The sequence below is a fragment of the Loigolactobacillus coryniformis subsp. coryniformis KCTC 3167 = DSM 20001 genome, from assembly GCF_002706425.1.
Lineage (GTDB): Bacteria > Bacillota > Bacilli > Lactobacillales > Lactobacillaceae > Loigolactobacillus > Loigolactobacillus coryniformis.
Window position 1 is genome coordinate 1,384,115 of sequence record NZ_CP017713.1, and the last position, 56,616, is coordinate 1,440,730.

Below are 56,616 nucleotides of genomic sequence, written 5' to 3' on the forward strand. Positions count from 1 at the left end.
AACTCTGGTGTGCTGCTATATAATTTGCCAGCAGTCCGGGCACAAGTCAAAGTTGCGGCGATCGCAGATTACATTCAAACTAAAAAAATGGCGCTATTTTTGCCAGATCAAGATATTTTGAACGGTTTGTACGGACACCAGATCCAAAAAATTCCCGATGAGTTATATAATTTTGATGCGCGGCGTAGTCGCTTTTATTACGCCTTGAGTAGCGGTCAGTGGAATCTAGATTGGGTGATCACAAATACGGTGATCTTGCATTTCTGTGGGCGCGATAAGCCGTGGAAAAAAGATTACCACAATCGTTATGCTGGCTTGTATAAGCATTATGCGCTGCGAGCCCAGCGCGTGCTAAAAAGGAGTGATCATGATGATCAAAGTAGCCCAATTAAATGATTTACCGGCGCTAATGACGTTTTATAACGATTTGATCGTGGCGATGGCGCAGACCGCCTTTCCGTCCGGCTGGCAAAAAGGGGTCTATCCCGATGAAAATTATGTACGTACGGCAATTGTGCATGGCGAGTTATTTGTCAATTGGCAGGACGACAAAATCGTTAGTGCGATGGTGTTGAACAGCGTGGCAAATGATGGTTACGCGCAAGCAGCGTGGGCGGTGGCGGATACTGGTGACAATATTTTGCTGATCCACACCCTGGGCGTCAGTCCAGCGCTGCAAGGCCGCGGAATTGCCCAACAAATGGTTAATTTTGCGATTGCTTATGGGCGGAAAATGCACAAACGAGCAATTCATTTGGATGCGTTAGCGACTAATTTGCCGCCACAAAAGCTTTATTTGAAATGTGGCTTTAATTATATTGCGACATTGTCGCTATTTTACGCCGATACTGGTTGGACTGATTTCTTACTATATGAGTTGGTGCTGGGATGAAACGGTTAAAAATTTATTTTGCGGCCGCGATTCGCGGTGGTCGCACCGATGCAGCCCGGTATCAGCAGTTGATCGCTTTTTTGCAGACGACACATCAAGTGCTAACTGAGCATATTGGCGCGACAGACTTGACGGCGACAGGTGAGACGGCCTTGACTGATGCGGAAATCTATCAGCGCGATCTTCACTGGCTAACCACCTGCGATGTGGTGGTGGCGGAAACGACCCAACCTAGTTTAGGCGTGGGTTATGAATTGGCTTATGCTGAAAAAATCGGCAAGCCGGTACTTATTTTGCAGCAACAAGGGCCACAAAAACTTTCGGCGATGATCAGCGGCGCTCCGTATTTTCAGCGGGTGTTTACTTATCGTACCGTGGCTCAGGCGCAGACGATCCTTCAGCGCGAACTTGGCTTCATTAGCGGCACTAAACCGCCGAAAATGATAGAATAACAGTAATGCTATTGAAATGAGGGATGAACTTGAAGCGAATTGCAGTTTATTGCGGCGCCGCAGCGGGTAATGACCCCGCGTACCAGCAGGCCACGCTCCAGCTGGCGGACTGGTTAGTGGCTAATCAATTGGAGCTGGTCTACGGCGGCGGTGGCGTCGGGTTGATGGGGCTCTTGGCCAATGAGGTACTGACCGCTGGTGGCAAAGTCCATGGCGTGATGCCTAAGGAACTGGCTGACCGTGGTACGGCGTTGACCAAACTGACTGATTTACAGATTGTCGCCAACATGTCGGTACGCAAACAAACGATGTTGACGCTGGCCGATGGCTGCATTGCGCTCCCTGGCGGCCCGGGCACGTTAGAAGAGATCATCGAGGCCTTTTCCTGGGCGCGGATCGGCGACAACGATAATCCTTGTGTGTTCTATAATGTGGCCGGCTACTACGATCCGCTGCGGCAAATGTTTGACGACATGACGGCGAAGGGCTTTTTAACCCCAGCCGACCGGCAGAAATTGCTTTTCAGCGATTCGTTGGCGGAAATTTTGCCGTTCATGAACAGCTACGTGCCGCCAAAAGTACGGACCTATCCGCAAGCTAGTGGCTTGTAAAAGCGCTTGGCCCTAAAATTTAGTACTGCTGACTATGTGGTCGACAGTACTTTTTTATGGCAAATTTACAGGTCTGGGGCCATTTGTTAGCCGTTTTCAATAAAATACGTTAAGCTAGTTCTTGTGTTTATAATCGAAAGTAAAGAATGGGAATGAAAACGATGAATCTATTTTTAATGTTACTACCAGCAATTGCGTGGGGGATCTTACCGTTAGCGGTGGCCAAGGTCAAAGGGCAGCCGATCAATCAAATCTTCGGGACCGCCGTCGGGACTTTGTTGGCTAGCGTGGTGGTTTTTCTAGTCATGCGGCCGTCGATCTCAACGCTTAATTTTATTTTAGCGATGGTGACCGGGGCGTTTTGGGTCATGGGTCAGTTAGGTCAATACACTGGCTTCCGTGAGCTGGGCGTTTCGCAGACGATGCCGATTTCCACTGGTTTGCAGTTAGTGGGGACATCGCTGATCGGTGTTTTGATTTTTGGCGAATGGGCCAGCACCAGCGCTAAATTATTTGGTGCGCTGGGTATCGTGCTTTTGATCGTCGGCAGTATTTTTACCGCGGTGCATGATAGTGGAATCCAGCAGGAACCGAATCCGCGGCGCAAGAGCACTTTAGTCATGCTGGTATTGACGACGATTGGGTTTCTCGTTTTTAACACGATCCCCAAAGCAATGAGTTCGTCTGGCTTGGCGATCTTTCTGCCGGAATCGATCGGCATGGTGCTGGCGGTGTTAGCTTACGTGGCGGTCACGCGGCAACCGCAAGTGCTACGGGCTAAAGCCAGCTGGCAAAGTGTATTGGCGGGGTTGATTTTTTCCGTGGCGTCAGTCAGTTACATTTTGTCGGTGCGGGCCAACGGGGTCAACTCGGCGTTTGTCGTCTCACAGCTGTCGGTGGTACTATCCACGTTAGGCGGGATGCTGTTTCTGCACGAACATAAAAGTCGCCGTGAGTTGATCTTTACCTTGCTGGGACTGGTTTTGATCGTCGCCGGCGCAATCACGACCACCATGTTTTAGCGGTGGGTCAATAATGGGAGGCAAGCATGGAAATTCGACTGTTAAAATATTTTGTGACTATCGCTGAGGAAGGGACGGTTTCGCGGGCGGCGCAAGTGCTGCACATCACGCAACCAACCTTGAGTCGCCAGTTGAAGGAACTGGAAGCCGACCTGGATACCGAACTGTTCACCCGCCAGAAAAATCGCCTGCAACTGACCGAAGCGGGGTTATTTTTAAAAAGTCGCGCTGAAGAAATTCTTGAATTAACGGCGCAAACGCAGCAGGAATTTCTCGACCGTAAAAAGCAGTTATTCAGTGGTCACATTAGTATCGGGTGTGTCGAAGCTGACAATTCGGATACGATGTCGCTGATGCTGGAGGAATTTATCGCCGATTATCCGGCGGTGACTTTCAATATTTATACGGAGACCAGTGATGATATCGTTGAACGCTTGGACAAAGGCCTGATCGATCTGGCGATTTTGTTGGAGCCGATCAACACGGAAAAATACCATAAGATCGTGCTGCCACGCACCGAGCGTTGGGGGCTATTGGTGTCCAACGAGTCCTTTTTGGCGGAAAGTGCGGCAATTCAGCCCGTTGATCTGATCGGTACGCCGCTGTTGGTGTCCAACCGCGCCGACGTGCAGCAATTAGTCGCGGATTGGGCGGGCCGCCCGCTAGACGAGCTGAATATTATCGGTAATTTTAATTTAAGTTTCAACATTATTTCGTTAGTTGAACGCCAGATCGGCGCCGCAGTCTGCATCGAAGGGGCGCCTGGCTATGGTAGTGCCACGAAATTTATTCCCTTTGCGCCGACTGTGCAGACCAATTGCGTCTTAGCCTGGCGCCGTGAACGGGAAACGTCGCCGGTGGTGCGCGAATTTATTCGTTATTTCCGGACTGCATTTGTTAAATAAACGGAAAATCGACTGAGGCTGTCTTTACATTTTTAACGGGAATACCTAAAATGAATGCAAGAGTGTGACATAAGGCGCCCAGCTTTTGAGCATTAGCCTAGAGCGGCGAATAATTCACGCAGTGGATTATTTGACGATCGTAGCTAAGCGGAAAAAGTTGCCTTATATCGCACGTTTTGGCTATATTGTTCGGAAGTACAAAGAAGGAGTTGGACGTAAATTACTTATGCCACAACTCCGGTAACGATTTTGAGTTTGACAGAAAGGATCGTGTCAATGACGTCTCTTGTAATGGCGGCAGCTTTAAGTACCAACGCAAAAATTGGGCTCGCGGTCGGCGCCGTCGTTTTTGTCCTTTTGTTCTTTAAGTTGATCGCCGGCTTTATCCGCTTTTGTTTCCGGCATCCGTTTATTTTTATTTTATTGCTACTGTGCGGCGGCTTAGGCTTTATCTTCAATTTTCTGCTGGCCGGCGTGGCCATTCTGGCAGTAGTCGGCGGTGGCTTGGCGTTTTTTGTACTAAATGAATTTAATGGTTGATTTTTGGCTAAACACTTACCAAACAGGGTGCCGACTGTTTGTGTAGGTGTTTTTTAGTTAACAGTCCACTTGTGAAAAAAGCGGTATAGAAAAGGTACAATTAATTCTACCAGAGATATATACAAAGCGTGAATTGGAGGCGCATCTAGATGACTGATAAAGAAGAGGCCGAGCGAATCATGGCTAAATATCACCGCGATTTTGGCACCTTTTCGCAAAATGCGACCCGCAAAGAGTATCGGTTTGTGCTGCGTTATGTTGCTGGGGAAGCCCACCGCAAGCAACGTGAAATTGCTGGTTTGAGTAATGACGTAGATACAAATAAGGACTAGTGATTCGCAATTAAAATAGCCGTCACGCAACTGATTGTTAGTTGGGTAGCGGCTGTTTTTAGTTCAATAACTTTTTATCTGATCAGCACAACTTTGGCAGAATCTTTCAGCGATTGTTCAAACTGATCGATAGCGACTGATAAATCAGTTTGAATTAAATTGTTATTCATAGGCGAACGCTCTAAAAAGGCAATATTATAGGTTGCTGGTGTGGTCGGTTTTGGAATGTAAAATAAATAATAATAATCAGGATCAAGCAATAATAATTCTGGTTTTATGAGCTTATCATTTAATCTGATCTGCGCATTTTGATCAACCAATGCGGTTGCGGTTGTTGGTGTTTTGCAAACTTGATCTAAAAAACGCGTCTCCAATCGCTTAAAATCTTTATTCTTGAAGTGGTGCGTCATTAGCAGAAATACGATTATCAAATAGATATTAAGATACAATCTGAGTGAAGGGGCAATCAAGAAATACTCGATCAGGGCAGTCGGAATCAAAACGATAATTGCATTAGTGATGACACCATATCGCCGTACCGTTTTGAAATGATCAAGCTTATTCTGCTAAAGGTTGAAAGTTAATATTTCCACTTAAGCCCTGATCTGTTAGGACTTTTTTGCTACAAAAATAGACATGAAACCATTCACATCTGTATACTTAAAGCGTCTAAACAAAAACCATACAGAGGAGTTTCATGCCTATGTCTACTATACAATACAATGACACTGATATTCATCATTCTTTTGCTCATTTTTCAAAATTGGTCCATCTCTCCGCTATTTTGCGTCGTGTCAATATCCATAAATCGCGCGGTATTAAAACTGAACGCTTATTTGAATGGTTATTGACCACCATCTTTAATCGCTACTCCATTTTTAGAGCAGAAAAGGCTAACGATTTTTCAAAACGAACTGTTCGCAATTGTCTAAATGATCCACATATTAATTGGCAACGGCTGGTTCAGCTATTAGCGATCCATTTGATCCAATACGTGCAACATTTTACCGATCCAAGACGGCGACAAGCCTTGATCATTGATGATTCATTGTTTAAACGTGAATTTTCACGCAAAACTGAATTATTAGCTCGTGTTTTTGACCACGACAAACAGCAGTATTTTAAAGGCTTTAGGACACTAACTTTAGGCTGGAGTGACGGCAATACTTTTTTACCGCTGAACTTTGCCTTGATGTCATCAAGCCACGCCAAAAATCGGTTTGGGCACCTTAAGTCCAGTGATCAACGATCACTGGCCGCGAAACGACGTACACAGGCAACCCGTAAAATGACCGATGTCGCTTTAGAATTAGTAGATGATGCAATCAAATCCGGCATCAAGGCCAAGTACGTCTTATTCGATAGCTGGTATGCATCACCGCGTATGTTTGCGGCATTGCTAAAACGTCATTGTCATGGGATTGGTATGTTGAAAAAAACTAAAAAAGTCTATTTTCGTTATCGTGGCCGAGAAATGGATATTAAGACTTTATACACTAACTTACGGCGCAGTAAATGGCCAATTAAGGATAGCTATCTATACAGTCCAATCGTCACATTTGAAGTTGATGGCGAAAAAATCCCAATGAAGTTAGTCTTCGTAACCAAACGTGGCCAGGCTGATCAATATCTTGTGTTGGCGACCACAATGACTGACCTAAGACCAGAAGCAATCATTCAGATGTACGGTCGGCGTTGGCAGATCGAATGTTATTTTAAAGTCGCTAAACAATACCTGCAATTTGATCAGACTCAAGTCCAAAGCTATGATGGACTTTGCGGTCACCTAGCAATGGTCATGTTAAGCTATGACGTCCTTGCATTGGCGCAACGTGAAAATACGGACGACAGGACGCTGGGTGACTTATTCTTCGATTATGGACGACCGTTGCCTGATATTAAGTTAGTAAGTGCGTTGAATTGGCTGATACAAACAATTACTGGTCTAGGTGAAAAACTCGACATGGCGGTTGAAACATTAACTATTATTTTTGACGAATTTATAAAAGCATTACCGAATAGCCTGGCCAGGCTACTCGGTAATGCTCAATGAAGTGGAAACTAGTAATATATCGTGCCATAACCGTTTGACATCAATGGTTACGGTCTATTTGATACTTTCAACCTTTAGTAGTGAATAATTATAGTCGCTAATTTTCGGTAACAGCGCTTTACGGCGCTGCTTTTTTATTTGTTAGTTGCTGGATTTAAGTGATTCGCTATTTTGGCAACTGAATGTTTACTAAACCTTTTGCATAAAAAAACACTTTGCAACGTGGCGGTCTTTTGCTATAATATACTTTGTTGTGGAGAGTTGGCAGAGTGGTAATGCAACGGACTCGAAATCCGTCGAACCGGCTTATACCGGCGCGCAGGTTCAAATCCTGTACTCTCCTTAAATAAATTCTATTTTGCGCGAGGTTAGCTAAACTGCTAACGTCGCTTTTTTTATATACAGATCGATAGTGGTGTTTGTACGATCAGAGAAGATCGATGATACACCTATAGTCTGATATGATGCCCTTAACCATTATGGTATAATCGGTCGGACTTCTAATTAACAGTGAGCTAGAGTGGGGCAAAATAATGCGGGATTTGGTAACTGAACGAAAATTCATGAACATGATCGTCTGGGTCGTTTTGTTAGGGATGGCGTTTTTTGGCACGTTGCCGATTTTTATCTTAGTTTACGTCTTTTTGGCGATGTTGATGATCATGCGCACTTGGCTGGGGCGGGCGTTACGCCGGGTGAAGATCACGACTTCGCTAGTGTACTTATTGATCATGGTGCTGCAGATCACCTTTAGCAGTGCGGTGATCTTCCGCCAACATATTTACTTAGGCGCCGGCTTTTTCAGCCGTGTATTCGGCACATTGCTAGTATTAGCGCCATTATTGGCTGAGCGGATGCTGATCATTCGCCAGGATACTGATTTTTATTTACCGTCGATCAAGGAAGCAGCGACGCTGAGTTTTTCTGAGTTCAATGCACAAAAAGACGCCGTTATCCATTCAGTGCAGAGCTTGGGCAAGGTTAAGCAAGCACTGGCGGTGGATAAGTTGATGCCGCTGTTTACCGATTTGAAGCGCCACAGCTCGATGCGCTACATCAATGACGGTTCGCTGACTCAAAGCTATTTTGACTCGGTGGCGGCAACAATGGCCGATCCGTACATTTACATCGTTATCTCTAACACCGGCAGCAATGCCAGTGAATTGATCTCGTTGTTCACCCAAAAACAGTACAATCACGCGTCGCTGAGTTTTGACCGTGACTTGCAGACGATCATTAGTTATAATGGTGGCGAAAATGTGTATCCACCGGGTTTGAACCCAGAAATGGTCGCTGCGTTCCATCAAAAAAGTGACGCCTCGGTGCTAGTTTATCGCTTGGCGACCACGTTGGCGCAAAAGCAACAGATCGCCGCAAAGATCAAGCAGATCAACCAGACCGGTAGCGCCTATAACATTATTGGCTTGGTGGTCAAACGCTCATTGCGGCCCAATATTATGTTCTGTTCACAGTTTGTCTACCAAATGTTACGCCTCAGCGGCTTGGCCTACTTTACCAAAGCCGATGGCAACGTGAAACCAACTGATTTGGTGGAGTTAGATTACTATAAAAAACTTGATTTTTGTTATGAAATTAAATTTAACTAAGGGATGATATTATATGCAAGCAGCATTTATTTTCGATTCACCTATGATCGCTAAGTTGCCCGCCGAGACGGTAGTTTATCTGCCTGGCACCCGTGACCACACGGTACAAGTTGCTGGTCACGAGGTTCATTACATCAAAGTTCCAGGCTACGTTAAATTCGGCGATCACTTGATCAACTTTTTTGTCCGTAAACTCCTTAAGATCACCAATGTGCCCGAATATTTGAATATGTTAAGCTTCGTTTATTTCTCACACATGGCGGCTTTTTACCTGCTGCAAAATGACTACGAGCACTTGCTATTTGCCAGTGACGAGCTTAAGCAAAAAGTCCTGCTACAAACGAAGCAGGCGGCATATACCGCGCGCGCCACGGTGATCGCGTAATACAAAAAATGAGTTGTCCCAGCAAATTGCCGGACAACTCATTTTTTATTTATATTTTTTGGTCAGCTTCATTAGTTTCAATAAATTACCGATCCAAGTGGTTTTAGTATATTCAGTCACATCTTCGGTGACTTCAATACAGCCGACGTACTCGCCAGCAGGGTTATGTAGGGCGTAAAAGGCCATGTGCACTTGTTTGCCGCGAATTGGGACAGTCATCGCAACTTTACCGGTGGCGCCGTCGTGCATTTCCGCCAGCACTTGTTTAACGCGGCCAGCACTATGCGCTGGATGAACGTCTAACACGTGATGATTTAACTTGCTAGGATCGCGTTTAAATAAGCGGTGGCTGTTGTTGGAGTACCAGCGGACGATATCGTTTTCGTCGATAAAATCAAATTCTTGGTCGATCGTGGCAAAAATGGCATTGAGCTGCTCTAAACGCAAACTGCCAGTTGCTAACTCAACGGTTGGTTGTGTCAATTCAGTTTCCTCCTATGTATCACATTAGTTATAGCTTAGCATAGCTTACTAGGTGAACTGAATAAGGGAAATGACTAATCTATTGCGGGACAAAATAGTTGCATTCGCTTACATAAATATTTTACAGTAGTAGCGCAAGGAGGTGTTACAATAAACTTAGAGATTCTAAATGAGGTGAATGCAATTTGACGCTAACAATTAAAAAAGATATTCAATACGCAGCTGGTTTAGCTTTAGACTGGTATCAGCCGCAAGGGCAATCATTGAAAGGATTATTGATTGCCATTCATGGTGGTGGTTGGTTTCAAGGTGATAAGGCTAAAGACGCTGACGTTGCGCAATGGTTAGCTGAACAGGGTTATTTAGTAGTGGTACCAAATTATCGGTTAGCACCGAGCTATAAATTCCCGGCACCACTGTTGGACATGAATCGCTTATTTAACTGGTTGCAACAAAATGCACCCCAAGTACCGCTGGCAGCAATTGGGGCCTCAGCTGGTGGTAATTTAGCTGTGGAGTTGGGTTTGAACTACGGTATTCCGGCGGTCTCATTGTCAGGAATTTTGGACATTGCCCATTGGTTGACAACGCATCCCGCTGTAGTCGCTAAACCGCGGCAAACTGCTGATTTATTGGATAAATTAGACAGTGCGGTCATTAATCAGGCTGGGACCGATGAAAGCTTTTATAAGTGGTTTATCACCAATTATGTCACTGATGAACAGTCACGGGCGGCAACTCCCTACCAGCACGTTAGTTCTGCCAGTGGCCCAATGTTGTTGATCAACTCGCTGGATGAATTTGTGCCGATCACTGGGGTAGTGCGCTTGAGTCAGCGGTTAACCCAGGTCAAAGTGCCAGTAGAAACGATCAGCTTAACCGGTAGTCGCCACGGTAAAGCGTATTTTGATGAAGTGAAAGCAAATATTTTACTGTTCTTACAACGTTATTTAACTAAGGAGTGACGCAATATGACCAGTGAACCACGCCGTGATCCACTTAAGGATGAATTGTTGACCCCAGAAAATTCGGCTTTTTTGTTAATTGATTATCAACCAACGCAGATCAATTCGATCAACTCGATCAACCGTGCGGAGTTGATCCGTAACGCGATCAGTACCGTTAAATTGATCAATACGTTTAAAATTCCGACGGTTTTATCGACCGTCAACGTGGCTACGACCATGAATCAAGAAACGATTCCAGCAATCAAAAAGTTATTGCCTGGTGTACCTAGTTATGATCGCACAACAATCAACGCTTGGGAAGATCAAGAATTTTACGCCGCAGTTAAAAAAACTGGCCGTAAAAATTTGATTATTGCCGCACTTTGGACCGAAGCTTGTTTGACTTTTCCGGCGCTGGATGCACTACGTGAAGGCTATAATGTTTTCCCAGTGGTCGATGCCGTTGGTGGCACTTCAGTAGTCGCACATGAGGCAGCTTTACGGCGGATCGAACGGGCGGGCGCACAGCCGACAAGTATCGCGCAATTAGCTTGTGAGCTACAACGAGATTGGAATCGGCATGACACTTCATCTGAATTTGCCCAAGATCTAGCCGACGCGGGTATTTTTCTCCGTTTAACTAAATAAGATCAAAGAAGAACGCACAATTAAATGTGGCGTTCTTCTTTTTTTAGTCACTGGATTAGCCCGTCAGTCGCCCCTCTGAGCGGAGTGGCTTTAAGAATAGGATTTACTTCTAGCTGATTTATTGATACAATACTTGGCTGGTGATAAATTATAAAACGGAGGTGAGTGGGGTGAATCAATGGATCTATGTGGTCTGTTATCAGAATTCAACGGCAGCGGCGCCGGCCTTTGAAGTATTGCGCGCCTACCGTAGTGAAAAGCGGGCGCAGGAAATCGTGGCGTTGTTGACCGCGACGCCATTTGAGCGCCACTCATTGACAACTGGGCATTACCTGTACCACAAAATTCCGTTAGCTTAATTCAAGGTTAAAAAAAGCCTTGGCACTAAATGCCAAGACTGATTAGGTTACATATGATTACGGTATAAGCCAACCACTTTACCAAGGATCGTGACTTGCTGTAAGATAATGGGCGCAAAAGTATCATTTTCCGGCTGTAAGCGAATATGATCACTTTCGCGGAAGAGCCGCTTGCACGTGGCTTCGTTTTCGGCCGTCATGGCAATGACAATATCGCCGTTGTCGGCGGTAGCTTGTTTGCGCACAATGACTTGATCGCCATCTAAGATGCCAGCGTTGATCATACTTTCACCACGAATGGTCAGCATGAACAGATCTTGTTCGGTATCGTCAAGATCAGGTGGGATCGGGAAAAAGTCAGTGGCTTCTTCAACCGCCAAAATCGGTTCACCGGCCGTGACCGTTCCTAAAACTGGAATACGGGCGGGGGCAATTTTTAAGGCTTTCAAACCAGCGTCAGTCAATTCGATTGCCCGCGGTTTAGTAGGGTCTTTTTGGAGTAAGCCTTTTTTTTCTAAACGAGCTAAATGTCCGTGAACGGTGGATGTTGATGATAGGGAGACCGCGGCGCCAATTTCGCGCACCGTTGGCGGATATCCTTTCTCAGCCACGCATTCATGAATGAAACGTAAGACTTCTATTTGTTTGGGTTCATGCGTTTTGATCATGGTTGACACCTCAGTCATATTTTATTAATTTTAGTGTAGCATACTCATTCACTCATTTCAAACAAATGTTCGGCCTGTGATTGTTGGTTTAATCAGTTTTCACGCCGTATTTGATGTCAAATTGAGCTGATATTGTGAAAGGTGACTTTAATAATGGAAAATAAATATCTCAAACGAATCAACGAATTAGCCCGTAAAGCTAAAGCGGACGGATTAAATGCCGATGAACAGGCAGAGCAAAAGCGTCTGCGCCAGGCCTACGTCAAGGAATTCCGCGAAGGACTGCGCCAACAGATCGAACAAACGCAGATCTTCAACAAAAAAGGCCAAGAAACCACGCCCAAAAAGGTCCAAGAGATTCAACGTAAAAATGGCTGGCGTAAGGACTAAGTCAATTTGCTGTAACCTATTTCTTTTTTCAATGGATCTAGGCGAGACTTGAAAGGTCAAACCACCTTTTAGCCTGCGCTTTAATTTGGTTCAGCACTTTACAGCTTTTCACTGACCCCCGACCAACAAGAAGCCAACCACTGAATCACCACTTTGGCCGGTGTTGTTTTTAACCGCCTTTGCACTTGCCGCGCTAAACTAGCCAAAAACAGCGCCGCTTGAATTTGCCGACTTAACCAGAGTTTGCGTTCACGCAAACTTTTGGTTACCAAAAAAGCTAAACTAGGTTGGGTCAATGGCAATACGATCATCAAGGTATACGCCGTATTCAATAAATGATGATCGGCTTCAATCTTGGCTACTGAACGCACGGCGTAATCACCGAAGTGCCAGAATGTTTTCATTTCATAAAAATAGGTCTCGATCGCCCAACGTTTTTGATAGTAGGCCAACGCTCGTAGCGCTGGCGCAGGGGCGCTGGTCTCCGGCGTCCGATAGGTGAGCTGGGTCGGATCAACGGCTAGGGTTTCGGTTGTGATCGCCGCTAATTCTTCGGGCGCGCTCGTCGCCATGAACAGACGACAAGTCGTCTTGCGTTGTACGCGGATCATGTAAACTGGCTGGGGCATCAAGCGTGTCAGACACCGCACTATACCGATCTGATCTCCGGCCGAACAAAGATTTAATGCAATATTTCCCAAATGGATCTGGTCACCATATTTCCGCGGCCGACCGCGCTTACCGGTGCGTTTGGGTAAGCCAAACATGGCGGTATCTTTACGCACATTGGCGATCATAGCTAGATTAGGTTGCGTCATGACCAGTTGGTTGATCTCAGCTTTGGGATACCAACTGTCACACAGTAGGAACACTTGTTGGTCGCTGGCGATCGATTTCAAAGTCGTCTTGATCATTTGCGCCGCTTGCTGGTATTTGGTCGCCTGTTCCGCCTGATAAAGGTGCGTGGCTAACGGCAAGAACGTATAAACTGGCTGGTCATCTTGGTCCCGCTGTGTTGGGATCATCAGACCTAAAGTAACGAAATCATGGGCATTGACGAGCCGCTTACCCGTATGTGCGGCGTGATCGAATAGATATTTGACGCCGGTAAATTTGTGGCCGAACTTGGGTTGGACCGTGTCATCCAGAACCAATAATAAGGGCAAGTCCTGACAAGTAGTGGGAATCAAGGTCAGTAAATACGTCAAGTTGCGCACTTCTAACTGTGGCAAGTGGTTACCGATCACTGCCAAAGCCCGATAAAACGTGTTCAAAGAATGCTTCGTCACCCGGCCCAGAAATTGTTCAAATAAGTGGCGGATCGAGTGGCGGTCACCGATCACTAACAACGCTAGACACAACCAAAAATAGTTAAGGCCCATTGGCTTAGACAAGCCAGCCGCTTTTAAATCAGAAAAATAGGCGTGGAGGGTGGTTAAAAGTGATGATTTTTGATAAAATGAGTTCAACACGAATCCTTCTTTCTAAATGGTTTTTTGTCGAACTCATTTTAGCAAAGAATAGGCATTCGTGCCTTTTTATATCCAAATTTTTTTAAAAAGCTGTAAAGTGCTGTTTGGTTCCTGCCTTTTAATTTGCCTAATAATTGTGTAAAATAAATAAATGAGATCGTTTTGAAAGGGGAAAACAACGTGGGAATGTACATTCTGATTTTTGTGATCGGTGCTGCACTCGGTGTCATCGGCGGTTTCTTTGGCGCACGGCAGTATATGAAGAAATATTTGCAAGACAATCCGCCAATCTCTGAAGATATGATGCGGACAATGATGATGCAAATGGGCCAAAAACCTTCTGAAAAGAAGTTGAACCAAATGATGGCTTCAATGAAAGCTCAATCGCGTAAAGCAGGTAAATAAAAAAACGATCGCCTAAGTAATTAGGCGGTCGCTTTTTATTTGGGAATGTATTTAAAGTTAGGATCGATCTCCGCATCGAGCTGTTTAAAGGCAGCTTGCATTTGATCATCGATCGCTGCCATGCCGTCTTTATCCATTTTTTGCTTACGGTCAATGTAGATCGGTTCGCCAAAGCGCACCGTGATCCGTTTGCGCGTGAAAAGACGTTTAAAGGTTAGCGGCCCTTGATAAACCGTGGGCACCAGCGGTACGCCACTCATGCGGGCGATCACTAACGCACCACCTTTTAATTCAGCCGAGTGGCGGGTGCCAGAAGGAAACATGATCAGCGATAAGTCACCTTTTTTCAAAATTTTCACCGGTGTCTTGATCGCCGAGGGACCAGGGTGAGCGCGGTTAACTGGAAAAGCGTTGGCGTGCACCAGGATAAAGCGAATGATCGGATTTTTAAATAGTTCTTCCTTGGCCATGAAGGAGAATTTTTTCGGGCTGCCAGCTAGGGCGTAGTAGATCGGATCAAACCAAGTTCGATGCGGACCGACTAGGATATAAGCGCCTTTTGGCAGCACTTCTTTATTTTCATAATGAGCGTTACCGTTGATCAGCCAAACCAGGCCGCGAACAACGGCGCGAATAAAAGTATAAAACATAATTTGGTTCCTTTCCGTGCTTAATTTATTTCATTATACCAAAAAATTGCAAATTGACTTGTTTTTTCATTTGAGTTTCGCTAATCTGGTCAAAGAAAGCGAGGCGTAATCGTGTTAAAAGCCGATGAACGGATCGATCAACTTTACAGTCAAGATATCAAAATCATTCAAAGCCCCAGTGTTTTTTCCTTTTCGCTAGATGCGGTGCTACTGGCGGATTTTGCGGTGGTCAAGCCGCGCAGTCGCAGCGTTGATCTTTGTGCAGGCAATGGCGCAGTCAGCTTATTTCTGAGCCGTAAAACCGCGGGGCCAATCGCGGCAGTGGAATTACAACCACGGCTGGCGGATATGGCCCAGCGCTCGGTGGCGTTGAATCAATTAACTGACCAAATCACGGTCCACCAACTGGATCTTAAGGACACCTTTAGTCAGATCGCCAAGGATAGCGTTGATGTGGTCACGTGTAACCCGCCATACTTCCCACCACTAGCCACGAGCAAGAAAAATCCCAATCCGTATTTGGCAATTGCTCGTCACGAGATCACCACCTCACTGGAAGCAATATTGAAAATAACCAGCGGCTTACTGAAAATGAATGGCAAAGCTTTTTTTGTTTACCGGCCTGATCGCTTTAATGAATTTATCACTAAAGCAGCAGCGTGGCGTTTACAAACTAAACGTGTCCGTTTCATCCATCCCAAAGCCGACCGCGAAGCCAATATGGTGCTGATCGAGCTGATCAAGGATGGTCGCCCCGGTGGCCAGCGCTTTTTACCGCCATTAACGGTTTATGATCAAAATAATCAATACTTACCAGAAGTCAGGCGATTATTATATGGCGACAACTAAAAAATTTTATTTTTACGTTTTACTCTGTGCTGACAACACTTTATATGGTGGATTTACCACTGACGTTACAAAACGGGTTGCCACCCATAACGCTGCTAAAGGTGCCAAGTATACCAAACCAAAAACGCGGCGACCGGTGAAATTGCTTTTTCACGAAGAATTTACCACAAAAACCGCGGCATTACAGGCTGAATGGCACTTTAAACATCAGCCACGGGAAGATAAGCTAGAATTCTTACAAAAGCATGGCGTTCAGGTAAGGTTACGATAAAATTTTCTGAAATCAGTAAATTTAGCTTTACCTATTTTCAGTAAATGCTTATAATGTAAAAGGACTATGAAGGGAGCAATCACATATTATGAAGTTTATTGTTTATGGTGTTCGTAAAGACGAAGAAGGTTATGCACATAACTGGTCAAAGGAAAACAAGATCGACGTTAAGCTTGTTGCTGATTTATTAAATAAAGAAACAGTTAAGTTAGCTAAAGGCTACGACGCAATCATTGCTTATCAACAATTGCCTTATGACAAAGAAATCTTTACTACTATGAAAGAATACGGTATTAAAGATTTATCAATCCGTAACGTCGGTGTTGATAACATTCCTACTGATGCAGCTAAAGCAAACGGGGTTCGCATTACGAACGTACCTAGCTACTCACCAAGTGCCATTGCTGAATTGGCAATCACTGGTTTGATGCAGTTACTTCGTCGGACACCAGAATTCAACGAAAAACTCGCTAAAGGTGACTTCACTTGGGAACCAGATATTGCCCGTGAATTACACACAATGACCGTCGGTGTCGTTGGTACAGGTCGTATTGGCCGTGCCGGCATCAACATCTACAAAGGTTTTGGCGCTAAAGTTATCGGCTACGATGTATTCCGTAACCCAGAACTTGAAGCAGAAGGTATGTACGTTGACACATTGGACGAATTATACGCCCAAGCTGATGTCATCACATTGCACGTACCAGCCGTTAAAGAAAATCATCATATGATCAACAAAGATTCCATTGCTAAGATGAAAGATGGTGTCATCATCATCAACACTGCCCGCGGTGAATTGATCGAATCTAAAGACTTATTAGCTGGCTACAAGTCAGGTAAAATCGGTGGTGCCGTACTTGACGTTTACGAAAACGAAGTTGGTATCTTCAACAGCGACTTTACTGGCAAAAAAGTGCCAGATGCAACTTTAGTTGAATTAATGAAACAACGCGACATCTTGGTTACACCACACGTTGCTTTCTACACGGAAACAGCCGTACGTAACATGGTCGACGTTGCCTTAGATTCTGCTAAGAGCATGATCGAAAAAGGCGAAAGCCGTAACGAAGTTAAATTCTAATTTAACGTTTACTAACAAAAATTCGTTCCCTCGGGAGCGGATTTTTTTGTTTCTAAGCGTCATTTTGGCAAAAACATAAAAAGTAGTTGCGTCACAACTGGTTTTACGGTAAACTATTACTCGGTGCTTTAAGGCATCACAATTCACACCTTGCGCGATAATAAGCGTGGTGCTTGCAGTGCAAGTTCACTTGTTAATTGACCGCAGGGGAGGAAAAAACCTAGGAGGAAACAAATATGTCTGTTATTAGTATGAAACAATTGCTTGAAGCCGGCGTTCATTTCGGTCATCAAACACGTCGTTGGAATCCAAAAATGAAGCCTTACATCTTCACTGAAAGAAACGGTATCTACATCATTGACTTGCAAAAGACTTTGAAATTAGTTGATAACGCTTATGACTTCATGAAGAACACGGCTGCTGATGGCGGTATCGTCCTTTTTGTTGGTACAAAGAAGCAAGCACAAGATTCAATCGCTGAAGAAGCAACTCGTGCTGGCCAATTCTACGTTAACCATCGTTGGTTAGGTGGGACTTTGACTAACTGGCAAACCATCCAAAAACGGATCGCACGCCTAAAGGAAATCAAACAAATGGGCGAAGATGGCACATTTGATAAGTTACCTAAGAAGGAAGTTTCACAGTTGAACAAACAACGTGAAAAACTTGAAAAATTCTTAGGCGGTATCGAAGATATGCCTCGTATCCCAGACGTCTTGTTCATTGTTGACCCTCGCAAAGAAAAGATCGCCGTTCAAGAAGCACAAAAATTGAACATTCCGATCGTTGCTATGGTTGATACTAACAGTGATCCAGATGACATCGATGTTATCATCCCATCAAACGATGATGCTATCCGTGCCGTACGTCTGTTAACTTCTAAGATGGCTGACGCTATCGTTGAAGGCCGTCAAGGTGAAGAAGCAGAAGCCGCTGCACAACAAGCAGCAGCTGCAAGCGAAGCACCAGCAGAATCAGCAGCAGCTGATGATGAAGCACCAAGCAAAGAGAGCTTACAAGATCTACAAAAAGCTGTCGAAGGCAAAAACGCAAACAAATAGCATAAAATCAATTTTAAATTGAGTGATTTAGGGCTGTCTCAAAGGTTAGGCACAATCTGCAAGCCTTATTTACGAGGCGGCCCTTTTTTGTGGAGTGTTTTGGAAAAGCGTTTAGATTATGGAGTGTAGCCTAGTTAGGCAATAAGAGACATGAAATGGCTCGTTTGACTCATGCAATAATCTGCTTTTCCAAACACGTTCGCGCTCACTCAAGCCCCAAAAGCGTTCAAAATAAGCAGTTATTAAATAGGAGGTTGTACACAATGGCAACAAAGATTACAGCGGCACAAGTTAAGGAATTACGTGAAAAATCCGGCGCCGGCATGATGGCAGCTAAGAAAGCCTTAGTTGCTGCTGACGGTGACGTTGAAAAAGCAATGGAAGCTTTACGTGAAAAAGGCGTAGCAACTGCAGCTAAGAAGAGTGGCCGTGTGGCTGCTGAAGGTTTAGCTGATGTTGCCGTTAACGGTGATGTTGCAGCCATCGTTGAAGTCAATGCTGAAACTGACTTCGTTGCCGGCAACAAAGATTTCCAAAGCTTAGTTCAAGCAATCGCTGACACGATCGCTGCTAACCAACCAGCTGACATGGATGCTGCCAATGCAGCTAAAATGGCTGATGGCAAGACCGTTGCTGAAGCAGTCATCAACGCTACTGCTACGATCGGTGAAAAGATCAGCTTCCGTCGTTTTGCTTTATTAACTAAAACAGCTAATGGTCATTTCGGTTCATACCGTCATATGGGTGGTAAGATCGCTGCTTTAACTCTTTTAGAAGGTGCTGATGACGAAGCAGCTAAAGACGTTGCAATGCACGTTGCTGCCATCAACCCACGTTACGTTTCACGCGAAGACGTACCAGCAGACATTATGACTGCTGAAAAAGCAAAATTAAAAGAAGAAGCTTTACAAGAAGGCAAGCCAGAAAAAATCGTTGAAAAGATCGTTGAAGGTCGTTTGAACAAATTCTTGGCTGAAATCAGCTTAGACGATCAAGAATTCGTTAAGGATTCTGATCAAACCGTTGATCAATTCGCTAAATCAAAAGGCGGCAAAGTTGTCAACTTTGTTCGTTATGAAGTCGGCGAAGGCATCGAAAAAGTTGAAAAAGACTTTGCGGCCGAAATTCAAGCTGAATTAAACAAGTAAGCATTCGTAATTTTAGGGAACGCAGACCCCTGCGCTCCCTTTTTTTAAGGTCAAACGGGCTTAGATATGCTAGAATGGAATAGGAAACTCTTACAGTCAGATAAACAATTAATGGTGAAGCAGGAGGAAGCAGTTCATGACGAAAATCAAGTATAAACGGGTGGTCCTTAAAGTCAGTGGTGAAGCACTCGCCGGCGACAAAGGTTTCGGGATCAACCCACCGATCATTAAGGATGTTGCTAAGGAAATCAAGGAAGTTTACGCCCTAGGTGTACAAATCGCGATCGTCGTTGGCGGTGGCAACATTTGGCGTGGACAAACAGGCGCTGAAATGGGCATGGAACGTGCACAAGCTGATTACATGGGGATGCTAGCCACAGTAATGAACGCATTGGCGCTACAGGATAACTTAGAACAACTTGATGTCCCAACACGGGTACAAACTTCAATCGAGATGCGCCAAATCGCTGAACCTTATATTCGGCGGAAGGCGATTCGTCATTTGGAGAAAGACCGGGTCGTTATTTTTGCTGCTGGTACTGGTAACCCTTATTTCTCAACCGATACAACTGCTGCTTTACGTGCTGCTGAAATCGATGCCGATGTTATTTTAATGGCAAAGAACAATGTAGACGGTGTTTACTCAGCTGATCCAAACAAGGATGCGAGTGCAACTAAGTTTGAGCAGTTAACACATTTGGATATTATCGACAAAGGGTTAAACGTCATGGATTCCACGGCAAGCACCTTGTCAATGGACAATGATATTCCGTTGGTCGTCTTTAACTTAAACGAATCGGGCAACATTAAGCGCGTCGTTGAAGGTGAACAGATCGGCACAACAATTAAAGGGGAGAAATAATATGGCTCAAGATCCAGCAATTGCAGAAGCACAACAAAAAATGGTCAAGGCTGAAGAAGCTTTGCAACGTGAATTAGGTCAGATCCGTGCCGGCCGCGCTAACGCCAGCATTTTGAATCGGGTCACCGTTGATTATTATGGTGCACCAACACCAGTTAATCAGTTGGCAACGATCACGATTCCTGAAGCACGGGTTTTGATGATCACACCATACGATAAATCAACTTTGAAAGAGATCGAACGGGCAATTTTGGCTTCTGATCTTGGTTTGTCACCAGCTAATGATGGGACGGTTATTCGTTTAGTGATCCCACAATTAACTCAAGATCGGCGTGAAGAATTAGCTAAAGATGTCAAAAAACAGACGGAAGAAGCTAAAATTGCGATTCGGAATATTCGTCGTGATGCGATTGAAAACATGCGTCGCCGGGAAAAGAATAACGAATTAACCGAAGATGATCTGCACGAATTAGAAGAAGAAACACAAAAGATCACCAATGCAGCAACTAAGAAACTTGATGAAATTGCTGCTACTAAAGAAAAAGAAATTTTGACTGACTAGACACATTGATGGCCGCGGCAAAATGTCGCGGCTTTTTTGTTGGCGTATGACTGATTTAATTGGGAATTAATGGTCAGCCCAGCGCTTTTTTGATACAATTAAGATTAGTTTGAAAATTTAGAAAGCAGGCGCTAATCTTTGTTCTCATTTGGAAAAAAACAGCAAACCACGCCCGTAACGCTAGATCCTAATCGAATTCCCGCGCATATTGCGATCATCATGGATGGTAACGGCCGCTGGGCTCAACAAAAGCACCGGCCCCGCGTCTTTGGTCATCGTGAAGGTATGGAAACCGTTAAGCGGATCACTCGGCATGCTAGCGACTTAGGTGTTAAAGTCCTGACGTTGTACGCTTTCTCAACTGAAAATTGGAAACGACCCGATGACGAAGTGAATTATTTGATGCAGTTACCGGTTGATTTCTTTGATACTTTTGTCCCTGATCTGATCAAACAAAATGTTCGGGTCAACGTGATGGGATACGTGGATCAATTACCGGCGAAAACGCAAAAAGCAGTGCGCGCGGCGATGGTCGACACGGCACAAAATACTGGTATGGTGCTTAATTTTGCTTTAAATTACGGTAGCCGGGCGGAGATCGTCACCGCTGTTCAAAAATTAGCAGCCCAAGCGGCGACTGGTGAGCTTGATCCAGCAACGATCGACGAACAAAAAGTCGCTCAAGCATTGATGACAGCCAATTTAGGTGAATACGCCGATCCTGATCTATTGATCCGCACTAGCGGTGAAGAGCGAATCTCTAACTTTTTATTGTGGCAGATTGCTTACAGTGAATTGGTATTCACCGATGCACTGTGGCCAGATTTTGATGATCAAGAACTTGAGGCAGCGATTCTAGCCTATCAACGGCGTGATCGGCGTTTTGGCGGCATTAAAAAGTAAAAATTAATTATTTAGTGGAAAAAGGAGTGTTACCTGAATGCGACAACGTGTTATAACTGCAGTTATTGCATTAATTATTTTTATCCCGATCGTGTTACTCGGTGGGGTCACTTATGATATCATGGCCATTGTCCTAGGCTTAGTTGCAATGTCCGAGATCTTCATTATGCGTAAGAAAATCATCGTCTCACTGGAGGCCTTACTTGGCGGTCTAGCGGTGTTAGCAATCATGATACCTAATTCATGGTTACCAGCCGGCACCAATCGTTTATTTATCTTTTACCTGATCGTTATGCTAATGTTAGTCAACATGGTATTTTCTAAAAACCGGGTCAACTTTGATGACGTTGGTGTGACTAGCTTGGCGGCCGTTTATATTGGACTTGGCTTTCATTATTTCATTGCCGCACGGCAGGAAAGTTTAATGATGCTGTTTTATATTTTGTTCACAATTTGGGCAACTGATATTGGTGCTTACCAAATTGGGCGCAAGTTAGGCAAACACAAGTTAGCCCCACAAGTTAGTCCCAATAAAACTTGGGAAGGGTCTATCGGTGGGACGCTTTGTGCGGTGATCATCGGCGGCATCTTCGTGGCCTTTGTACCTGAGATCCAACTGTATTCACTACCAACCATGATCCTGTTCACATTGATCTTTTCGATTTGCGGCCAGTTAGGCGACTTAGTGGAATCATCTTACAAACGGCATTACGGTGTTAAGGATTCCGGTAAGATTTTACCAGGACATGGTGGTATTTTAGATCGTTTTGATAGTCTATTGTTCGTTTTGCCGATCGTACATCTGTTTACCTTGATCTAGAGTGCTCGGCTTTCTAGCACACTCTAGTCAGAGAAAGGGGCAATTCTGTGGAGACCTTAATTGTATTTATACTGATATTCGGTGCGATCGTGATCGTACACGAATTTGGCCATTTCTACTTTGCCAAGCGGGCCGGCGTCTTGGTGCGCGAATTTTCAATCGGCATGGGGCCTAAACTCTTAGCCAAACGTTATAATGGCACAACCTATACACTACGTTTACTGCCCTTGGGCGGTTATGTGCGGATGGCGGGCATGCAGGATGACGAAGATGATGAGCTACAACCAGGGACACCGGTGACATTAACGTTGAACGCTGATCAAAAAGCCACTCGGATCAACGCCAGTCAAAAAGTTTTACTAAATGACGGGATCCCCTTTGAAATTGCCCAAAGTGATCTGCAAAAGGACTTATTTGTTAGCGGTTATGAAAATGGTGATGAGGATAACTTAAAACGGTATCCAGTCGATCATGACGCCACGATCATTGAAAAAGGCGGCACTGAGGTACAAATTGCCCCCATTGATGTCCAGTTTCAGTCGGTGTCGATTTTACGACGCATGATGATCAATATTGCTGGGGTGATGAATAATTTTATTCTCGGGATCTTGACCTTTATGTTGGTGGCCTTTTTAGCTGGTGGTGTCGCCCGTTCGGACTCCAATCAGTTAGGTGCGATCCAGCCAGATTCAGTTGCGCAAAAAGCTGGCTTAAAAAGCGGTGATCAAGTCACTGCGGTCAACAATAAGAAAACGGCGACTTTTATTGACGTTGCTGAACAAATCAATCAATATCCGAATAAACGGATCAGTTTGACCGTGGTTCGTGACGGTAAGACGAGTACGGTCAAACTAACGCCGAAAGCAACCACTAGTAATGGTGAAAAGGTCGGTGTGATCGGGGTGGCCGTGGCGCAGGATCATTCGCTAGGCGCCAAAGTCACGTACGGCTTTACCTACACTTGGCAAATTCTAACGAATACGCTAAGCACACTAGGTGGCATGTTTGTCCATGGCTTTAATATCAATAATTTTGGCGGCCCAGTGGCGATGTACTCGATGACATCACAAGCCACTAAGATGGGCTTTACCACGATCTTGAATTTAATGGGCTTATTGTCGATCAGTATCGCGATCATGAATTTACTACCCATACCGGCTTTGGATGGTGGTAAATTATTGTTGAACATCATTGAAGCAATCCGGCGTAAACCGATGGACCCAGAAAAAGAGGGCATCATTACCTTGATCGGTTTCGCGTTGATGTTATTATTGATCATTGCCGTTACCTGGAACGATTTTCAACGCTTTTTCATGCGCTGAGCGGATTTAAAATTAATTAAGAAGTAAAACGTAGCGTACCATGTTGCGCTACGCTCTAAAAAGGAGCAATTTATCCATGAAACAGTCAAAAGTTTTTATCCCTACGTTAAAAGAAACGCCTAATGATGCTGACTCCAAGTCACATCAAATGATGCTGCGCGCCGGCTATATTCGCCAAATGAGCGCCGGCATTTACAGTTATTTACCATTAGCTTACAAAGTACTGCAGAAGATCAATCGGATCATCGAAGAAGAAATGGAAAAAATCGATGCCGTTGAAATGCTGATGCCTGAAGTGATCCCTGCTGAATTATGGCAAGAATCTGGCCGTTATGACACGTACGGGCCTGAATTGTTTAAATTGCGTGATCGCCATGAACGTGATTTTATCTTGGGACCAACGCACGAAGAATCATTTACCGATTTGGTGCGCGATAACTTAAATTCATACAAGAAGTTACCACAAGTGCTTTATCAAATTCAGCCAAAATATCGGGATGAAAAGCGTCCTCGGGCTGGCTTGTTACGTGGTCGTGAATTTATCATGAAGGATGCGTATTCATTTACAGCAAATGTGGCTGATCTGGATAAAATTTTCCGCCAAATGGAAGCCGCTTATCGGGCGATTTTTGATCGCTGTGGCTTGGATTATCGGGCAATTATTGGTGACGCTGGGGCAATGGGCGGTAAAGATTCCGTTGAATTTTCCGCGCCCGCCGCTATTGGTGAAGATACGATCGTTTATTCGGATGCCGGCGACTATGCCGCTAATTTGGAAATGGCTACAAGCCTGACTTTGAATAAGAAGACGACTGAAGCACCAGCTGAGTTGGAAAAAGTAGCGACGCCTGGAGCCAAAACAATCGCTGAAGTCGCTGAATTATTGAACGTTGAGGTTGAAAAAACGGCAAAAAGCATGTTATTCATCGCTGACGAAAAGCCCGTTTTAGTTTTAGTTCGCGGTGATTATGAGATCAACCCCGTTAAGCTAAAGAATTATTTGGAAGCGGATAGTTTAGAAATGGCTACGGATGAACAAGCGGTTCAATATATGGGTGCCAATTTTGGCTCATTAGGCCCCGTTAATTTAGCCGCTGATGTGCGCTTGCTAGCTGATTTCAGTGTACAAAACTTAGCTAATATTGTCGTTGGTGCCAGTGAAGATGGCTACCATTATTTAAACGTGAATGCCGACCGTGATTATACGCCAGAAGCTTATGCTGACTTGCGTTTCGTTAAGGAAGGCGAAGTATCGCCTGATGGTGAAGGCGTCTTGAAATTCACTAAAGGAATCGAGATCGGCCATGTCTTTAAATTAGGTACGCGTTATTCTAAAGTAATGAACGCTAATTTCTTGGATGAAAATGGTCGCAGCCAACCATTGATCATGGGCTCATATGGTATCGGGGTCAGCCGCTTACTGACGGCGATCGCTGAACAACAGTCCGATGACAACGGCTTGGTTTGGCCCGAAAATATTGCGCCATACACGATCCACGTGATCCCAGTTAACGTGAAGAACAAAGAACAAGTTACTTTGGCCAGTGAAGCTGAAGCTTTGTTGGAAGAAGCGGGTTACAGTGTATTGGTTGATGATCGTAAAGAACGCGCTGGCGTTAAGTTTGCGGAGTCCGATTTGATTGGGCTACCAGTGCGGGTAACCGTTGGTAAGAAAGCCAGCGAAGGGATCGTTGAAATTAAGTTACGTAAAACCGGTGAAACGATTGAAGTGCAGAAATCTGAATTAGTCAATACGATCCAGATTTTACTCAAGCAAACGGACTAGTTTCGCGCGTAAAATTTCAAGTCGCTTCGAGTTGACCTAAACGTAAATTGAGTTAAACTAAATTGTGTTTGGAAAATACTACCAGTTAGTTTTTACCGCCAATTTAGCGTCAGTGTGTTTGAAAAGGCAAGTTACTTTTTCAAACACACTTTAGAATAAAGCGGATAAGAGTGGAACGGTAAGCACCACGGTTTAGCAAATGGCTGAGCCTCACCGTTCGACTCTTTTCTTATTAAGTTTGGAAGGATGGCTGCGTTGAGTTTAAACGAGATTGAATTATTTAATAAACTGCGCGAGCAGATCAAGTTAGAAGTCACTGCTGAAAATGAACATTTTTTCACGGATGCTAAAGTCAATAAAGTGGTGGTCCATCAGCGTTCGCGTGTTTGGCAATTCCACTTAGAATTTGCGGATATTTTACCCTATCCGTTGTTCATTGACCTCGGTCAGCACTTGCAACAAGCCTTTAGTGAGATTGCCAAGATAAAATTAACGATCCAAACGCGATCGCCGCAATTAACTGATCAAAATTTAGGCGATTATTGGACTTATGTGGTCAAAACCAGTGGGATCACGTCGTCGCTGATCCAAGAACTGTGTGAAAAAGAGCAACCGTACTTGGACGACGGCCGGGTCATGCTGTTAGCCGATAACGAGATCGTTAAGAATTTTTTGACGACGCAAGCGTTAGGGCCAATTGAAGATACTTATGTTGATGTGGGTTTTCCTAAATTATCGATCCACGCCCTGATCGACGAATCAGCATCACAAGCTAAAATTGAGGCGTTTCAAGCAGCTAAAGCGAAAAAGGATGCGGCGATGGCCCAACAAGCGGCGGCATCATTGCAGCAAGCTGCCCAACAGCGACAGCAGCAACAAGCTAGCGAGAAGACGATCAGTGGCCCGATTACAATGGGTCGCGCGATCAATCCTAATGAACCTGTCCGCCAGATGATCGATATTCAAGAAGAAGAAAATTCCTTAGTGATCGAAGGCTACGTCTTTGATCTAGAAATTCGGGTGTTGCGCTCGAAGCGCCAATTATTGATCTTTAAGATGACTGACTACACATCCTCATTCACCGTCAAAAAGTTCTCCCGTAATGATGAGGACGAAGCACTGTTTGCGGCGATGAAAAAGGGGATCTGGGTCAAGGTCAAAGGGAGCGTTCAAGAAGACAACTTTATGCGTGATTTGGTGGTCAACGCTCGTGACGTCCAAGAAGTCAAACACGCTGTCCGCCAAGATACTGCGCCGGAAGGTCAAAAGCGGGTCGAATTGCATTTACATTCGAATATGAGTCAGATGGATGCGACCAATAGTATTTCTGATTACGTTGCCCAAGCAGCTAAGTGGGGGCAAAAAGCGATCGCCATCACCGATCATGCTGCCTTGCAGGCTTTTCCCGAAGCCCACAATGCCGGCAAGAAAAACGGCGTTAAGATTTTGTACGGCGTCGAGGCTAACTTAGTTGATGATGGTGTGCCGATCGCCTATAACTTGGATCATACACCGTTAAATGACGATACGGAATATGTGGTTTTTGATACCGAAACAACTGGGTTATCAGCGGTTTACGATTCGATCATTGAATTGGCTGCCGTTAAAATGAAAAACGGTGAAGTGATCGCCGAGTTTGAGGAATTTATCGACCCCGGGCATCCGTTGTCGGAAACGACGATCAATTTGACCAGTATTACGGACGACATGGTCCGTGGCACCAATACCGAAGAAGAAGCATTCGCTAAGTTTCAGAAATTTTACGCGGGCACTGTATTAGTCGGGCATAACGTCACTTTTGACGTGGGCTTTTTAAATGCTGGCTTTGGCCGGCATAATATGGGGCAGATCGACGTACCGGTGATCGATACTTTGGAATTAGCCCGGATGCTGCATCCTGAGTTTAAGAACCATAAGTTGGATTCGTTGGCCAAGCGCTTTAAAGTCAGTTTGGAACACCATCACCGGGCCAATGCCGATGCTGAATCGACTGGGCATTTGTTGTATATCTTCTTGAAGGAAGCTAAGCAACACTACCAGATGGAATTTGTTGATCAATTAAATGATCGTGTCGGCGAAAATGAAGCGTATAAGCAGGCACGGCCGTTCCACGCGGTTTTATTGGCGCAGACTCAAGCTGGCTTAAAAAACTTGTTTAAGTTAGTTTCGCTATCGATGATCAAGTACTTCTACCGCATTCCACGGATGCCGCGTAGTTTGGTCAATCAGTATCGCGAAGGTATTCTGATTGGTTCGGCTTGTTCTAGTGGTGAAGTTTTTACCGCCATGATGCAAAAAGGCTACAATGAAGCGCGGGATAAGGCGAAGTTTTATGACTACCTTGAAGTCATGCCTAAGCCCGTCTATGCACCGTTATTGGAGCGTGAATTAGTCAACAACAATGGCGACTTAGAAGATATTATTCGTAATATCGTCAAGATTGGCGAGGAATTACAGCTCCCAGTTGTGGCGACTGGTGATGCGCACTATTTAAACCCAGAAGATAAGATTTACCGTAAGATCTTGATTAATTCGCAAGGTGGGGCTAACCCGCTCAACCGGATCAATTTGCCGGACGTTCATTTCCGTTCGACCGATGAAATGCTGAAGTCATTCCAATTCCTTGGCGATCAAGTGGCGCAGCAATTAGTCGTCACTAATCCGAATGCGCTGGCTGATCGGATCGATGAGATCTCGCCGGTCAAAGACAAACTGTACACGCCGAAAATGCCTGGTGCGGAAGATGATATCAAGAATATGACCTACACGTTAGCGCATAAATTATACGGGGAAGAGTTGCCGGAGATCGTTGCTGCTCGAATCGACCAAGAATTGAAAAGTATTATCGGTAACGGGTTTGCGGTCCATTATTTGATCGCGCAGAAGTTAGTGTACAAAAGTAACAAAGACGGTTATTTAGTTGGTTCCCGGGGATCTGTCGGTTCAAGTTTAGTGGCCTTTTTGGCGGGGATCACTGAGATTAACGCTTTGCCACCACATTATCGCTGTGCCCAATGTCATTATTCAGAGTTTTATACTAAAGGTGAATATGGCTCTGGCTATGATTTACCGGATAAAAAGTGCCCGAATTGCGGCGCTGAGCTGGAAAAAGACGGTCACGATATTCCTTTCGAAACTTTCTTAGGTTTTACCGGGAACAAAGTGCCGGATATTGATTTGAACTTCTCTGGTGACTACCAGCCGATCGCCCATAACTACATGAAAGTGTTGTTTGGCGAGAATAACGTCTTCCGTGCCGGGACGATCGGTACCGTGGCCGATAAAACCGGTTACGGTTACGTTAAAGCTTACGAGCGTGATACCGGCCAAACTTATCGTGGCGCCGAAGTTGACCGTTTGGCTAAAGGCACTACCGGCGTTAAACGGACCACTGGGCAGCATCCCGCGGGTATTTTGATCGTCCCTGATTACATGGATATTTATGATTTCACGCCGATTCAGTATCCAGCCGATGACCAAAACGCATCGTGGCGTACCAGTCATTTTGATTTCCACTCGATCCATGACAATATTTTGAAAATGGATATTCTGGGCCATGATGATCCAACGATGATCCGTAAACTTCAGGATCTGTCGGGGATCGAACCAAAATCGATCCCACCAGTTGACCCCAAAGTTATGTCGTTATTTTCAGGTACCGATGTTCTCGGCGTCACACCAGAGCAGATCGGCTCCAAAACGGGGACGTTAGGCATTCCTGAATTTGGGACGCGTTTTGTTCGGGGCATGTTGGAAGAAACTAATCCGACGACCTTCTCTGAATTGCTGCAGATCTCTGGTTTATCTCACGGGACCGACGTGTGGTTAGGTAACGCCGAGGAATTGATCCAAAAGGGGATCGTCACTTTGAAAGACGTTATCGGTTGTCGTGATAATATCATGCTGGATCTGATCCACTATGGGATGGATGCATCGATGGCGTTCAATATTATGGAACACGTGCGTAAGGGCCGCGGTATCCCCGATGATTGGCAGCAAGCGATGCGCGATAACGGTAACGTGCCCGATTGGTACATCGATTCATGCTTGAAGATCAAGTATATGTTCCCGAAGGCCCATGCGGCGGCGTATATTTTGATGGCGCTACGGGTGGCGTACTTTAAAGTTTATTACCCGATTTTGTACTACGCGGCCTATTTCACTGTCCGGGCGGATGATTTTGACCTCGTGGCAATGTCGCGCGGGAAAGACGCAGTCAAGTCAGCGATGAAAGAGATCACTGATAAAGGTATGGACGCTTCGGCTAAGGAAAAGAACTTGCTGACCGTGTTAGAATTAGCCAACGAAATGTTGGAGCGCGGCTTTAAGTTTGAAATGGTCGACATCACCCGTTCTGATGCGGCTGAATTTTTAATTGAGGACGACGGCAAAACGTTGTTAGCGCCATTCCGCGCAGTGCCTAGCTTAGGCATGAACGTCGCCAAGCAGATCGTATCGGCGCGCGAAGAAAAACCATTCTTGTCTAAAGAAGATTTAAGTAAGCGCGGGAAAGTGTCGAAAACATTGATCGATTACTTGACTGAAAATCGCGTCTTGGAAGATTTACCAGATGAGAATCAGTTATCCCTGTTCGATATGATGTAAATAAGCGTGTAAGTTGCGTCAGAACCGAATTTGTGGTAATATAATGAATGTATTTAGAGACTTTGGTCGAGTGAGCAGCGATGCTCACTCTTTTTATTGGATAAAGTGAGTTTTACCAAAGGCAAAAACGTTGCCAGTACAGTATTTAGCGCAACAATGCACCATTATTGAGCAGCAATTGTTCTACGTTTAATAGGACTTTTAAGCTTTTTTAAAAAGATTAGGGGAATTATTTTGCCGGAACAAACTAAAATTGCGAAAAGGAGGCAATGGTTTGAGCTCGGTTGTTGAAAGAGTCCAAGATGTTGTCCAACCAATCGTGGACAGTCATCAATTTGAATTAGTTGATATTGAATTTGTTAAAGAAGGTAAGAGCTGGTACTTACGGGTTTACATTGATAAACCTGCCGGCATTACCCTTGAAGATTGTGCTATGATCAGTGAAAAAATTAGTGAAACGCTGGATTCAATGGATCCGGACCCGATTCCGCAAGCTTACTATCTAGAAGTTTCGTCGCCAGGCGCTGAACGACCTTTAAAAAAAGAAGCTGATTATCAGCGCGCTTTAAATAGTTACATCCATATTTCATTGTACCAAGCAGTTAATGGGACAAAAATTTATGAAGGTACTTTGACGGCGGTAACGCCAGAAGAGCTAACGTTGTCAGTTAAAATTAAAACTCGGCGTAAGGAATTTACATTTGCGCGTAAACAGATCGCGCAAGCTAGATTAGCCATCGAATTTTAATCGGGAAGGAACAATTACCATGAGCAAGGAAATGTTAAGTGCATTAGATGCCCTTGAGTCTGAAAAAGGCGTTAAAAAAGAAGTTGTCATTGAGGCGCTGGAAGCTGCATTAGTCTCGGCTTACAAGCGTAATTATGGTCAAGCACAAAATGTGGAAGTTGAATTTGATCAGAGAAAAGGCGACATTCACGTTTATGCGGTTAAAGAAGTAACGGACGAAGTGTTCGATTCACGTTTAGAAGTTAGCCTAAAGGAAGCTTTGGCAATCAACGAAGCTTACGAAGTCGGCGATGATATTCGTTTTGAAGTCACACCAAAAGATTTCGGACGGATCGCTGCCCAGACGGCTAAGCAAGTCATCATGCAACGAGTTCGTGAAGCGGAACGTAGCATTATTTATGATCAATATATCAAGTATGAAAATGAGATCATGCAAGGGGTCGTGGAACGTCGCGACAGTCGGTATATCTACGTTAATTTAGGCAAGATCGAAGCTATTTTGTCTAAGAGTGACCAAATGCCGAACGAACATTACGAACCGCATGATCGCATCAAAGTTTATGTGACCAAAGTTGAAAATACACCAAAAGGACCACAAGTCTACGTTAGTCGGACTCATCCGGATCTAGTTAAACGGTTATTTGAACAAGAAGTTCCGGAGATCTATGATGGCACGGTGGAAATTGTGTCAATCGCTCGTGAAGCCGGCGATCGGACTAAAATGGCTGTTCGCAGTCATGACGCCAACGTTGATTCGGTTGGGACCTGTGTTGGCCCACGTGGTCAGCGGGTACAAGCCATCGTCAATGAATTATCCGGTGAAAACATGGATATCATTGAATGGGTGGACGATCCAGCTGAATACATTGCGAATGCATTGAATCCAGCCCAAGTCGTTGATGTCACTTTTGATCCTGAAAATGACAAAGCCGTTACGGTGATCGTGCCTGATTATCAATTATCATTAGCCATCGGTAAACGGGGCCAAAATGCGCGTTTAGCTGCCAAGCTAACGGGTTATAAGATTGATATCAAGTCAGAAACTGAGGCTGATGAATTGGCTAATACTGCGTCAACGACTGAAGCTGCACCTGCTGAAGAAGCAGCTTCTGCGGCAGAGCCAGAAACGGCGCCAGCAACTGATGACGCGCCAACTGTCCCTGATGACGCAGCTGATTTAAACGACTAATCAACGGAAAAGGAGCAAAACTTGAGTATGAAACCAAGAAAGATCCCGATGCGTAAAGATGTCGTCAGCAATGAAATGAAACCAAAAAAAGAAATGGTCCGTGTGGTTCGCAGCAAAGAAGGCGAAGTCGCAATCGATCCGACTGGTAAAAAGTCGGGCCGGGGCGCTTACGTTTCACTTGAACCCACTGCCGTTGAAGAAGCCGCAAAAAAGCATATCTTAGATAAGGCTTTGAATGCCACCGTTGACGATGATTTTTATAGCGAACTATTAGCTTATGTGAAACATCAAAAAGCGCGTAAAGAACTTTTTGGCGATAAAAATGGAAAATAATCAAAAAGCACTAAACCTGCTAGGATTAAGTTTACGAGCAGGTGCATTGACAATGGGTGAAGGCTTAGTTTTAAAAGCGATCCAGCAACAGAAAGTGATGTTGGTGTTGGTCGCAGCTGATGCTAGTCAGGCAACACGTGATAAATTTAGCGCTAAAGGCGATTTTTATCACGTACCAGTAATAACAGCCTTCACGAAGGAAGCAATGAGTCAGGCGCTAGGCCGACCGCGTACGATCGTTGGGATCACCAACGCCGGGTTTGCCCGCCGACTTATTGCCTTACTGAAAACGTAGGGAGCGTGAAGATATGGGTAAAAAACGTATCTACGAATTAGCGAAAGAATTAGATGTCCAATCAAAAGTAGTGATTGATCGGGCGAAAAAAGCTGGAATCGATATTAAGAATCATATGTCCACGATTGACGATGCGCAAGAAAAAGTATTGCGTAACGCGATCAGTGGCGGAAAGGTGGCCAATACGCCAAATACTCAGCCGGTGGATCACACCAAAAAGGCAGCGCCAGCACCTCAGGCAGCACGCCCACAACAACCGACGCGTAACGAACACAGTCATGACGCGCATACACCTGCACATAATGACCGTGATCGCAACCAACCAAACCGGAATTACCAAGGCCAACACAGTAACAACAACTCAGGCCAACGTAGTAATCAAAACCAGCATGGTAACAACAATCATTCACAAAATCGTAATGATCGTTATAACCATAATAACAACCACAATAACAAGCCACGGGTATCAGCTAGCAATAACCGGGTAGCACCAAACCCACAAAATCGCGCTGATAACCGGGCACCAGTAAATGCAGCAAAACCAATCAGTTCGGCTAATTCTACGGTAAGAAGCAGCAATAACCGTAATCAAGGTACCGTTGGCGGCAACACTGCTGGTGGTAATCGTAATAGTAGCAGTCGCTTTGGTAACAATAATAGTAACCGTGGCGGCCGTGGTGGTAACAATCGTTTTGGTGGCAATGCTGGCGGCGGTCGTTTCAACAAGAAGCGCAATCGTCGTAACAAACGCCAGAACCATTCTGTTACGCCACCAACAACGCGGAAAGAACGGGCTTTGCCAGAAGTATTACAATACACTGAAGGCATGAACGTTCAAGATATCGCTAAGTTGATCCACCGTGAACCAGCCGAAATCATCAAAAAATTATTCATGATGGGCGTTATGGTTAACCAAAACCAGTCGTTAGAAAAAGATACGATCGAAGTTTTGGCAGCGGATTATGGCATCAAAGCTGAAGAAAAAGTTCAAGTAGATATTTCTGATTTGGATAAATTCTTTGCTGCTGAAGAAGCGAATACTAGTTATCAAGAAAAGCGGCCACCAGTTGTTACGATCATGGGGCACGTCGATCATGGTAAAACAACCTTGCTGGATAAGTTACGCCATACTAGTGTGACTGAAGGCGAAGCCGGCGGGATCACCCAAGCAATCGGTGCTTATCAAGTTAAGTCGAATGATCGTTTGATCACGTTCTTGGATACCCCAGGACATGCGGCCTTTACTGATATGCGTGCACGTGGCGCTGATGTGACTGATATTATTGTTTTAGTTGTTGCCGCTGATGATGGCGTAATGCCACAAACGATTGAAGCCATTAACCATGCGAAAGCAGCTAATGCGCCAATTATCGTTGCGGTCAACAAAATCGATAAACCGAATGCTAACCCGAACCATGTGATGGAACAATTGACTGAATATGAATTGATTCCTGAAGACTGGGGTGGCGATACGATCTTCGTTCCAATTTCAGCTAAGTTTGGTAAGAACCTAGATGAATTATTGGAAATGATCTTATTGGAAGCTGACATGCTGGAATTGAAAGCCAATCCTAAGCAAAAAGGTGCCGGTACGGTTATCGAAGCGCGTTTGGATAAAGGTAAGGGTGCTGTCGCATCGTTATTAGTTCAACAAGGGACTTTACGCATCGGTGATCCAATCGTTGTCGGTAACACGTTTGGTCGTGTCCGCGTTATGACTAATGACCGTGGTCGTCGGATCAAAGAAGCTAAGCCATCAACACCAGTAGAAATCACTGGTTTAAGTGATGTACCAGAATCAGCCGATAAGTTTATCGTCTTTGATGACGAAAAAACAGCACGGGCTGCTGGTGAAGAACGGGCTAAACAAGCTGTTTTGGCTCAACGTAACCGGACGAAGCATGTCACATTGGACAATTTGTTTGAAACCATGCAAGAAGGTCAACTTAAAGAAGTCGATATTATTATCAAAGCTGACGTTCAAGGTTCAGTTGAAGCTTTAGCTAATAGCTTGCAAAAAATCGATGTTGAAGGCGTGCGGGTCAATATCATCCATGAAGCCGTTGGTGCGATCAATGAAAGTGATGTCACCTTAGCTGCTGCAAGTAACGCGGTTATCATCGGTTTCAACGTTCGTCCAACACCACGGGCTAAAGACCAAGCTAGCACCGAAGACGTTGATATCCGCTTGCATAACGTTATCTACAACGCAATCGATGAAGTAGAAACTGCGATGAAAGGGATGCTCGAACCAACTTACCGCGAGAAGGTTATCGGTCAGTTAGATGTACGGCAAACCTACAAAGTTTCTAAAGTTGGCACGATTGCTGGCTTTATCGTGACTTCAGGTGTGGTCAAACGTGATTCTGGCGTTCGCTTAATTCGTGATGGCATTGTCGTTTACGAAGGTAAGATCGCTAGCTTGAAGCATTTGAAAGACGACGTTAAAGAAGTCAAACAAGGTTTCGAAGGTGGCTTAATGATCGAAAACTACAACGACGTCAAGGAAGGCGACCAAATCGAAGTCTTCATCATGGAAGAAGTTCCCGTCGAATAGTTTTAGATACGTTTAGACCATAATTGTGTAATAGGGCCATGTTTCTTGCGGCGAGTAGTTTGCCACAAGAATGGTCACCGACTGGAACATCAAAATTTATTAGTGTATTTGGCTAATAAATCACCTTAATTGTGTAATAGGAGGTAGCGTAATGGCACAATATCGGATTGGCCGTGTTTCCCAAGAAATTCAAAAGGAAACAACGGACATTTTATTGAAGCGTGTGCGTGATCCCCGGGTCGCAGGCGTCACCATCACTGGCGTTAACGTCACTGGCGATTTACAGCAAGCGACGATCTACTACAGTATTCTTTCTGACAAAGCCGGCGACGGTGAAAAAGCACAGCGCGGCTTAGAGAAGGCTACCGGCTTAATTCGGATGGAATTAGGCCAACGGATTCGCTTATTTAAGATTCCTGAACTGACTTTTGCTCGGGATGAATCTGTTCAGTACGGTAATCGAATCGATGAACTGATCAATCAGTTACATCGGGAAGAGCGTTAAGTTAAAATTTAGCAGACCTTGAGCAATTTTGCTTCAGGTCTGTTTTTTTGCGCTATTTTGTTGGCCGACTAGTGACCAGGCTAAATGTGCTATAATGATTTAGTTTGTAAGAGTCATGAAGATTAAGACTTTTACGGTGAGATAGCCATGTGAATCATGAAGGCGGAGGAAAATAATGAACGGAATTCTACCACTATATAAACCACGCGGCATGACCAGCCACGATTGTGATGCCCAACTGCGGCGCTTATTTCATACGCGTCGTGTCGGTCATGGCGGCACATTGGACCCAAATGTGGACGGGGTGCTACCGATCTGTATTGGGACTGCCACTAAGGTCGTTGACTATTTGGTGGCCGGCGGCAAAACTTATCAGGGTGAGGTAACGTTGGGTTTTGCGACCACGACTGAAGATCTGGATGGTGAGGTGGTTGAAAAAACACCACTCACCGCTGGCTTTAGTACGGCTCAGATCGATGCGCAAATGCAAACTTTTATTGGAACGATCACGCAGATCCCGCCGATGTTTTCTGCGGTTAAGGTTAAAGGTCGCCGGCTGTATGACTATGCTCGGGCTGGTGAAACTGTCGAACGGCCACAACGGCAAGTGACGCTAACTGATTTTAAACGCTTAAATGAACCAGAATTTGACGCGGTTGCCGGGACACAGAAGTTTCGTTTTGAGGTCAGCTGTTCTAAAGGGACATATGTGCGTACTTTAGCCGTTGATCTTGGCCGTAAACTAGGTGTTGCGGCGGTGATGTCAGCACTGACTCGGGTACAAAGTGGTGGCTTTACTTTAGCCGATACGATTGATCTGGATACCGTGGCAAAATTAAGTGCTGAAGATAAATTGGCAACGATTTTGCGCCCAATGGAGACGGCCCTAAGCGCTTATCCACAAGTTGAGTTAACGGCAGAACAGTGGGCAAAGGTGCAAAATGGCGCCTTTTTACCGCGAGCGGAATTGACACAATTAGATGAAGTGATCGCGTTAGTTTATGATCAAAAAATCAAGGCCCTTTATCAACCGCATCCAGAGTACCCGCACTTATTTCAACCAGTTAAAATGTTTCTGGCAAATGAATAATTCTATTTAGATTGGAGTCAAGGTTTAATGAAGATCGTACGAATTCATCATCCATATACTGTCGATCAAATTAGTGCGACGCCAGTGATTTTGGCGTTAGGCTTTTTTGATGGGGTGCATCGTGGTCACCAGACTGTGATCAAACGGGCCGCGACCATTGCCCGGCAACGGCAAATACCCTTAGCGGTGATGACCTTTAATCAGCATCCTGGCTTGGTATTCCACCAATTGGATGCCGAACAAATGAAGTATTTAACGACGCCTGCGATGAAAGCTGATTTGATGGCGCAATTAGGTGTCGATATTTTATATATTGTGGAGTTTACGTCTGCGTTTGCGGCATTATCACCCGCTGATTTCGTGGATCAATACATTGTTGGACTGCACGCTCAAGTAGCGGTTGCTGGTTTTGACTATACTTTTGGTCCTGAGCAGGCGACGATGCAAGATTTACCCCGTTATGCCAATGGGCGTTTCGATGTGGTTGAGGTCGCTCAGCAGCAAGATAATGCGGCTAAAATCAGTTCAACGCGGATCCGGGCAGCAATTAAGGCTGGCGATGTGGATCAAGCAAATCGGCTGTTAGGTTATCCCTACCGCAATGTGGGCGTCGTGGTACATGGCGTGGCCCGTGGGCGAACGATCGGCTTCCCCACACTGAATTTAGCAATCGATCCTGCACAACATGTGCCGGGGATCGGTATTTATGCGGTTAAATTAGCCATTGCTGGCCGCTGGTACACTGGCATGACTTCGATTGGCCGTAATGTAACTTTCGGTGATGATAACGCAGTTACAGTTGAGATCTATGTTTTAGACTTTGATCAAATGGTCTACGGGGAACAGGTACAAGTTGCGTGGTTCTCGCGGCTACGCGGGGAAATAAAATTTGCGGATGCTACTGGCTTAGTTCAACAATTACAGCAAGATAAACAGCATACTCAGGACTATTTTACTCAGCATAGTGGGCAGGTGACACTATGACCGGTGCCTATATCCACATTCCTTTTTGTGAGCATATTTGCTATTACTGTGATTTCAACAAAGTTTTTTTGGCAGGACAACCGGTAGATGATTATGTGGATTGTTTGTTACAAGAAATGTGCTTAGTTACGGCCGCTCATCCTGAAAAAACAATTGATACGTTATATGTCGGCGGCGGCACACCGACAACCTTGACGCCGGCGCAATTAGATCGTCTACTAACCGGTATGCAGGAGATTTTACCTTTTACTGGTCAAGAATTCACTTTTGAAGCCAATCCCAATGATCTACTAACTACGGATAAACTAGCGGTATTGCATGCCCATGGTGTTAACCGTTTAAGTATCGGAGTGCAGTCATTTAATGATGACGTGTTGAAAAAGATTGGGCGAATCCATCGTAGCGCTGATGTTTATACGGCGATTGCAAATGCACGTAAAGTTGGTTTTGAAAACATCAGTATTGACTTAATTTTTCGCTTACCGGGTCAAAGTATGGCTGATTTTACCGATAGTTTGGATAAAGCGATTGCGCTGGATCTACCACACTATTCAACCTATTCATTGATTCTGGAACGAAAAACAGTTTTCTATAATTTAATGCGGCAGGGTAAATTACATTTACCTTCAGAAGATGTTGAAGCTGATATGTATGAGTTGGCTTTGGAAAAATTTGCGGCTGCGGGACGACCTCAGTATGAGATCAGTAACTTTGCACGACCAGGCTACGAATCACAACATAATTTGACCTACTGGCGCAATGACAATTATTTCGGCTTTGGTGCCGGTGCCAGTGGTTATTTAGGTAAGGAACGTTACCAAAATTTTGGTCCGATCCAACAATATTTAACCCCGCTACATGAGGGACACGTGCCTGTCTTGCAACGGCATGTCTTGCCGCGTAGTGAACAAATCGAAGAAGAAATGTTTCTTGGGTTAAGAACGGTTGCTGGTGTCGACAAAGCACGCTTTGCCGCTAAATTTAGTTTACCGATGGCAGAACTCTATGGGACGACGATCGCTGAATTAGTGGCGCGTGGGCTGTTAGCAGAGGATGAGCAACATATTCATTTAACCCGACGTGGTGAATTTATGGGGAATGAAGTTTTTCAAGCTTTCTTATTGGATGACGAAACTTAGCCATTTGTAGCGCAACTTTAACCCTGGAAAGTGAGCGGGTTTTTAGTGCTGAGCGATTTCTCCGTCGTAAGACTGATTTTGGATAATTTAGCGGAAAAACCAGCTGTTGCCTTGACTTAAACGTGTGGAGTTGGTATATTAATAATTGTGTTAGCACTCAAATGTATCAAGTGCTAAAAAGAGGTGGTTCGAATGCTGACCAAGCGACAACTGGTTATCTTAAAGGAAATCGTCCGTTTGTATACTGAAAGTGGTCAGCCTGTCGGTTCTAAAAAGCTGCTCGACCAACTACCCATGCATGTCAGTTCAGCAACCGTTCGTAACGAGATGGTCCGTTTAGAAGATATGGGTTTGATTGAAAAAACGCATTTGTCTTCAGGGCGGGTACCATCGACTAAAGGGTATCGTTACTATTTAGATCATTTAGTTGAACCAAGTAGTGTTGATGCCAACGATTTAGCGGTGATCGAAACGTCATTTGATCAAAGCTATCATCAAATTGATCAGATCATTGCGCAGTCAGCCAAGATTCTTTCGAGTTTGACGAGTTACACCGCTATTTCATTAGGCCCTGAGTTACGCGATGCACGGTTAACTGGTTTTCGGCTAGTTCCTTTAGGCGACCAGCAAGTTATGGCGATTTTAGTCACTGATAACGGGGCGGTGGAGAATCAAATCTTCAATGTTCCCCGGGAGCTGGATAGTGAGAGCTTAGAGAAGGCCATTCGAATTATCAATGATCAATTGGTCGGTTTATCGTTGACTGGCGTGATCAAGCGTCTGCATAGCGATATTCCCCAGCTTTTGACCCAATATCTGATCACGCCAACTGGCTTTTTGGATATTTTTGGTAACGTCTTGAAAAAGGCGGCCCAGGAACGCTTTTATGTGGACGGTAAGATGAACTTGATCAATCCGGCCACCGTCAAAAATGTTGATCAATTGAAATCATTGTATAGTTTGATCGATCAAAACGATGATTTAGCTAAATTGATCGGTGTCCCTGATCGGTCCATTGAAGTGCGACTTGGTGACGAACTAACTAGCGATTTACTGCGTAACTTTAGTTTGATCACTGCCACTTATGACGTGGGCGATCACGGCAAAGGGATGATCGCATTATTAGGTCCCACAAGTATGCCATATTCACGGATGATCGGTTTACTCGATGTTTTCCGCGAAGAATTGGCTAAAAAAATAACTGATTATTATACCCATCGCGGGGATGAGTGATCATTGGAGGTGAATTTGTTTGGCTAAAAATGAACAAGCCGCAGCTGAAGATGCTTTAGCACAAAACGCTGATTTTCCTTCAGAGAAGGATTTAACGGCAAGCACAGCACCTAAGAGTGCCAGCGCAACTTCTGCAACAGCTGATTCAGCCGCGGATTCAGCAACTGATGCCACTGCAGAAGCAACTTCTGCGGCAGCAGATCCACAAGCTGAGCAGATCAAGACGTTACAAGAAAAAGTTGACGCGACGGAAGACAAGTATTTACGGGCAGAAGCTGAAATTCAGAATATGAATACACGTTTCAAAAAGGAACGCGAGCAATTGCTTAAGTATGAAGGTCAGGATCTGGTAAAGGATATTTTACCAGTGATCGATAACTTGGAACGCGCCTTAGCAGTTGATGTCAATGATAAGAACGGTGAACAATTGAAGAAGGGTGTCCAAATGGTTTATGATCATTTGGAACGGACTTTGAAAGATCATCAGATCATTGAGATCGCGGCTGCCGATCAGGCCTTTGATCCGACCATTCACCAAGCGGTACAAACCGTTGCTGTGGAAGGTGATCAAAAACCTGATACCGTGGTACAGGTATTACAAAAGGGCTATAAGCTCAAAGACCGCGTCTTACGACCAGCAATGGTCGTTGTCGCACAATAAAAATAAAAATTGGTAAAAGAGGTTAGAAATTTATGGCTAAAGTAATTGGTATTGACCTCGGGACGACTAACTCAGCCGTTGCCGTTCTTGAAGGTAACGAACCAAAAATCATTACAAACCCAGAAGGTAACCGGACAACACCATCCGTTGTTTCTTTTAAAAATGGTGAAACACAAGTTGGTGAAGTGGCTAAACGCCAAGCAATCACTAACCCAAATACAGTTGCTTCGATCAAACGTCATATGGGCGAAGCTGGCTACAAAGTTGATGTTGATGGCAAATCTTATACCCCACAAGAAATCTCAGCAATGATCTTGCAATATATCAAGAAATTCTCTGAAGACTATTTGGGCGAAGAAGTTAACGATGCGGTTATTACCGTACCGGCATACTTTAATGATAGCCAGCGTCAAGCAACTAAAGATGCTGGTAAGATCGCCGGCTTGAACGTACAACGGATCATCAACGAACCAACTGCTTCTGCCTTAGCTTATGGCTTGGACAAAGGCGATGCTGATGAAAAAATCTTAGTTTACGATTTAGGTGGCGGTACATTTGACGTTTCTGTACTTGAATTAGGCGACGGTGTCTTCGAAGTTCTTTCAACTAATGGTGATACACACCTTGGTGGTGACGACTTTGACCAAAAGATCATCGATTGGTTAGTTGCTGAATTCAAACAAGATAATGGCATCGATCTTTCTAAAGATAAGATGGCCTTACAACGTTTAAAGGATGCTGCAGAAAAAGCTAAGAAAGACTTATCTGGTGTTAACGAAGCTCAGATCAGCTTGCCATTTATTTCTGCTGGTGACGCAGGTCCATTGCATTTGGAGAAAACTTTGACTCGTGCTAAATTCGACGAAATGACTGCCGATTTAGTTGCCCGGACTAAAGTACCATTTGATAATGCTTTGCGCGATGCTAAATTAAGCTTAGGCGACATTGATAAAGTCATCTTAAACGGTGGTTCTACACGAATCCCAGCTGTTCAAGAAGCCGTTAAACAATGGACTGGTAAAGAACCAGATCGTTCAATCAACCCTGATGAAGCCGTTGCCTTAGGCGCTGCTGTTCAAGGTGGGGTTATTACTGGTGATGTTAAAGACGTTGTTTTACTTGACGTTACGCCATTGTCATTAGGTATTGAAACTATGGGCGGTGTCTTCACTAAGTTGATCGATCGTAACACAACGATCCCAACCAGCAAGTCACAGGTCTTCTCAACTGCTGCTGATAACCAACCAGCCGTTGATATCCATGTCTTACAAGGTGAACGGCCAATGGCAGCTGACGATAAGACCTTGGGTCGTTTCCAATTGACTGACATTCCTGCTGCACCTCGTGGTGTACCTCAGATCGAAGTTAAATTCGATATCGATAAGAACGGTATCGTTAACGTTTCGGCCAAAGATATGGGCACCCAAAAAGAACAAAAGATCACGATCAAGAGTTCTTCAGGTCTTTCTGATGAAGAAATCGAACGGATGCAAAAAGAAGCCGAAGAAAATGCTGAAGCCGATAAGAAGAAGAAAGAAGAAGTTGATTTACGTAATGACGTTGAACAACTCCTCTTCACAACTGATAAGACTTTGAAAGAGTTGAAAGGCAAAGTATCCGATGACGAAATCAAGAAAGCAGAAGATGCTAAGGATGCTTTGAAGAAGGCTCAAGAAGAAAACAACTTGGACGACATGAAGGCTAAACGCGACGATTTGAATAAGATCGTACAAGATTTATCCGTTAAAATGTATGAACAAGCTGCTAAAGAGCAACAAGCTAAGGGCGGCGACGCTGCAGACCAAGCAACTGGTGATGCTAAGAAAGATGATGACAACACCGTTGATGGTGACTTTGAAGAAGTCGACCCCGATAAAGATAAAAAATAAAGAGTGTGCCATAAGGCGGTCAGCTTCTGGAATATAACCTAGTTTGTTAATAAGAGACACAGCGTGGCTCGTTTTGCAAACGTAGTTATATGGAAGAAATTGCCTTATAAAACACGTTTATGCTTAACAAAACGAGCAGTATATCTTTTCCAACAAGAAGCCAAAGCCATCGCGGCTTTTGGCTTTTTGTTTTAATCTATGGTATGCTTGATGAAGTTTTTAATGGTAACGGAGTGCAGTTTGACGCTTGTTTTGGCAAGTTTCGTCAAATTTGCGTAAATTTCTAGGAGGTTCTTAATACGCATGGCGGATAAAGATTATTATGAGACTTTAGGGGTTAGCCGCGACGCCTCACAAGATGAAATAAAACGCGCCTACCGTAAGCTTTCAAAGAAATATCATCCTGATTTAAACAAGGCACCAGATGCTGAACAGAAATTCAAGGATATTTCGGAAGCTTATGAAGTTTTAGGTGATGCTGATAAACGTGCGCAGTATGACCAATATGGTTCAGCTGGTCCACAAGGTCAAGGTGGCTTCGGCGGCTTTGGTGGTGGCCAAGACTTTGGTGGTTTTGGTGGCGGTCAAAGCTTTGGCGGTTTTGACGATATTTTCAGTCAGTTCTTCGGTGGTGGCGGTGGTCAACGCTCAAATCCAAACGCACCACGGCAAGGATCTGATCTGCAATACCAGATGGATCTTAAGTTTGAAGAAGCGGTTTTTGGTAAAGAAACCACGATCTCTTATACCCGCGAAGCGATGTGCCATACTTGTAATGGGACTGGCGCTAAACCAGGGACAACACCTGATACTTGTCATAAATGTCATGGCTCTGGCTATATTCAAGTCACACGGCAAACGCCATTAGGTCGGATGCAATCACGTGAAGTCTGTGATGTTTGTCATGGTACCGGTAAAGAAATCAAAGAAAAGTGCCCAACTTGTCATGGCTCTGGTCACGAAGAAGAACGCCATAGTGTTAAAGTCAAAGTCCCAGCTGGGGTTGAAGATGGCCAACAAATGCGTTTGTCGGAACAAGGTGAAGCGGGAGAAAACGGTGGCCCTTACGGCGATCTATTCATTGTTTTCCGCGTGGCACCAAGTGATAAATTTGAACGTGACGGTGCTGAGATCTATTTAGAAGTGCCGATCAGTTTTGTCCAGGCAGCTTTAGGCGATGAACTGCAAGTTGATACCGTTAGCGGTAAAGTGAAATTAAAGGTTCCGGCTGGCACACAGACCAACACCACTTTCCGTTTACGTGGACAAGGCGCACCACGTTTGCGTGGTAATGGTCGTGGTGATCAGCACGTTAAGGTTAAAGTCGTTACACCTAAGCATTTAAATGGCGAACAAAAAGAAGCTTTGAAGACTTTTGCCAAAGCTAGTGGTGAAGACATGACTGAAACCGAAGGCAACTTATTTGATAAGTTATTCGGTAAACGCAAGAAGTAGCAACAAACAGGTGGCTAAATGCCACCTGTTTTTTTGCGAGTACGGTAATCGTAATTGCACCAACGCGGCGAGCTTGCTATAATTTAAAGGAATAGCCTACGTGAGTGGGCATTGAGAAAGTAGGCAAGATAATGGATATTAAAGCGATGCAAGAACGTCAAAAACATATTCGCAACTTTTCGATCGTTGCCCATATTGATCACGGTAAATCAACTTTGGCCGATCGAATCTTAGAATTGACGCATACAGTTGCTAAGCGTGATATGGAGGCACAGATCCTCGATACGATGGATCTTGAACGCGAGCGGGGGATCACGATCAAATTAAATGCCGTTGAATTGGCTTATCAAGCTAAAGATGGGCAGACTTATACATTTCATTTGATCGATACGCCCGGTCATGTGGATTTTTCTTACGAAGTTTCCCGTAGTTTGGCGGCCTGTGAAGGGGCTGTTTTGGTTGTTGATGCCGCACAGGGGGTCGAAGCGCAAACTTTGGCCAATGTTTACTTGGCCATCGATAATGACTTAGAGATCATTCCGGTGATCAATAAAATTGATTTGCCAGCTGCTGATCCTGAACGCGTTAAGGCGGAGATCGAAGACGATATTGGCATTGATGCCCAAGATGCCGTGTTAGCCAGTGCTAAGCAAGGAATTGGGATCGAAGAAATTTTAGAACGAGTTGTCAGTGATGTTCCGGCGCCAACTGGCGATCTAACGGCACCATTGCGTGCGTTGATCTTTGACTCAGTTTACGATAGTTACCGTGGGGTTGTGCTGAATACACGAGTTTTTGAAGGTGTCGTCAAGCCAGGCGATACGATCAAGTTAATGCAAAGCGGCAAAACTTTTGAAGTGACTGAAGTCGGCGTGATGTCACCAAAGGCTGTTCAGCGGGAGATGCTGATGGCCGGGGATGTTGGTTATATTACCGCTAGTATCAAAACGATTCAGGATACTGAAGTCGGTGATACAGTGACGTTAGCGAATAATCCAGCGACAGAAGCAATTCAAGGTTATCGTAAAATGACGCCGATGGTTTATTGTGGACTATATCCGGTGGATTCATCAAAATATAATGAATTACGCGAATCGCTGGAAAAATTACGCTTGAATGATGCTGCTTTAAGCTTTGAACCAGAAACTTCAGAAGCCTTAGGATTTGGGTTCCGTTGTGGTTTCCTCGGTTTATTGCATATGGATGTTATTCAAGAACGGCTTGAACGTGAATTTGATTTAGATCTAATTACCACTGCTCCATCAGTAATTTATCACATTAATTTGACTGACGGCACACAAAAAGTTGTGGCTAATCCGTCAGAGATGCCCGATCCAGCAGCGGTACGTTCAATTGAAGAGCCTTTCGTTCACGCCTCGATCATGGTACCAAATGATTATGTTGGTGCGGTAATGGAGCTGTCGCAAAATAAGCGTGGCGAGTTTGATACCATGGAGTATTTGGACAATAACCGAGTCAATGTGATCTATCATTTACCGTTGTCAGAAATTATTTATGACTTTTTCGATAAACTAAAATCCAGTACTAAAGGTTACGCCTCATTGGATTACAATATTGAAGGTTATCGCGAAAGTAAGTTAGTCAAAATGGATATTTTATTAAACGGTGAAGCGGTCGACGCATTGAGCAGCATTGTGCATCAAGACTTCGCGATGGAGCGGGGCCGCGATATTGTTGCTAAATTGCAAAAAATTATTCCCCGGCAACAGTTTGAAGTGCCGATCCAAGCTGCTATTGGTAATAAGATCATCGCGCGGACTAACATTAAAGCACTGCGTAAAAACGTGTTAGCTAAGTGTTACGGTGGTGATATTTCTCGTAAGCGTAAATTGTTAGAGAAACAAAAGCGCGGGAAGAAACGGATGAAGCAGATCGGTTCAGTGGAAGTCCCACAGGAAGCCTTCATGGCTGTTTTACGCACCGACGAGGAAGAAAGTCATAAGAAATAGGGACTTACATGAAAATGTATTTCCGCGGTTATAAAAAGAAACCAACGCAAAAGTCGATCTTGCGTTGGTTTCTTTTTAGTTTATAAGCGTTGGCTTTGCTGTAACCATTGCTGCGCCGCCGTTATTTCTTGTGGACTGAGGGCGTGGGACTGCTCAGCTTCAAACACGGTGAGATCAGCTTGAGCAGTTGTCAGGCTTTGGGTCAGTGTTTGAAAGTTAGTTGCCGACACGATTGGATCAAAACTACCGTGAGAAGCCCAGATTTTTACGTCAGATAATGGTTGGACCGTTTTATACGGTGTTAACTGCATAGGGTGAAATAATAGGCCCGTTTTAAACTGGGCTTGCCCGGTCAGCCAAGCATGTGCCGCCATGTTAGCGCCGTTTGAATAACCGAGGACGATCATGCGATTAACCGCCAAGTGATGTTTAGCGGCCAATTGGTCGATGGTTTGCAGCAGCCAAGTTGTCTCTTGTGCTAGGCTGTTAAGGTCAAAGCCGCCCGTTGCGGTATGAGAGAAGTAACGGGTGCGGCCATTTTCAACTAAACGGCCGCGAATACCTAGTAGCGGACTATTGGGTGCTATTTTTTGTGCTAGCGGAACTAATTCATCTTCATAGCCACCAGTACCATGGAGCATTAAAAGTGGTGCTTGTGCAGGGTCACCTGCTTGAAAATAGTAATTGAGTTCAGTCATGGTTAATCGGCCGCTTTCTTATCGGTATTGAAGGGAACTAGGTGTGCTTCAATATCTGCGCGTTGTTCTTCTAAAAATGGTGGTAGTTCTAGATGTACGCCAGCTTCTTCATAAGTTTCGTCAACTAAGAAACCAGGTCCATCGGTGGCGATTTCGAATAAAACGCCGCGACCAGGACGGAAATATTCTGATTTAAAATAGAAACGATCTACGAAGCCAGAGTGAGCCAACCGAGCTGCGGAGATTTTTTTGATCCATTCACGTAAATCCGCTTCGTCGGCAGTACGAAAGGCCAAGTGGTGGACGGTACCATAAGCTTGTACTTCATCGGCTGGTAATTGTTCATCAGCCACGATCACTTGGGCACCATGACCGCCATTAGCCACTTCATACAAGGTTTGATTACCTTCAGTGGCGACTTTGGCAAAGCCAAGTAGTTCAGTTAGCACTTGCGCCATTTTTGCTGCATAGTTGACGGTGATCCGCATTGGTCCTAAGCCACTGATCGCAAATTCTTTTGGTACTGGACTGGCCAGATAAGGGGTACCGGCGGGCACACCATGATTAATTTCATCGGAGATCAACTGATAACGTTCATGATCAAAATCATAGAAGCGCAAAGTCTTGGTGCCAAATTCAGTGACGATCGCTTCATGTTCGATTTGGTGGTCGTCAAAGCGTTGTTGCCAGTAATCTAAAGCAGCATCACTGGGCACACGGAAACCGATGCGATCGATACTATTACGTCCTTTAGTGCCTTGAAATTGCCCAGGAAAATCGAAGAATGTAATATCGGTGCCGGCAGTTCCTCGATCATCAGTAAAATAAAGGTGATAAGTCCGCACATCATCTTGATTAACTGTTTTTTTGATCAAGTGTAGACCAAGTACACCAGTCATAAATGCAAACATTTTTGGTGAACTGGAAGTGATCGCTGTTACGTGATGTAAACCGAGTAATTTAGCCATAAGAATAGCCCCCTTAGTTGATTGGTTGGCAGTATTATATCAACTTACTTTTAGTCGGTAAAGAAATGACACTTATTTTGTGTTAAAATTTTAAGGACGCAAGAGAAAAAGTGAGGTCGAAAAATGAAATTTGAAACGATCGTAAATAATGTGGCGCATTCGATTAAATTACGGCAAGCCAAGAATGGGATTGATCAATTCACATTGCCGGTGACGTTTACGCATAAATATAAAATCGCGGCGGGGTGTGTGGTGTTTATTGTGGCTCCTGATGGCAGTTATCAAGCTAAAGCCTTTGATCAACGTTATCCAGATATTGACCCTGAGGTGCAGCACATCTATCACGGTGCTTATTTTGAGTGTGATGAAGATATAGATAAAATGCAGCCGCTGATCGATGCGGTTGCCGAACAAGTCAACTAAAAATCGCAAACTGCACTAGGCCCTGTCAAGTTGACAGATGAAATAATAAAAAATTGAATCTGTTTCTAAGCGGCTTCATTCCAGTATTCATCTGGAGTGAGGCCGTTTCTTTGTGCCGAACGGTTGTGGTGATTAAAGTATTCAATACCTTCTTCAACCAGCTTCTCGAGTTCTTGAAGGGTCTTAGGCATCGGATGACGCTCCATCCAACGCAATTTAAACTCATTCCACCAACGTTCCATCGGCGCGTTATCGTATGGTGTACCTGGACGAGACATACTGCGTATCACATCGTAACGGCCTAGAAAGTTGTTGAAGGCACCAGATGTATAAGCTGAGCCGCGATCCGTATGAATCAATGGATGAACGTCTCCAACACGATCAAATGCACGTTGGAACACTTCGATTTCCGCAGCTGAGGTTTCGGTAATGCTGAGGTTGTGTGCCAAGAGAAGGCGTCCATAGAGATCAAGAACGCCACTCAGTCGAATTTTGTATTCACCATTCGGGTCGAATCTCAATTCAGTCGAGTCAGACAACCAAACTTTGTTAGGCGCGTCCGTATCAAAATTTTTGTTTAAGACATTGTCTTGGACGTACTGCTCACTAGCTTTTTGACGACTGTGTTTCTTGACTCGAATCTGACACCTCAGTCCAAGCTCTCGCATCACACGCCGAATCATTTTATAGGTCACTTCAAACGTAATCGATTCATCATGCTGTAGATTCACTAAGAGATTCCCAGCACCGATGCCCTGATGATGGAAATCAAACCAGTATTGTATCCGTTCCTTGAGTTGACGATCACGAACTTCCCAAGCTGTTTCTTCACGCTTTAAGCCTTTGTAGTAAGCCTGCCGGCTTACGCCGACAACAGCTAATAACTTGGTAAGCGCACCGCGCTTGCCTTGACTGACCTCTTTGATTGCGACGTAGGCCAGTTGATGCTGTTTATTCACCCCTTGCGCTGAAGTTCCAGCAATTTTTTTGCGAATTGTTCCACCAATTCTTTATCTTTAAGCTCAGCTTCCAGCTGGCGGATACGAAGATTTGCCTTATCGAGATCAGTCAATTCAGACTCGTCCCTGTGATGACCACGGTTATCGACGAGGGCTTCATAACCACCGTTCTTGGCCTTAAGCACCCAAGATCGTGCTTGCTGATAGGAGACTTGAAAGTGCTCTGCGGCCTCAGCGTATGAATGTTTATGTTTGACTACGTACTCAACGATTTCAATTCGTTCTTCGAAAGTTGTCTTCTTAGGCATAGTGGGGACCCGCTTTCTGGACGGTGATGCCGTCAAAGGTTTGTCCTCATTATACTTGGTAACCCAGTTTTGTGCTTGGGTAGCATTACGCAGACCATATCTGTCCGCCAACTCACCAAATGTACCTTCGCCATTTAAGTACGCAAAGACAACTGTATGCTTCAACTCCTTACTATAGTGAATATTCTTCTTTGCTTCTTGCAGACCTTCTAGACCATCTCTTTGATAACGTATCAACCAACTTCTAAGTGTATCTTTACCGATTCCATGCCGCCTTTCATAAGTAGCCCTAGGGAGCCCCGACTGCTGATAATCTTCAATTAAATTGAGCTTCTCGAGAACTGTGAACTTAGATCTGGACATACAAAAATCCTTCCATAATCATCAGATGAATTATTGTATTTCATCTGACAACCACAAAGGGATTATCGCAAACTCTACAATTAGATAGGGTCGCGTGATTTTTAATAATTTGCAAAGTGAAAAGCCGCAAGTTGGGAGACTAGAATATTGGCGTGCTATACTAAAAGTAAACGCTTTAAATGAGGAGGGCACAATGACGCAATTAGTAATGATCACCGGTGCTTCTGCCGGATTGGGTGAGCAATTAGCTTATGCCTTTGCACGGCGCCAGATGCGTTTACTTTTACTGGGACGTGATCACCAACGTTTGGCAAAAGTTGCTCGGCAAGCCGCCAGGTTAACCACTGCCCCAGTGGCAATTTTGGCAACTGATTTATTGAACGACAACGGCCGATCGGCTTGGCGCCGCTGTGTGGCGCGCTGTGGTGTGCCGGATATTTTAGTCAATAATGCTGCATTACCAGGTTTTGGCGCCATTAATGATTTGTCATTGGCTGAGGCGCAAAAGGTGTTGCAATTAAATACTGCGGTGCCATTGACTTTAAGTCAGCTATTTATTCAGGCTCACTACTGGACGCGGCGGCCGAGTTATTTGATCAATCTTGCCTCGGCTGGTGGCGAACTACCGTTACCGTACGCAGCGTTCCATTCAGCAAGTAAGGCAGCGTTGCTCGGCTTTGCTCGTGGTAGCCGCTTTGAATTACAAGTGACGCAGATCCATTTAATGACGGTTATACCAAGTTTATTAGCTACCGACCATTTTCAGCAACAAACAGCCCCGTATTTAAAAGCTAACCCACTAATTGCCCAATTACTTGCGCATAGTCAATTGGATCCAGCTAAAGTGGCCAAAAAAATCGTGACCAGTGCGTTGCGCGGACAACAAATTTTACGCTTACCATTGGCTTATCAGTGGCTAGCGGCTTTTAACCGTTTAGCCCCCCGTATTAGTCGTAAAATTATTGCCCAGCCGTACCGGACACGATAATTAAGTGATTATTTCCAGAATTGAATCGTGAGTGTTCCGATGTCGTGGTGCTCAGCATCAGTGATCAACTCAACTGTAACTGTGATCTCACTATTTTCAGTGATATGTTTTTTATAATCATTGGCCGCAGCGGCACTAGTTTTCTGGAACATTTTTTGAAAAAATTTAGGCAGATCGGTGATTGGTGCCGTGACGCTAACCGCTTCATCTGGCGCGTATAATTTAAGTAGTTGAAAAACTTCACTATCAACGATCAAATCATCGACAAACGCGGGTTGGGCGGCAAATTTTAATTGTAACGTACTGGGATTGATCAACGTCTCGATCTGATCACCATGTTCTTCGACAACCTGCAAAATATTACGTAACTTTCTTTTCAAAAAATCGCCCTCTTTTTCATTTCTGTGATTGACCTTAATATAGCATTTTTCAAGGGTTTTGCAAGTGAAGTCCTAGCGAATAATGTTAGAATAAAGGTAGTTATGAAGAATTTAGGTAGTTCTGGCGGGGGCGTGTAGTTAGTTGCTATCAACATTTTTGTCGTCGTTCAAAGGCGCAAGCTTATTGTTATGCTGGGTATTTATTATTGCTGATAAAAGCTACGCGCGTCTGGGAATTTGTTAGTAGATTGTGCAAAAACAATCCGTTAAGTCCGATAGAGGAGTGAATTATATGCAAAAAATTGGTTTTATTGGTACTGGCGTCATGGGCACAGGTATCATCAAAAATTTATTGAAGGCTAATTTTCCGGTCACAGTTTATAATCGTACTAAGGCTCATGCTGCAGCGGTATTGGCCAGTGGCGCAACTTGGGCAGATAGTCCTTGTGAAGTAGCCGCTAGCAGTGATATTACGATCACGATGGTCGGCTATCCCCAGGATGTTGAAGCGGTTTATTATGGGGATGAAGGTATTTTTGCTGGTGCGAATACTGGCAGCATTGTGGTGGATATGACGACAAGTACGCCAACTTTGGCGCAGCGGATTGCCGCAACGGCAATTACACGTGATATCCAAGCGGTTGACGCTCCAGTATCCGGTGGTGATATTGGCGCCAAAAACGGTACGCTGACGATCATGGCCGGTGGCGTTCAATCGACGTATGAACAGTTAGTGCCGCTATTTAAGGTGATCGGGCAAAGTTATCATCTGTTTGGTGGTGCAGGTAAGGGCCAGCATGCTAAAATGGCCAATCAGATCATGATCGCGGGAACCATGACTGGGATGACCGAAATGTTGGTCTACGCTAAAAAGGCTGGCTTAAGCTTACCGGACATAATTGAAACACTTAGCGCTGGCGGTGCTGCTAACTGGAGCTTGACTAATTACGGGCCACGTATTTTAGCCCATGATTATACACCTGGCTTTTTTGCAAAGCATTTTCTGAAGGATCTACGAATCGCTTTAGATGAAGCACAGAAGCAACAGTTGGATCTGCCTGCGACTAAGGCTGCTGCAGAGTTGTACCGGCGTTTGGTGGAAGACAAAGCGTTGGGTGATGATGGCACACAGGCGCTAGTCAAGTTATGGTGGACAGCTGAATAAGTGTTGAGCAGTGGAACTACGGCTAAAAAGTCGTAGTTTTTTTGTTAGCGACAATTAATTATTAGACTTAGTTGGTGGCATGGTATAATATGGCTTGGTCTTATTTGGCGCCGTCGATTTCAATCAACGACCTGATTTGTACAGACTTTTACGATAGAGGAGTGGGATAATGCAATTGATATCGAAAACAACTTATTCAATTTTTTTGGCTGGCATAATTTTACTTTTATTAGGGCTCGCTCGGCAATTGACGCCGTTATGGATCGCCGGCTTGGCGTTATTGATCGTGAGCCTGACCCAATTTCAACGACAACGGCGGGCACATAAAAAATGAGCGGGCAGTCAATTAAACTCCGCTGGTTATTGTTGGCTAATCTGTTGATCAATGCCGGCGCCGCCTTTATGTGGCCCTTAACAACGATTTATTTGCACGATGATCTTGGTGAAAGCTTGACGACGGCCGGGCTTGTTTTGTTGGTCATGTCGTTATTGATGATCGTTGGGAATTTTGTTGGCGGTCAGTTGTTTGATCGTTGGCGGCCTTATGAAACAGCTTTGATCAGTACAGGTATTTCGCTAGCCGCCTTGATTGGCCTAATTTTCACGGGTGGCCATTTTTCGCACTATTTCTAATCATCGTTGGTTTTGGTGATGGAATCAATATGACTGTGCTCAACGCTTATGCGGCGCAGGATACCAGTCATGAGCGGCGCTATGTTTTTAATTTGATTTATATGGCGCTTAATTTAGGTATTGTGATCGGCACGCTAACGGTGGGCTATTTATATGCTAGTGGAATTCGTTACGTTTTTGCGGTCGCCGGATTATGTTATTTACTATTATTACTGATCATTGCGTTGACTTTTCGCGTGCCGATCAAGGCCAAAAGTGACCAGGCAGTAACCCAACCACTTAAATTAAAATCAGACCAACGCTGGCTGTTATTAGTTTTATGTGGACTGACTTTCGTTATTTATGCAAGTTATGCGCTGTGGGAAAGTGTGGTCTCCGTTCATTTGACTAGCTTACACATTCCGTTTCACTATTATAGCTTGTTGTGGACGATCAATGGCTTACTGATCGTTTTTGGCCAACCGGTGGTGACCCATTTTGGTGCGCGATTTGCTTTGCCAAAAGTGGTGATGCTTGGTGTGACACTGTTTGCAGCATCGTTTTTTTGCTTGATCTATGCGCAAACATACGCCGGTTTTGTGGTGGCGATGCTCGTGCTGACGATCGGTGAAATGCTCGGTAATCCGCTGATTCCGGTATGGGTCGATACGCTAGCGAGTGCCGATCAAAAAGGCCGCCTGCAAGGGGACTTAAACATGGCCATTTCACTTGGTCGTGCGTTTGGCCCCTTGATTGGCGGTCTACTAGTTGATTTCTTTTCTTATGGCTTGCTGTTTAGCTTAGCCGGTGGCAGTATTTTAGTCATGCTGCTGGGGGTGCTTATCGTTTGGCGGCGGCAAAATCTGCATCCGTCAACGCATAAATAGCTTCGGTAACGGTTTGGCCTTTAAATTGCCGGGCGTTACACAAAATGCCTTCTTGGCGCATGCCAATTTTTTGCATGACTCGACCTGAGCGGCTATTAGCAGTGTAGTGACGTGCTTCGATTCGTTTCAGGTGTAATGTACTGAAGCCAAGCTCGATCAATGCCCGGCAAGCCTGTACGTGTCAATTTGGATAAATAATTAATATTTAAAAGTGAGGTCGTGGCGTAACTTGATGCAACAATGGTCACAAACAAAAATCAAAGCCTTTCAAAAGGCGTTATTAACTTGGTACGATCGGGAAAAGCGTGATCTACCTTGGCGGCGTGATCATGATCCCTACCATATTTGGGTTTCGGAGATCATGCTGCAACAGACGCAAGTGCAGACGGTGATCCCTTATTATCAGCGCTTTATGGCTGCTTTTCCGACGGTCACGGACTTGGCTCAAGCTCCGGAAGCCGCGCTGCTACAGGCGTGGGCTGGCTTAGGCTATTATTCACGTGTGCGTAATATGCAAAAAGCGGCACAACAGATCGTCACTGATTATCAAGGTGTCTGGCCACAAACGGCGGCTGAATTAGAACAATTGGTTGGTATCGGGCCTTATACCGCCGGCGCGATCGCCAGTATCGCGTTTAACCAGCCAGAGCCGGCAATCGATGGGAATGCGTTTCGCGTTTTTGCCCGCTTATTTGAGATCGACGCCGATATTGCTAAGCCGCAGTCACGGCAGATCTTTTATGATGTGATCAAAGAAGTTATTTCGGTTGAGCGACCAGGGGACTTTAATCAGGCGATCATGGACCTTGGTTCCAGTTACATGACGGCAAAAAATCCCGATAGTGCTCATTCACCGGTGCGTGAATTCAATCAAGCTTATTTGGATGGGAAAGAGTTAGACTATCCAGTTAAGTCGAAAAAACCACGGCCAGTGCCGGTAGATTATTTTGCCTTGGTGATCAAAACGCCGGCGGGCTATTTGTTTGAGCAAAGACCGGGAACGGGGATGTTAGCGGATCTCTGGACGGTTCCGTTGCTGAAATGGACAGATCTGACCACTGCACCAGAGGAATTATTATTACCCGAGTTAGTCACACTAGCTGGCCAACAATTTACCGCTAATACACAGATCAAATTGATCCCAGCGTTGATTGGCGGCCGACCGGTGACGCATACCTTTACTCATCAAAAATGGCAGATCACCTTGCTATACGCTGAGTTAGCCCATGTTCCTGATCTCAGTTACTTTCCGGGGCGAGTCGTAGCGCCGGCGGCTTTTAATGAATTGGCCCAACCTAAAGTACAATTGAAGATCTGGCAACGCTATCAACAATTAAGTGAGTTATAAAAAAGAGTAAGTGCTGCACGGCAATCAGCCGTGAACACTTACTCTTTTTTTGGTTGGTCGGTCAGCATCCCGGCGCAATCTTCAAAGTAGAAGATACTGGTTACCAGAACTAACCCACATAAGCTAGTAAAAATAATTTTAAACAAGGCAATTTGCCAAGAAATTTCTAGAATTGGTAAAATAAATACGAATAGAATAACGCTAATGATCACGTTACGCCAGAACTTACGGCACACGGTGAAGACCTCACTTTTTTTAAAAATAAGACGCTATGTACTTTGCTGAAAGCAATCATAGCAGATAATTTTCAGTGACGCAAGCTTTTGACGAAATTAGTTTTGGTAGGCCCAATGATTGATCGGACCGAACTTGTGGCCAACTTGAATTTCATTAGCAATTGCAACGTGGACAAACTTTTTGGCTGCCCGGATTGCTGACTCAATATCGCTACCTTTAGCGATTTCAGCAGTGATGCAAGCGGATAGCGAATCACCGGTACCATTGACACGATCCGTATCAATGTAAGTTTCGGTCAACCAGAAAGACTTGCCGGATTCCAAAAGAACGAAATCACGGACTTCAGCTTGGGTGCTGTCGTGATGCTGTCCTTTAACGACCACATTTCTAGCACCCATTGCTTTGATTTTCCGGGCGGCCGCTTCCATATCAGCATCAGAAGTGATCTTCATTTCTGCTAATTTCTCGGCTTCGAAGAAGTTAGGTGTGATCACGGTTGCTAAGGGAACCAATTCTTTACGTAGGGTAGCGAAGGCACTTTCTTCTAACAGCTGTGCGCCGTGTTTTGTCATGATCACGGGATCAACGACAAGGGGACCAAAATCGTATTTTTTATAATTTTTGACGACGTTTTTGATCAAGGTGCTATCGGCCAACATCCCAGTTTTAGCCGCTAATATTTTGTAATCGTCCGCAAGATCAGCGAATTCCTGATCGATAAAGTCGGTTGGTAAAGCAATGCTAGCGTGGATGCCGTAAGAATTACCAGCCACGGCCGCCGTCATCACCGCAGCGCCATGGACTTTGCGGGCAAAAAAGGTATAAAGATCTGCTTGCATCCCCGCACTGCCATCGCTGTCGGAACCAGCAATGGTCATTACTTGTGGAAATTCATTTGCCATTTTACTCACTCACCTTTGTCATGAATTGTATCTATTATACTTAAAATTTGCCGTTATTAATAGGGCTAGTTCTAATTATAATCTAATATAGTGGTTATTGGGAATATCCGGTATAATTAAGATAGTGAATTAGCCCAATTATGGTCGATGAGGAGCAGAACGTAATGGAATTTAGTTGGATCAAAACGGATGAGCAAGAAGAAAAGGTACGTTATTTTTTGCAGCACCATGGGGTTAGT

At 44.7% G+C, this 56,616-nt stretch carries 62 protein-coding genes, 1 tRNA gene and 1 pseudogene (2 of these 64 only partly in view); 51 read left to right on the plus strand and 13 right to left on the minus strand.

Going from position 1 to position 56,616, the window contains the following annotated elements:
- The 8 genes from LC20001_RS06810 to LC20001_RS06845 all read left to right on the plus strand — a co-directional run.
- Positions 1-396, plus strand: the 3' portion of a protein-coding gene (locus tag LC20001_RS06810) for a glycosyltransferase family 8 protein (RefSeq protein ID WP_010010087.1). The gene continues 456 nt to the left of window position 1, outside the view; the window shows 396 of its 852 coding nt (coding positions 457-852); its start codon lies off the left edge, out of view; it ends in the stop codon at positions 394-396.
- Positions 368-892 carry a GNAT family N-acetyltransferase gene (locus LC20001_RS06815; RefSeq protein ID WP_244901116.1) on the plus strand — a complete coding sequence of 175 codons (525 nt, stop codon included), beginning with the start codon at positions 368-370 and terminating at the stop codon, positions 890-892. Before LC20001_RS06810 ends, LC20001_RS06815 begins: the two co-directional genes overlap by 29 nt.
- Positions 889-1,344 (plus strand): nucleoside 2-deoxyribosyltransferase, encoded by a 456-nt coding sequence (locus LC20001_RS06820; RefSeq protein WP_003679889.1) that lies wholly within the window; start codon positions 889-891, stop codon positions 1,342-1,344. Before LC20001_RS06815 ends, LC20001_RS06820 begins: the two co-directional genes overlap by 4 nt.
- 29 nt (positions 1,345-1,373) lie before the next feature.
- Positions 1,374-1,955, plus strand: coding sequence for an LOG family protein (locus tag LC20001_RS06825; protein ID WP_029507980.1), 582 nt, complete (start codon positions 1,374-1,376; stop codon positions 1,953-1,955).
- Between the two features lie 161 nt (positions 1,956-2,116).
- A complete protein-coding gene (locus LC20001_RS06830) occupies positions 2,117-2,977 on the plus strand; it encodes a GRP family sugar transporter (RefSeq protein ID WP_004562637.1) in 861 nt (286 codons plus the stop codon).
- Between the two features lie 26 nt (positions 2,978-3,003).
- A complete protein-coding gene (locus LC20001_RS06835; RefSeq protein WP_004562639.1) occupies positions 3,004-3,882 on the plus strand; it encodes a LysR family transcriptional regulator in 879 nt (292 codons plus the stop codon).
- A gap of 276 nt (positions 3,883-4,158) precedes the next feature.
- A complete protein-coding gene (locus LC20001_RS06840) occupies positions 4,159-4,422 on the plus strand; it encodes a hypothetical protein (protein ID WP_225351600.1) in 264 nt (87 codons plus the stop codon).
- A 149-nt stretch (positions 4,423-4,571) separates the two neighbouring features.
- The gene (locus LC20001_RS06845; protein WP_010010081.1) at positions 4,572-4,754 is read left to right on the plus strand and encodes a hypothetical protein; all 183 of its coding nucleotides are present in this window, start codon (positions 4,572-4,574) and stop codon (positions 4,752-4,754) included.
- 74 nt (positions 4,755-4,828) lie between these two features.
- On the opposite strand, the gene LC20001_RS06850 is transcribed toward LC20001_RS06845, so the two are convergent.
- Positions 4,829-5,128, minus strand: coding sequence for a hypothetical protein (locus LC20001_RS06850; protein ID WP_010014770.1), 300 nt, complete (start codon positions 5,126-5,128; stop codon positions 4,829-4,831).
- Between the two features lie 329 nt (positions 5,129-5,457).
- Between LC20001_RS06850 and LC20001_RS06855 the strand changes: the two genes are divergently transcribed.
- The 4 genes from LC20001_RS06855 (at position 5,458) to LC20001_RS06870 (ending at position 8,799) form a co-directional block, all read left to right on the plus strand.
- Complete coding sequence (locus LC20001_RS06855; RefSeq protein WP_099267136.1) at positions 5,458-6,807, plus strand: IS4 family transposase; 1,350 nt, start codon at positions 5,458-5,460, stop codon at positions 6,805-6,807.
- Between the two features lie 255 nt (positions 6,808-7,062).
- Positions 7,063-7,150: transfer RNA gene (locus tag LC20001_RS06860), tRNA-Ser, on the plus strand.
- A 190-nt stretch (positions 7,151-7,340) separates the two neighbouring features.
- Positions 7,341-8,414, plus strand: a complete 1,074-nt coding sequence (locus LC20001_RS06865) for a hypothetical protein (protein ID WP_010010079.1) — start codon at positions 7,341-7,343, stop codon at positions 8,412-8,414.
- 13 nt (positions 8,415-8,427) lie between these two features.
- Entirely contained in the window at positions 8,428-8,799 is a 372-nt protein-coding gene (locus LC20001_RS06870) for a hypothetical protein (RefSeq protein WP_010010078.1), read from the plus strand.
- 45 nt (positions 8,800-8,844) lie between these two features.
- On the opposite strand, the gene LC20001_RS06875 is transcribed toward LC20001_RS06870, so the two are convergent.
- On the minus strand, positions 8,845-9,282 hold the full coding sequence (locus LC20001_RS06875; protein ID WP_003677044.1) for a PAS domain-containing protein: 438 nt from the start codon (positions 9,280-9,282) through the stop codon (positions 8,845-8,847).
- Positions 9,283-9,467: 185 nt separating this feature from the next.
- On the opposite strand from LC20001_RS06875, the gene LC20001_RS06880 reads away from it, so the two are divergent.
- The 3 genes from LC20001_RS06880 (at position 9,468) to LC20001_RS06890 (ending at position 11,236) form a co-directional block, all read left to right on the plus strand.
- A complete protein-coding gene (locus LC20001_RS06880) occupies positions 9,468-10,247 on the plus strand; it encodes an alpha/beta hydrolase (RefSeq protein ID WP_010010077.1) in 780 nt (259 codons plus the stop codon).
- Positions 10,248-10,253: 6 nt separating this feature from the next.
- On the plus strand, positions 10,254-10,877 hold the full coding sequence (locus LC20001_RS06885) for a hydrolase (RefSeq protein ID WP_010010075.1): 624 nt from the start codon (positions 10,254-10,256) through the stop codon (positions 10,875-10,877).
- Positions 10,878-11,047: 170 nt separating this feature from the next.
- Positions 11,048-11,236 (plus strand): hypothetical protein, encoded by a 189-nt coding sequence (locus LC20001_RS06890; protein WP_010010074.1) that lies wholly within the window; start codon positions 11,048-11,050, stop codon positions 11,234-11,236.
- Between the two features lie 47 nt (positions 11,237-11,283).
- On the opposite strand, the gene lexA is transcribed toward LC20001_RS06890, so the two are convergent.
- Entirely contained in the window at positions 11,284-11,904 is a 621-nt protein-coding gene (gene lexA, locus LC20001_RS06895) for a transcriptional repressor LexA (protein WP_003677037.1), read from the minus strand.
- Positions 11,905-12,057: 153 nt separating this feature from the next.
- Here lexA and LC20001_RS06900 point away from each other — a divergent pair, with 153 nt between their 5' ends.
- Positions 12,058-12,294 carry a DUF896 domain-containing protein gene (locus LC20001_RS06900; RefSeq protein ID WP_035456688.1) on the plus strand — a complete coding sequence of 79 codons (237 nt, stop codon included), beginning with the start codon at positions 12,058-12,060 and terminating at the stop codon, positions 12,292-12,294.
- A 98-nt stretch (positions 12,295-12,392) separates the two neighbouring features.
- Here the strand turns inward: LC20001_RS06900 and LC20001_RS06905 are convergent, their stop codons facing one another.
- The gene (locus LC20001_RS06905; protein ID WP_145955953.1) at positions 12,393-13,766 is read right to left on the minus strand and encodes an IS701 family transposase; all 1,374 of its coding nucleotides are present in this window, start codon (positions 13,764-13,766) and stop codon (positions 12,393-12,395) included.
- A 186-nt stretch (positions 13,767-13,952) separates the two neighbouring features.
- On the opposite strand from LC20001_RS06905, the gene LC20001_RS06910 reads away from it, so the two are divergent.
- Positions 13,953-14,171 (plus strand): YneF family protein, encoded by a 219-nt coding sequence (locus LC20001_RS06910; protein ID WP_010010068.1) that lies wholly within the window; start codon positions 13,953-13,955, stop codon positions 14,169-14,171.
- Between the two features lie 35 nt (positions 14,172-14,206).
- Here LC20001_RS06910 and LC20001_RS06915 read toward each other — a convergent pair whose 3' ends face one another.
- Positions 14,207-14,821 carry a lysophospholipid acyltransferase family protein gene (locus LC20001_RS06915; RefSeq protein WP_010010067.1) on the minus strand — a complete coding sequence of 205 codons (615 nt, stop codon included), beginning with the start codon at positions 14,819-14,821 and terminating at the stop codon, positions 14,207-14,209.
- Between the two features lie 111 nt (positions 14,822-14,932).
- Here LC20001_RS06915 and LC20001_RS06920 point away from each other — a divergent pair, with 111 nt between their 5' ends.
- From LC20001_RS06920 to lepA, 26 genes are all read left to right on the plus strand, one after another.
- Positions 14,933-15,670 carry a tRNA1(Val) (adenine(37)-N6)-methyltransferase gene (locus LC20001_RS06920; RefSeq protein WP_056943264.1) on the plus strand — a complete coding sequence of 246 codons (738 nt, stop codon included), beginning with the start codon at positions 14,933-14,935 and terminating at the stop codon, positions 15,668-15,670.
- The gene (locus LC20001_RS06925; RefSeq protein WP_010010064.1) at positions 15,657-15,941 is read left to right on the plus strand and encodes a GIY-YIG nuclease family protein; all 285 of its coding nucleotides are present in this window, start codon (positions 15,657-15,659) and stop codon (positions 15,939-15,941) included. The genes LC20001_RS06920 and LC20001_RS06925 overlap by 14 nt, the downstream gene beginning before the upstream one ends.
- An 88-nt stretch (positions 15,942-16,029) precedes the next feature.
- Entirely contained in the window at positions 16,030-17,022 is a 993-nt protein-coding gene (locus LC20001_RS06930; protein ID WP_003677032.1) for a D-2-hydroxyacid dehydrogenase, read from the plus strand.
- 236 nt (positions 17,023-17,258) lie between these two features.
- Positions 17,259-18,083, plus strand: coding sequence for a 30S ribosomal protein S2 (gene rpsB / locus LC20001_RS06935; RefSeq protein WP_003677030.1), 825 nt, complete (start codon positions 17,259-17,261; stop codon positions 18,081-18,083).
- Between the two features lie 263 nt (positions 18,084-18,346).
- Positions 18,347-19,231, plus strand: a complete 885-nt coding sequence (gene tsf / locus LC20001_RS06940) for a translation elongation factor Ts (protein WP_003677027.1) — start codon at positions 18,347-18,349, stop codon at positions 19,229-19,231.
- Positions 19,232-19,367: 136 nt separating this feature from the next.
- Positions 19,368-20,093 (plus strand): UMP kinase, encoded by a 726-nt coding sequence (gene pyrH, locus LC20001_RS06945; protein WP_003677024.1) that lies wholly within the window; start codon positions 19,368-19,370, stop codon positions 20,091-20,093.
- A 1-nt stretch (position 20,094) separates the two neighbouring features.
- Positions 20,095-20,655 carry a ribosome recycling factor gene (frr, locus tag LC20001_RS06950; protein ID WP_010010062.1) on the plus strand — a complete coding sequence of 187 codons (561 nt, stop codon included), beginning with the start codon at positions 20,095-20,097 and terminating at the stop codon, positions 20,653-20,655.
- A 138-nt stretch (positions 20,656-20,793) separates the two neighbouring features.
- Positions 20,794-21,558: an undecaprenyl pyrophosphate synthase gene (locus LC20001_RS06955; RefSeq protein ID WP_003677021.1), complete on the plus strand. Its 765-nt coding sequence runs from the start codon at positions 20,794-20,796 to the stop codon at positions 21,556-21,558.
- A 37-nt stretch (positions 21,559-21,595) separates the two neighbouring features.
- Positions 21,596-22,378: a phosphatidate cytidylyltransferase gene (locus LC20001_RS06960; RefSeq protein WP_003677019.1), complete on the plus strand. Its 783-nt coding sequence runs from the start codon at positions 21,596-21,598 to the stop codon at positions 22,376-22,378.
- Between the two features lie 47 nt (positions 22,379-22,425).
- The gene (gene rseP, locus LC20001_RS06965) at positions 22,426-23,700 is read left to right on the plus strand and encodes an RIP metalloprotease RseP (protein ID WP_003677017.1); all 1,275 of its coding nucleotides are present in this window, start codon (positions 22,426-22,428) and stop codon (positions 23,698-23,700) included.
- A gap of 76 nt (positions 23,701-23,776) precedes the next feature.
- Complete coding sequence (locus tag LC20001_RS06970) at positions 23,777-25,486, plus strand: proline--tRNA ligase (RefSeq protein ID WP_003677015.1); 1,710 nt, start codon at positions 23,777-23,779, stop codon at positions 25,484-25,486.
- 255 nt (positions 25,487-25,741) lie between these two features.
- Complete coding sequence (locus LC20001_RS06975; RefSeq protein WP_010010059.1) at positions 25,742-30,091, plus strand: PolC-type DNA polymerase III; 4,350 nt, start codon at positions 25,742-25,744, stop codon at positions 30,089-30,091.
- A gap of 274 nt (positions 30,092-30,365) precedes the next feature.
- Positions 30,366-30,839 (plus strand): ribosome maturation factor RimP, encoded by a 474-nt coding sequence (rimP, locus tag LC20001_RS06980; protein ID WP_003677010.1) that lies wholly within the window; start codon positions 30,366-30,368, stop codon positions 30,837-30,839.
- Positions 30,840-30,858: 19 nt separating this feature from the next.
- Positions 30,859-32,028: a transcription termination factor NusA gene (gene nusA / locus LC20001_RS06985; RefSeq protein ID WP_003677008.1), complete on the plus strand. Its 1,170-nt coding sequence runs from the start codon at positions 30,859-30,861 to the stop codon at positions 32,026-32,028.
- Positions 32,029-32,055: 27 nt separating this feature from the next.
- Positions 32,056-32,361 carry an RNase P modulator RnpM gene (gene rnpM, locus LC20001_RS06990; protein WP_010010057.1) on the plus strand — a complete coding sequence of 102 codons (306 nt, stop codon included), beginning with the start codon at positions 32,056-32,058 and terminating at the stop codon, positions 32,359-32,361.
- Positions 32,351-32,656, plus strand: a complete 306-nt coding sequence (locus tag LC20001_RS06995; RefSeq protein WP_010010056.1) for a L7Ae/L30e/S12e/Gadd45 family ribosomal protein — start codon at positions 32,351-32,353, stop codon at positions 32,654-32,656. Before rnpM ends, LC20001_RS06995 begins: the two co-directional genes overlap by 11 nt.
- A gap of 13 nt (positions 32,657-32,669) precedes the next feature.
- Positions 32,670-35,213: a translation initiation factor IF-2 gene (infB, locus tag LC20001_RS07000; RefSeq protein WP_035456679.1), complete on the plus strand. Its 2,544-nt coding sequence runs from the start codon at positions 32,670-32,672 to the stop codon at positions 35,211-35,213.
- Positions 35,214-35,364: 151 nt separating this feature from the next.
- A complete protein-coding gene (gene rbfA / locus LC20001_RS07005) occupies positions 35,365-35,718 on the plus strand; it encodes a 30S ribosome-binding factor RbfA (RefSeq protein ID WP_003677003.1) in 354 nt (117 codons plus the stop codon).
- A 175-nt stretch (positions 35,719-35,893) separates the two neighbouring features.
- Entirely contained in the window at positions 35,894-36,808 is a 915-nt protein-coding gene (gene truB / locus LC20001_RS07010; RefSeq protein WP_003677000.1) for a tRNA pseudouridine(55) synthase TruB, read from the plus strand.
- 27 nt (positions 36,809-36,835) lie between these two features.
- Entirely contained in the window at positions 36,836-37,792 is a 957-nt protein-coding gene (ribF, locus tag LC20001_RS07015; protein WP_010010053.1) for a riboflavin biosynthesis protein RibF, read from the plus strand.
- The gene (gene hemW / locus LC20001_RS07020; RefSeq protein ID WP_003676997.1) at positions 37,789-38,931 is read left to right on the plus strand and encodes a radical SAM family heme chaperone HemW; all 1,143 of its coding nucleotides are present in this window, start codon (positions 37,789-37,791) and stop codon (positions 38,929-38,931) included. Before ribF ends, hemW begins: the two co-directional genes overlap by 4 nt.
- Before the next feature lie 192 nt (positions 38,932-39,123).
- Complete coding sequence (hrcA, locus tag LC20001_RS07025) at positions 39,124-40,164, plus strand: heat-inducible transcriptional repressor HrcA (protein WP_003676994.1); 1,041 nt, start codon at positions 39,124-39,126, stop codon at positions 40,162-40,164.
- 19 nt (positions 40,165-40,183) lie between these two features.
- Entirely contained in the window at positions 40,184-40,825 is a 642-nt protein-coding gene (grpE, locus tag LC20001_RS07030; RefSeq protein ID WP_003676992.1) for a nucleotide exchange factor GrpE, read from the plus strand.
- Between the two features lie 32 nt (positions 40,826-40,857).
- A complete protein-coding gene (dnaK, locus tag LC20001_RS07035; RefSeq protein ID WP_003676989.1) occupies positions 40,858-42,714 on the plus strand; it encodes a molecular chaperone DnaK in 1,857 nt (618 codons plus the stop codon).
- Positions 42,715-43,017: 303 nt separating this feature from the next.
- Positions 43,018-44,169, plus strand: coding sequence for a molecular chaperone DnaJ (gene dnaJ, locus LC20001_RS07040; protein WP_003676987.1), 1,152 nt, complete (start codon positions 43,018-43,020; stop codon positions 44,167-44,169).
- Between the two features lie 131 nt (positions 44,170-44,300).
- The gene (gene lepA, locus LC20001_RS07045; RefSeq protein WP_003676985.1) at positions 44,301-46,139 is read left to right on the plus strand and encodes a translation elongation factor 4; all 1,839 of its coding nucleotides are present in this window, start codon (positions 44,301-44,303) and stop codon (positions 46,137-46,139) included.
- Between the two features lie 80 nt (positions 46,140-46,219).
- On the opposite strand, the gene LC20001_RS07050 is transcribed toward lepA, so the two are convergent.
- Together LC20001_RS07050 and LC20001_RS07055 are read right to left on the minus strand one after the other, a co-directional pair.
- Complete coding sequence (locus tag LC20001_RS07050) at positions 46,220-46,837, minus strand: alpha/beta hydrolase (RefSeq protein WP_003676984.1); 618 nt, start codon at positions 46,835-46,837, stop codon at positions 46,220-46,222.
- 2 nt (positions 46,838-46,839) lie between these two features.
- Entirely contained in the window at positions 46,840-47,805 is a 966-nt protein-coding gene (locus LC20001_RS07055) for a ring-cleaving dioxygenase (RefSeq protein ID WP_003676982.1), read from the minus strand.
- Positions 47,806-47,928: 123 nt separating this feature from the next.
- On the opposite strand from LC20001_RS07055, the gene LC20001_RS07060 reads away from it, so the two are divergent.
- Positions 47,929-48,228: a hypothetical protein gene (locus tag LC20001_RS07060; RefSeq protein ID WP_010010052.1), complete on the plus strand. Its 300-nt coding sequence runs from the start codon at positions 47,929-47,931 to the stop codon at positions 48,226-48,228.
- A 65-nt stretch (positions 48,229-48,293) separates the two neighbouring features.
- Here the strand turns inward: LC20001_RS07060 and LC20001_RS07065 are convergent, their stop codons facing one another.
- A complete protein-coding gene (locus LC20001_RS07065; protein ID WP_099267137.1) occupies positions 48,294-49,187 on the minus strand; it encodes an IS3 family transposase in 894 nt (297 codons plus the stop codon).
- The gene (locus tag LC20001_RS07070; protein ID WP_035456673.1) at positions 49,184-49,858 is read right to left on the minus strand and encodes a helix-turn-helix domain-containing protein; all 675 of its coding nucleotides are present in this window, start codon (positions 49,856-49,858) and stop codon (positions 49,184-49,186) included. The genes LC20001_RS07065 and LC20001_RS07070 overlap by 4 nt, the downstream gene beginning before the upstream one ends.
- 193 nt (positions 49,859-50,051) lie before the next feature.
- On the opposite strand from LC20001_RS07070, the gene LC20001_RS07075 reads away from it, so the two are divergent.
- Positions 50,052-50,846 (plus strand): SDR family NAD(P)-dependent oxidoreductase, encoded by a 795-nt coding sequence (locus tag LC20001_RS07075; RefSeq protein ID WP_010010051.1) that lies wholly within the window; start codon positions 50,052-50,054, stop codon positions 50,844-50,846.
- An 8-nt stretch (positions 50,847-50,854) separates the two neighbouring features.
- On the opposite strand, the gene LC20001_RS07080 is transcribed toward LC20001_RS07075, so the two are convergent.
- On the minus strand, positions 50,855-51,226 hold the full coding sequence (locus LC20001_RS07080) for a hypothetical protein (RefSeq protein WP_010010050.1): 372 nt from the start codon (positions 51,224-51,226) through the stop codon (positions 50,855-50,857).
- Between the two features lie 292 nt (positions 51,227-51,518).
- On the opposite strand from LC20001_RS07080, the gene LC20001_RS07085 reads away from it, so the two are divergent.
- The 4 genes from LC20001_RS07085 to LC20001_RS07090 all read left to right on the plus strand — a co-directional run bounded on the left by LC20001_RS07085 (position 51,519) and on the right by LC20001_RS07090 (position 53,890).
- The gene (locus LC20001_RS07085) at positions 51,519-52,391 is read left to right on the plus strand and encodes an NAD(P)-dependent oxidoreductase (RefSeq protein WP_003676972.1); all 873 of its coding nucleotides are present in this window, start codon (positions 51,519-51,521) and stop codon (positions 52,389-52,391) included.
- 169 nt (positions 52,392-52,560) lie between these two features.
- Complete coding sequence (locus tag LC20001_RS14400; RefSeq protein ID WP_010010049.1) at positions 52,561-52,725, plus strand: hypothetical protein; 165 nt, start codon at positions 52,561-52,563, stop codon at positions 52,723-52,725.
- Positions 52,722-53,024: an MFS transporter gene (locus tag LC20001_RS14725; protein ID WP_225351552.1), complete on the plus strand. Its 303-nt coding sequence runs from the start codon at positions 52,722-52,724 to the stop codon at positions 53,022-53,024. Before LC20001_RS14400 ends, LC20001_RS14725 begins: the two co-directional genes overlap by 4 nt.
- A gap of 23 nt (positions 53,025-53,047) precedes the next feature.
- Positions 53,048-53,890 carry an MFS transporter gene (locus LC20001_RS07090; RefSeq protein ID WP_309300228.1) on the plus strand — a complete coding sequence of 281 codons (843 nt, stop codon included), beginning with the start codon at positions 53,048-53,050 and terminating at the stop codon, positions 53,888-53,890.
- Here LC20001_RS07090 and LC20001_RS07095 read toward each other — a convergent pair.
- Positions 53,844-54,053, minus strand: a pseudogene (locus tag LC20001_RS07095) (GNAT family N-acetyltransferase); the annotation flags it as partial. The gene LC20001_RS07090 and the pseudogene LC20001_RS07095 overlap by 47 nt on opposite strands.
- 69 nt (positions 54,054-54,122) lie before the next feature.
- On the opposite strand from LC20001_RS07095, the gene mutY reads away from it, so the two are divergent.
- A complete protein-coding gene (mutY, locus tag LC20001_RS07100) occupies positions 54,123-55,238 on the plus strand; it encodes an A/G-specific adenine glycosylase (protein WP_010010046.1) in 1,116 nt (371 codons plus the stop codon).
- Positions 55,239-55,276: 38 nt separating this feature from the next.
- Here the strand turns inward: mutY and LC20001_RS07105 are convergent, their stop codons facing one another.
- Both LC20001_RS07105 and thiD read right to left on the minus strand, forming a co-directional pair.
- Positions 55,277-55,474: a hypothetical protein gene (locus tag LC20001_RS07105; protein WP_010010045.1), complete on the minus strand. Its 198-nt coding sequence runs from the start codon at positions 55,472-55,474 to the stop codon at positions 55,277-55,279.
- 96 nt (positions 55,475-55,570) lie between these two features.
- Positions 55,571-56,377, minus strand: a complete 807-nt coding sequence (gene thiD, locus LC20001_RS07110) for a bifunctional hydroxymethylpyrimidine kinase/phosphomethylpyrimidine kinase (RefSeq protein WP_010010044.1) — start codon at positions 56,375-56,377, stop codon at positions 55,571-55,573.
- A gap of 164 nt (positions 56,378-56,541) precedes the next feature.
- Here thiD and LC20001_RS07115 point away from each other — a divergent pair, with 164 nt between their 5' ends.
- A protein-coding gene (locus LC20001_RS07115; RefSeq protein ID WP_010010043.1) for an RluA family pseudouridine synthase crosses the window boundary here: on the plus strand, positions 56,542-56,616 show its start. Its footprint extends 810 nt past the window's final position; only the first 75 of its 885 coding nucleotides appear in the window; its start codon is at positions 56,542-56,544; its stop codon lies beyond the right edge, outside the window.

What these genes read in the sequence shown, in the direction of transcription:
- LC20001_RS06815 (WP_244901116.1), top strand. Translation starts at nt 368, where the DNA reads ATGATGATCAAAGTAGCCCAATTAAATGATTTACCGGCGCTAATGACG.
- LC20001_RS06820 (WP_003679889.1), top strand. Translation starts at nt 889, where the DNA reads ATGAAACGGTTAAAAATTTATTTTGCGGCCGCGATTCGCGGTGGTCGC.
- LC20001_RS06830 (WP_004562637.1), top strand. Translation starts at nt 2,117, where the DNA reads ATGAATCTATTTTTAATGTTACTACCAGCAATTGCGTGGGGGATCTTA.
- LC20001_RS06835 (WP_004562639.1), top strand. Translation starts at nt 3,004, where the DNA reads ATGGAAATTCGACTGTTAAAATATTTTGTGACTATCGCTGAGGAAGGG.
- LC20001_RS06840 (WP_225351600.1), top strand. Translation starts at nt 4,159, where the DNA reads ATGACGTCTCTTGTAATGGCGGCAGCTTTAAGTACCAACGCAAAAATT.
- LC20001_RS06845 (WP_010010081.1), top strand. Translation starts at nt 4,572, where the DNA reads ATGACTGATAAAGAAGAGGCCGAGCGAATCATGGCTAAATATCACCGC.
- LC20001_RS06855 (WP_099267136.1), top strand. Translation starts at nt 5,458, where the DNA reads ATGTCTACTATACAATACAATGACACTGATATTCATCATTCTTTTGCT.
- LC20001_RS06865 (WP_010010079.1), top strand. Translation starts at nt 7,341, where the DNA reads ATGCGGGATTTGGTAACTGAACGAAAATTCATGAACATGATCGTCTGG.
- LC20001_RS06870 (WP_010010078.1), top strand. Translation starts at nt 8,428, where the DNA reads ATGCAAGCAGCATTTATTTTCGATTCACCTATGATCGCTAAGTTGCCC.
- LC20001_RS06885 (WP_010010075.1), top strand. Translation starts at nt 10,254, where the DNA reads ATGACCAGTGAACCACGCCGTGATCCACTTAAGGATGAATTGTTGACC.
- lexA (WP_003677037.1), bottom strand. Translation starts at nt 11,904, where the DNA reads ATGATCAAAACGCATGAACCCAAACAAATAGAAGTCTTACGTTTCATT.
- LC20001_RS06900 (WP_035456688.1), top strand. Translation starts at nt 12,058, where the DNA reads ATGGAAAATAAATATCTCAAACGAATCAACGAATTAGCCCGTAAAGCT.
- LC20001_RS06910 (WP_010010068.1), top strand. Translation starts at nt 13,953, where the DNA reads ATGTACATTCTGATTTTTGTGATCGGTGCTGCACTCGGTGTCATCGGC.
- LC20001_RS06915 (WP_010010067.1), bottom strand. Translation starts at nt 14,821, where the DNA reads ATGTTTTATACTTTTATTCGCGCCGTTGTTCGCGGCCTGGTTTGGCTG.
- LC20001_RS06925 (WP_010010064.1), top strand. Translation starts at nt 15,657, where the DNA reads ATGGCGACAACTAAAAAATTTTATTTTTACGTTTTACTCTGTGCTGAC.
- LC20001_RS06930 (WP_003677032.1), top strand. Translation starts at nt 16,030, where the DNA reads ATGAAGTTTATTGTTTATGGTGTTCGTAAAGACGAAGAAGGTTATGCA.
- rpsB (WP_003677030.1), top strand. Translation starts at nt 17,259, where the DNA reads ATGTCTGTTATTAGTATGAAACAATTGCTTGAAGCCGGCGTTCATTTC.
- tsf (WP_003677027.1), top strand. Translation starts at nt 18,347, where the DNA reads ATGGCAACAAAGATTACAGCGGCACAAGTTAAGGAATTACGTGAAAAA.
- pyrH (WP_003677024.1), top strand. Translation starts at nt 19,368, where the DNA reads ATGACGAAAATCAAGTATAAACGGGTGGTCCTTAAAGTCAGTGGTGAA.
- frr (WP_010010062.1), top strand. Translation starts at nt 20,095, where the DNA reads ATGGCTCAAGATCCAGCAATTGCAGAAGCACAACAAAAAATGGTCAAG.
- LC20001_RS06960 (WP_003677019.1), top strand. Translation starts at nt 21,596, where the DNA reads ATGCGACAACGTGTTATAACTGCAGTTATTGCATTAATTATTTTTATC.
- LC20001_RS06970 (WP_003677015.1), top strand. Translation starts at nt 23,777, where the DNA reads ATGAAACAGTCAAAAGTTTTTATCCCTACGTTAAAAGAAACGCCTAAT.
- nusA (WP_003677008.1), top strand. Translation starts at nt 30,859, where the DNA reads ATGAGCAAGGAAATGTTAAGTGCATTAGATGCCCTTGAGTCTGAAAAA.
- rnpM (WP_010010057.1), top strand. Translation starts at nt 32,056, where the DNA reads ATGAAACCAAGAAAGATCCCGATGCGTAAAGATGTCGTCAGCAATGAA.
- LC20001_RS06995 (WP_010010056.1), top strand. Translation starts at nt 32,351, where the DNA reads ATGGAAAATAATCAAAAAGCACTAAACCTGCTAGGATTAAGTTTACGA.
- infB (WP_035456679.1), top strand. Translation starts at nt 32,670, where the DNA reads ATGGGTAAAAAACGTATCTACGAATTAGCGAAAGAATTAGATGTCCAA.
- rbfA (WP_003677003.1), top strand. Translation starts at nt 35,365, where the DNA reads ATGGCACAATATCGGATTGGCCGTGTTTCCCAAGAAATTCAAAAGGAA.
- truB (WP_003677000.1), top strand. Translation starts at nt 35,894, where the DNA reads ATGAACGGAATTCTACCACTATATAAACCACGCGGCATGACCAGCCAC.
- ribF (WP_010010053.1), top strand. Translation starts at nt 36,836, where the DNA reads ATGAAGATCGTACGAATTCATCATCCATATACTGTCGATCAAATTAGT.
- hemW (WP_003676997.1), top strand. Translation starts at nt 37,789, where the DNA reads ATGACCGGTGCCTATATCCACATTCCTTTTTGTGAGCATATTTGCTAT.
- hrcA (WP_003676994.1), top strand. Translation starts at nt 39,124, where the DNA reads ATGCTGACCAAGCGACAACTGGTTATCTTAAAGGAAATCGTCCGTTTG.
- dnaK (WP_003676989.1), top strand. Translation starts at nt 40,858, where the DNA reads ATGGCTAAAGTAATTGGTATTGACCTCGGGACGACTAACTCAGCCGTT.
- dnaJ (WP_003676987.1), top strand. Translation starts at nt 43,018, where the DNA reads ATGGCGGATAAAGATTATTATGAGACTTTAGGGGTTAGCCGCGACGCC.
- lepA (WP_003676985.1), top strand. Translation starts at nt 44,301, where the DNA reads ATGGATATTAAAGCGATGCAAGAACGTCAAAAACATATTCGCAACTTT.
- LC20001_RS07050 (WP_003676984.1), bottom strand. Translation starts at nt 46,837, where the DNA reads ATGACTGAACTCAATTACTATTTTCAAGCAGGTGACCCTGCACAAGCA.
- LC20001_RS07055 (WP_003676982.1), bottom strand. Translation starts at nt 47,805, where the DNA reads ATGGCTAAATTACTCGGTTTACATCACGTAACAGCGATCACTTCCAGT.
- LC20001_RS07060 (WP_010010052.1), top strand. Translation starts at nt 47,929, where the DNA reads ATGAAATTTGAAACGATCGTAAATAATGTGGCGCATTCGATTAAATTA.
- LC20001_RS07070 (WP_035456673.1), bottom strand. Translation starts at nt 49,858, where the DNA reads ATGTCCAGATCTAAGTTCACAGTTCTCGAGAAGCTCAATTTAATTGAA.
- LC20001_RS07075 (WP_010010051.1), top strand. Translation starts at nt 50,052, where the DNA reads ATGACGCAATTAGTAATGATCACCGGTGCTTCTGCCGGATTGGGTGAG.
- LC20001_RS07085 (WP_003676972.1), top strand. Translation starts at nt 51,519, where the DNA reads ATGCAAAAAATTGGTTTTATTGGTACTGGCGTCATGGGCACAGGTATC.
- LC20001_RS14400 (WP_010010049.1), top strand. Translation starts at nt 52,561, where the DNA reads ATGCAATTGATATCGAAAACAACTTATTCAATTTTTTTGGCTGGCATA.
- LC20001_RS14725 (WP_225351552.1), top strand. Translation starts at nt 52,722, where the DNA reads ATGAGCGGGCAGTCAATTAAACTCCGCTGGTTATTGTTGGCTAATCTG.
- mutY (WP_010010046.1), top strand. Translation starts at nt 54,123, where the DNA reads ATGCAACAATGGTCACAAACAAAAATCAAAGCCTTTCAAAAGGCGTTA.
- thiD (WP_010010044.1), bottom strand. Translation starts at nt 56,377, where the DNA reads ATGGCAAATGAATTTCCACAAGTAATGACCATTGCTGGTTCCGACAGC.